58 protein-coding genes and 1 tRNA gene (2 of these 59 running past the window's edge) are annotated in these 54,666 nt (G+C 64.3%); 26 read left to right on the top strand and 33 right to left on the bottom strand.

Translation table 11 applies throughout. The features are described from left to right. The 5 genes from AWB76_RS01630 to AWB76_RS01610 form a co-directional block, all read left to right on the top strand. Positions 1-680, top strand: partial view of a vWA domain-containing protein gene (locus AWB76_RS01630; RefSeq protein WP_061158366.1) — the 3' portion only. Its footprint begins 496 nt before the window's first position; the window shows 680 of its 1,176 coding nt (coding positions 497-1,176); its start codon lies beyond the left edge, outside the window; its stop codon occupies positions 678-680. A 21-nt stretch (positions 681-701) separates the two neighbouring features. Then, positions 702-1,898, top strand: a complete 1,197-nt coding sequence (locus AWB76_RS01625) for a benzoate/H(+) symporter BenE family transporter (protein WP_061158365.1) — start codon at positions 702-704, stop codon at positions 1,896-1,898. 11 nt (positions 1,899-1,909) lie between these two features. Further along, positions 1,910-2,218, top strand: a complete 309-nt coding sequence (locus tag AWB76_RS01620) for an energy transducer TonB (protein WP_244173192.1) — start codon at positions 1,910-1,912, stop codon at positions 2,216-2,218. Between the two features lie 219 nt (positions 2,219-2,437). Further along, the gene (tal, locus tag AWB76_RS01615) at positions 2,438-3,391 is read left to right on the top strand and encodes a transaldolase (RefSeq protein WP_061158364.1); all 954 of its coding nucleotides are present in this window, start codon (positions 2,438-2,440) and stop codon (positions 3,389-3,391) included. 185 nt (positions 3,392-3,576) lie between these two features. Further along, complete coding sequence (locus AWB76_RS01610; RefSeq protein ID WP_061158546.1) at positions 3,577-4,005, top strand: VOC family protein; 429 nt, start codon at positions 3,577-3,579, stop codon at positions 4,003-4,005. A 12-nt stretch (positions 4,006-4,017) separates the two neighbouring features. Here the strand turns inward: AWB76_RS01610 and AWB76_RS01605 are convergent, their stop codons facing one another. The 6 genes from AWB76_RS01605 to AWB76_RS01580 form a co-directional block, all read right to left on the bottom strand. Next, the gene (locus AWB76_RS01605; RefSeq protein WP_061158363.1) at positions 4,018-5,124 is read right to left on the bottom strand and encodes an FUSC family protein; all 1,107 of its coding nucleotides are present in this window, start codon (positions 5,122-5,124) and stop codon (positions 4,018-4,020) included. 142 nt (positions 5,125-5,266) lie between these two features. After that, positions 5,267-6,817 (bottom strand): monocarboxylate uptake permease MctP, encoded by a 1,551-nt coding sequence (gene mctP / locus AWB76_RS01600; RefSeq protein WP_061158545.1) that lies wholly within the window; start codon positions 6,815-6,817, stop codon positions 5,267-5,269. Next, entirely contained in the window at positions 6,817-7,065 is a 249-nt protein-coding gene (locus tag AWB76_RS01595; RefSeq protein ID WP_061158362.1) for a DUF3311 domain-containing protein, read from the bottom strand. The genes mctP and AWB76_RS01595 overlap by 1 nt, the downstream gene beginning before the upstream one ends. A gap of 229 nt (positions 7,066-7,294) precedes the next feature. Next, on the bottom strand, positions 7,295-8,197 hold the full coding sequence (locus AWB76_RS01590; protein WP_061158361.1) for a class I SAM-dependent methyltransferase: 903 nt from the start codon (positions 8,195-8,197) through the stop codon (positions 7,295-7,297). Next, the gene (locus AWB76_RS01585) at positions 8,194-8,676 is read right to left on the bottom strand and encodes a DNA-deoxyinosine glycosylase (protein ID WP_061158360.1); all 483 of its coding nucleotides are present in this window, start codon (positions 8,674-8,676) and stop codon (positions 8,194-8,196) included. Before AWB76_RS01585 ends, AWB76_RS01590 begins: the two co-directional genes overlap by 4 nt. Next, positions 8,673-9,317 carry a chorismate--pyruvate lyase family protein gene (locus AWB76_RS01580; protein ID WP_061158359.1) on the bottom strand — a complete coding sequence of 215 codons (645 nt, stop codon included), beginning with the start codon at positions 9,315-9,317 and terminating at the stop codon, positions 8,673-8,675. Before AWB76_RS01580 ends, AWB76_RS01585 begins: the two co-directional genes overlap by 4 nt. A gap of 136 nt (positions 9,318-9,453) precedes the next feature. On the opposite strand from AWB76_RS01580, the gene AWB76_RS01575 reads away from it, so the two are divergent. After that, the gene (locus AWB76_RS01575) at positions 9,454-9,711 is read left to right on the top strand and encodes a hypothetical protein (RefSeq protein ID WP_061158358.1); all 258 of its coding nucleotides are present in this window, start codon (positions 9,454-9,456) and stop codon (positions 9,709-9,711) included. Between the two features lie 54 nt (positions 9,712-9,765). Here the strand turns inward: AWB76_RS01575 and htpG are convergent, their stop codons facing one another. Further along, positions 9,766-11,670 (bottom strand): molecular chaperone HtpG, encoded by a 1,905-nt coding sequence (htpG, locus tag AWB76_RS01570; protein WP_061158357.1) that lies wholly within the window; start codon positions 11,668-11,670, stop codon positions 9,766-9,768. A 118-nt stretch (positions 11,671-11,788) separates the two neighbouring features. Between htpG and AWB76_RS01565 the strand changes: the two genes are divergently transcribed. Next, positions 11,789-12,325: a hypothetical protein gene (locus AWB76_RS01565; RefSeq protein ID WP_061158356.1), complete on the top strand. Its 537-nt coding sequence runs from the start codon at positions 11,789-11,791 to the stop codon at positions 12,323-12,325. Here the strand turns inward: AWB76_RS01565 and AWB76_RS01560 are convergent. After that, entirely contained in the window at positions 12,322-13,788 is a 1,467-nt protein-coding gene (locus AWB76_RS01560; RefSeq protein WP_061158355.1) for an aminotransferase-like domain-containing protein, read from the bottom strand. The genes AWB76_RS01565 and AWB76_RS01560 overlap by 4 nt on opposite strands. A 185-nt stretch (positions 13,789-13,973) precedes the next feature. Here AWB76_RS01560 and AWB76_RS01555 point away from each other — a divergent pair, with 185 nt between their 5' ends. The 6 genes from AWB76_RS01555 (at position 13,974) to AWB76_RS01530 (ending at position 21,414) form a co-directional block, all read left to right on the top strand. Continuing rightward, positions 13,974-14,756 carry a VOC family protein gene (locus AWB76_RS01555; RefSeq protein WP_061158354.1) on the top strand — a complete coding sequence of 261 codons (783 nt, stop codon included), beginning with the start codon at positions 13,974-13,976 and terminating at the stop codon, positions 14,754-14,756. A gap of 37 nt (positions 14,757-14,793) precedes the next feature. Further along, positions 14,794-15,723: a DMT family transporter gene (locus tag AWB76_RS01550; protein WP_061158353.1), complete on the top strand. Its 930-nt coding sequence runs from the start codon at positions 14,794-14,796 to the stop codon at positions 15,721-15,723. A 103-nt stretch (positions 15,724-15,826) separates the two neighbouring features. After that, positions 15,827-17,023, top strand: coding sequence for an aminotransferase-like domain-containing protein (locus AWB76_RS01545; RefSeq protein WP_061158352.1), 1,197 nt, complete (start codon positions 15,827-15,829; stop codon positions 17,021-17,023). 50 nt (positions 17,024-17,073) lie between these two features. Continuing rightward, positions 17,074-17,535 carry a RidA family protein gene (locus AWB76_RS01540; RefSeq protein WP_061158351.1) on the top strand — a complete coding sequence of 154 codons (462 nt, stop codon included), beginning with the start codon at positions 17,074-17,076 and terminating at the stop codon, positions 17,533-17,535. An 81-nt stretch (positions 17,536-17,616) separates the two neighbouring features. After that, a complete protein-coding gene (locus AWB76_RS01535; protein ID WP_061158350.1) occupies positions 17,617-18,516 on the top strand; it encodes a PhzF family protein in 900 nt (299 codons plus the stop codon). A gap of 453 nt (positions 18,517-18,969) precedes the next feature. After that, positions 18,970-21,414: a bifunctional diguanylate cyclase/phosphodiesterase gene (locus AWB76_RS01530; RefSeq protein ID WP_061158349.1), complete on the top strand. Its 2,445-nt coding sequence runs from the start codon at positions 18,970-18,972 to the stop codon at positions 21,412-21,414. A gap of 14 nt (positions 21,415-21,428) precedes the next feature. Here AWB76_RS01530 and AWB76_RS01525 read toward each other — a convergent pair whose 3' ends face one another. From AWB76_RS01525 to AWB76_RS01495, 7 genes are all read right to left on the bottom strand, one after another. Then, a complete protein-coding gene (locus AWB76_RS01525; protein ID WP_061158348.1) occupies positions 21,429-21,887 on the bottom strand; it encodes a CopD family protein in 459 nt (152 codons plus the stop codon). 215 nt (positions 21,888-22,102) lie between these two features. After that, on the bottom strand, positions 22,103-22,426 hold the full coding sequence (locus AWB76_RS01520; protein ID WP_061158347.1) for a helix-turn-helix domain-containing protein: 324 nt from the start codon (positions 22,424-22,426) through the stop codon (positions 22,103-22,105). Continuing rightward, entirely contained in the window at positions 22,413-22,787 is a 375-nt protein-coding gene (locus AWB76_RS01515) for a type II toxin-antitoxin system RelE/ParE family toxin (protein WP_061158346.1), read from the bottom strand. The genes AWB76_RS01520 and AWB76_RS01515 overlap by 14 nt, the downstream gene beginning before the upstream one ends. A 238-nt stretch (positions 22,788-23,025) precedes the next feature. Beyond that, on the bottom strand, positions 23,026-25,344 hold the full coding sequence (gene parC, locus AWB76_RS01510; protein ID WP_061158345.1) for a DNA topoisomerase IV subunit A: 2,319 nt from the start codon (positions 25,342-25,344) through the stop codon (positions 23,026-23,028). 34 nt (positions 25,345-25,378) lie between these two features. Further along, complete coding sequence (locus AWB76_RS01505; RefSeq protein WP_061158344.1) at positions 25,379-27,358, bottom strand: DNA topoisomerase IV subunit B; 1,980 nt, start codon at positions 27,356-27,358, stop codon at positions 25,379-25,381. Between the two features lie 304 nt (positions 27,359-27,662). Beyond that, positions 27,663-29,597 (bottom strand): ATP-binding cassette domain-containing protein, encoded by a 1,935-nt coding sequence (locus tag AWB76_RS01500; RefSeq protein ID WP_061158343.1) that lies wholly within the window; start codon positions 29,595-29,597, stop codon positions 27,663-27,665. A gap of 151 nt (positions 29,598-29,748) precedes the next feature. After that, positions 29,749-30,159, bottom strand: a complete 411-nt coding sequence (locus tag AWB76_RS01495) for a DUF4399 domain-containing protein (protein ID WP_061158342.1) — start codon at positions 30,157-30,159, stop codon at positions 29,749-29,751. A 216-nt stretch (positions 30,160-30,375) separates the two neighbouring features. Here AWB76_RS01495 and AWB76_RS01490 point away from each other — a divergent pair, with 216 nt between their 5' ends. Continuing rightward, positions 30,376-30,558 carry a rubredoxin gene (locus tag AWB76_RS01490; RefSeq protein ID WP_061158544.1) on the top strand — a complete coding sequence of 61 codons (183 nt, stop codon included), beginning with the start codon at positions 30,376-30,378 and terminating at the stop codon, positions 30,556-30,558. 40 nt (positions 30,559-30,598) lie between these two features. Here AWB76_RS01490 and AWB76_RS01485 read toward each other — a convergent pair whose 3' ends face one another. From AWB76_RS01485 to AWB76_RS01475, 3 genes are all read right to left on the bottom strand, one after another. Next, positions 30,599-31,348 carry a class I SAM-dependent methyltransferase gene (locus AWB76_RS01485; protein ID WP_061158341.1) on the bottom strand — a complete coding sequence of 250 codons (750 nt, stop codon included), beginning with the start codon at positions 31,346-31,348 and terminating at the stop codon, positions 30,599-30,601. Beyond that, entirely contained in the window at positions 31,348-32,145 is a 798-nt protein-coding gene (locus AWB76_RS01480; protein ID WP_061158340.1) for a bestrophin-like domain, read from the bottom strand. Before AWB76_RS01480 ends, AWB76_RS01485 begins: the two co-directional genes overlap by 1 nt. A 104-nt stretch (positions 32,146-32,249) precedes the next feature. Then, positions 32,250-32,324, bottom strand: a tRNA-Arg gene (locus tag AWB76_RS01475). Positions 32,325-32,500: 176 nt separating this feature from the next. Here AWB76_RS01475 and AWB76_RS01470 point away from each other — a divergent pair. Then, positions 32,501-32,818, top strand: coding sequence for a hypothetical protein (locus AWB76_RS01470; protein WP_061158339.1), 318 nt, complete (start codon positions 32,501-32,503; stop codon positions 32,816-32,818). A gap of 3 nt (positions 32,819-32,821) precedes the next feature. Here the strand turns inward: AWB76_RS01470 and AWB76_RS01465 are convergent, their stop codons facing one another. Further along, the gene (locus AWB76_RS01465; protein WP_061158543.1) at positions 32,822-34,723 is read right to left on the bottom strand and encodes a bifunctional sugar phosphate isomerase/epimerase/4-hydroxyphenylpyruvate dioxygenase family protein; all 1,902 of its coding nucleotides are present in this window, start codon (positions 34,721-34,723) and stop codon (positions 32,822-32,824) included. Between the two features lie 250 nt (positions 34,724-34,973). Between AWB76_RS01465 and AWB76_RS01460 the strand changes: the two genes are divergently transcribed. Next, positions 34,974-35,831 carry a shikimate dehydrogenase gene (locus AWB76_RS01460; protein WP_061158338.1) on the top strand — a complete coding sequence of 286 codons (858 nt, stop codon included), beginning with the start codon at positions 34,974-34,976 and terminating at the stop codon, positions 35,829-35,831. A 68-nt stretch (positions 35,832-35,899) separates the two neighbouring features. Here the strand turns inward: AWB76_RS01460 and AWB76_RS01455 are convergent, their stop codons facing one another. Then, positions 35,900-36,580, bottom strand: a complete 681-nt coding sequence (locus tag AWB76_RS01455; protein WP_061158337.1) for a TetR/AcrR family transcriptional regulator — start codon at positions 36,578-36,580, stop codon at positions 35,900-35,902. A 130-nt stretch (positions 36,581-36,710) separates the two neighbouring features. On the opposite strand from AWB76_RS01455, the gene AWB76_RS01450 reads away from it, so the two are divergent. After that, complete coding sequence (locus AWB76_RS01450) at positions 36,711-37,112, top strand: hypothetical protein (protein WP_244173191.1); 402 nt, start codon at positions 36,711-36,713, stop codon at positions 37,110-37,112. Here AWB76_RS01450 and AWB76_RS01445 read toward each other — a convergent pair whose 3' ends face one another. Beyond that, positions 37,113-38,591 carry a sensor domain-containing diguanylate cyclase gene (locus AWB76_RS01445; RefSeq protein ID WP_082864341.1) on the bottom strand — a complete coding sequence of 493 codons (1,479 nt, stop codon included), beginning with the start codon at positions 38,589-38,591 and terminating at the stop codon, positions 37,113-37,115. Between the two features lie 283 nt (positions 38,592-38,874). On the opposite strand from AWB76_RS01445, the gene AWB76_RS01440 reads away from it, so the two are divergent. The 6 genes from AWB76_RS01440 (at position 38,875) to AWB76_RS01415 (ending at position 43,070) form a co-directional block, all read left to right on the top strand. Beyond that, the gene (locus AWB76_RS01440; protein WP_061158336.1) at positions 38,875-39,378 is read left to right on the top strand and encodes a YbhB/YbcL family Raf kinase inhibitor-like protein; all 504 of its coding nucleotides are present in this window, start codon (positions 38,875-38,877) and stop codon (positions 39,376-39,378) included. A gap of 100 nt (positions 39,379-39,478) precedes the next feature. Beyond that, positions 39,479-40,846, top strand: a complete 1,368-nt coding sequence (locus AWB76_RS01435; RefSeq protein WP_061158335.1) for an MFS transporter — start codon at positions 39,479-39,481, stop codon at positions 40,844-40,846. Positions 40,847-40,957: 111 nt separating this feature from the next. Continuing rightward, positions 40,958-41,509: a type 1 glutamine amidotransferase domain-containing protein gene (locus AWB76_RS01430; RefSeq protein ID WP_061158334.1), complete on the top strand. Its 552-nt coding sequence runs from the start codon at positions 40,958-40,960 to the stop codon at positions 41,507-41,509. A 24-nt stretch (positions 41,510-41,533) separates the two neighbouring features. Further along, on the top strand, positions 41,534-42,082 hold the full coding sequence (locus AWB76_RS01425) for a DUF4142 domain-containing protein (protein ID WP_061158333.1): 549 nt from the start codon (positions 41,534-41,536) through the stop codon (positions 42,080-42,082). A 71-nt stretch (positions 42,083-42,153) separates the two neighbouring features. Then, positions 42,154-42,441, top strand: coding sequence for a DUF1488 family protein (locus AWB76_RS01420; protein ID WP_082864336.1), 288 nt, complete (start codon positions 42,154-42,156; stop codon positions 42,439-42,441). 56 nt (positions 42,442-42,497) lie between these two features. Beyond that, positions 42,498-43,070, top strand: a complete 573-nt coding sequence (locus AWB76_RS01415; RefSeq protein ID WP_061158331.1) for a glycine zipper domain-containing protein — start codon at positions 42,498-42,500, stop codon at positions 43,068-43,070. Positions 43,071-43,120: 50 nt separating this feature from the next. Here the strand turns inward: AWB76_RS01415 and AWB76_RS01410 are convergent, their stop codons facing one another. Further along, on the bottom strand, positions 43,121-43,375 hold the full coding sequence (locus AWB76_RS01410; protein WP_061158330.1) for a hypothetical protein: 255 nt from the start codon (positions 43,373-43,375) through the stop codon (positions 43,121-43,123). Between the two features lie 184 nt (positions 43,376-43,559). Here AWB76_RS01410 and AWB76_RS01405 point away from each other — a divergent pair, with 184 nt between their 5' ends. Next, positions 43,560-44,012 (top strand): PA2169 family four-helix-bundle protein, encoded by a 453-nt coding sequence (locus AWB76_RS01405; RefSeq protein ID WP_061158329.1) that lies wholly within the window; start codon positions 43,560-43,562, stop codon positions 44,010-44,012. A 104-nt stretch (positions 44,013-44,116) separates the two neighbouring features. Here the strand turns inward: AWB76_RS01405 and AWB76_RS01400 are convergent, their stop codons facing one another. Both AWB76_RS01400 and AWB76_RS01395 read right to left on the bottom strand, forming a co-directional pair. Further along, positions 44,117-44,338, bottom strand: coding sequence for a hypothetical protein (locus tag AWB76_RS01400; RefSeq protein ID WP_061158540.1), 222 nt, complete (start codon positions 44,336-44,338; stop codon positions 44,117-44,119). Positions 44,339-44,660: 322 nt separating this feature from the next. Beyond that, positions 44,661-45,002: a BON domain-containing protein gene (locus AWB76_RS01395; protein ID WP_061158328.1), complete on the bottom strand. Its 342-nt coding sequence runs from the start codon at positions 45,000-45,002 to the stop codon at positions 44,661-44,663. A gap of 451 nt (positions 45,003-45,453) precedes the next feature. On the opposite strand from AWB76_RS01395, the gene AWB76_RS01390 reads away from it, so the two are divergent. Then, positions 45,454-46,941, top strand: a complete 1,488-nt coding sequence (locus AWB76_RS01390) for an RNA polymerase factor sigma-54 (RefSeq protein ID WP_061158327.1) — start codon at positions 45,454-45,456, stop codon at positions 46,939-46,941. Between the two features lie 116 nt (positions 46,942-47,057). On the opposite strand, the gene AWB76_RS01385 is transcribed toward AWB76_RS01390, so the two are convergent. From AWB76_RS01385 to AWB76_RS01345, 9 genes are all read right to left on the bottom strand, one after another. Then, positions 47,058-47,969 (bottom strand): YihY/virulence factor BrkB family protein, encoded by a 912-nt coding sequence (locus tag AWB76_RS01385; protein WP_061158326.1) that lies wholly within the window; start codon positions 47,967-47,969, stop codon positions 47,058-47,060. A 118-nt stretch (positions 47,970-48,087) separates the two neighbouring features. Beyond that, positions 48,088-48,435: a hypothetical protein gene (locus AWB76_RS01380; protein ID WP_061158325.1), complete on the bottom strand. Its 348-nt coding sequence runs from the start codon at positions 48,433-48,435 to the stop codon at positions 48,088-48,090. 130 nt (positions 48,436-48,565) lie between these two features. Next, positions 48,566-50,020, bottom strand: a complete 1,455-nt coding sequence (gene otsA, locus AWB76_RS01375; RefSeq protein ID WP_061158324.1) for an alpha,alpha-trehalose-phosphate synthase (UDP-forming) — start codon at positions 50,018-50,020, stop codon at positions 48,566-48,568. 191 nt (positions 50,021-50,211) lie between these two features. After that, entirely contained in the window at positions 50,212-50,448 is a 237-nt protein-coding gene (locus tag AWB76_RS01370; RefSeq protein ID WP_061158323.1) for a hypothetical protein, read from the bottom strand. 220 nt (positions 50,449-50,668) lie between these two features. Next, positions 50,669-50,887 carry a hypothetical protein gene (locus tag AWB76_RS01365; protein WP_061158322.1) on the bottom strand — a complete coding sequence of 73 codons (219 nt, stop codon included), beginning with the start codon at positions 50,885-50,887 and terminating at the stop codon, positions 50,669-50,671. A gap of 223 nt (positions 50,888-51,110) precedes the next feature. After that, a complete protein-coding gene (locus AWB76_RS01360) occupies positions 51,111-52,514 on the bottom strand; it encodes a sigma-54-dependent transcriptional regulator (protein ID WP_061158321.1) in 1,404 nt (467 codons plus the stop codon). A 362-nt stretch (positions 52,515-52,876) separates the two neighbouring features. Further along, the gene (locus AWB76_RS01355; protein WP_061158320.1) at positions 52,877-53,113 is read right to left on the bottom strand and encodes a hypothetical protein; all 237 of its coding nucleotides are present in this window, start codon (positions 53,111-53,113) and stop codon (positions 52,877-52,879) included. 57 nt (positions 53,114-53,170) lie between these two features. Further along, positions 53,171-53,488 (bottom strand): ElaB/YgaM/YqjD family protein, encoded by a 318-nt coding sequence (locus tag AWB76_RS01350; protein WP_061158319.1) that lies wholly within the window; start codon positions 53,486-53,488, stop codon positions 53,171-53,173. A 52-nt stretch (positions 53,489-53,540) separates the two neighbouring features. Continuing rightward, positions 53,541-53,876, bottom strand: coding sequence for a hypothetical protein (locus AWB76_RS01345; RefSeq protein ID WP_061158318.1), 336 nt, complete (start codon positions 53,874-53,876; stop codon positions 53,541-53,543). Between the two features lie 589 nt (positions 53,877-54,465). Between AWB76_RS01345 and AWB76_RS01340 the strand changes: the two genes are divergently transcribed. Further along, positions 54,466-54,666: the 5' portion of a sigma-54 interaction domain-containing protein gene (locus tag AWB76_RS01340; RefSeq protein WP_061158317.1), read on the top strand. The gene runs 864 nt beyond the window's last position; only the first 201 of its 1,065 coding nucleotides appear in the window; it begins with the start codon at positions 54,466-54,468; its stop codon lies off the right edge, out of view.

Below are 54,666 nucleotides of genomic sequence, written 5' to 3'. Positions count from 1 at the left end.
ACGAGCGCGCCTACAAGGACTACGACGATCAGGTCGAAATCGGCACGCGCGACATCAAGGTCGCGTTGCGGCGCTTGCGGCGTTTCGCGCGCGAAGGCGCGAATCAGGAACTCGATCTGCCCGACACGATCCGCAGCACCGCCGCCAATGCGGGCTGGCTCGATCTGAAGATGGTCCCCGAGCGCCACAACAACGTGAAAGTGCTGATGCTGCTCGACGTCGGCGGCTCGATGGACGATCACATCAAGCGCGTCGAAGAGCTGTTCTCGGCGGCGAAGGCCGAGTTCAAACATCTGGAGTTCTACTACTTCCACAACTGCGTGTACGACCATCTGTGGAAGAACAATCGCCGCCGTCACACCGAACGCACGCCGACCTTCGACGTGCTGCACAAGTTCACGCCGGACTACAAGCTGATCTTCGTCGGCGACGCCACCATGAGCCCGTACGAAGTGCTGCAGCCGGGCGGCTCCGTCGAATACAACAACGCCGAAGCGGGCGCGGTGTGGCTGCGGCGTCTGGCGGATCAGTTTCCGCATCACGCGTGGCTCAATCCCGAGCCCGAGCGGCTATGGGAATATCGCCAGTCGATCTCCGCGATCCGCAACGTGCTCGGCAATCGCATGTATCCGCTCACGATGGCCGGTCTCGAAACCGCGATGCGCGCCTTATCGAAGTAACCCGAACTCAGAACTACACGCATGAAAGCCACTTCTCCGGCGCCGGTCGCGCTGCGCCCTTTCTTTGACTCGTCGATATCGACCATCGTCGCCGGCTTCGTCGCGATGATGACCGGCTACACCAGTTCGCTCGTGCTGATGTTCCAGGCCGGCCATGCCGCGCATCTGTCCGACGCGCAGATTTCCTCGTGGATCTGGGCGCTCTCGATGGGAATGGCCGTCTGCACGATCGGTCTGTCGCTGCGCTATCGCGCGCCGATCGTCGTCGCGTGGTCGACGCCGGGCGCGGCACTCCTCGTCTCGTCGCTGCCGAACGTCGCCTACGCCGATGCGATCGGTGCGTTCATCGTCTGCGCGGTGCTCCTGACCGCGGTCGGCCTCACCGGCTGGTTCGACACGCTGATGAAGCGCATTCCGTCGGGGATCGCCGCCGCGCTGCTCGCGGGCATCCTGTTCGAGATCGGCATCGAGATTTTTCGCGCAGCGGAGCATCGGACGGCGCTCGTCATCGTGATGTTCTTCACGTATCTCGCCGGGAAGCGCTTCGTGCCGCGCTACGCGATTCCGGCGACGCTCGTCGCGGGAATCGCCGTCGCGGGCGGGCTCGGGCTGCTCGATTTCACGCGCTTTCATGTGGCGCTCGCGCATCCGGTCTTCACGATGCCCGCGTTCTCCGTCGCCTCGGCGATCAGCATCGGCATTCCGCTGTTCGTCGTCGCGATGGCGTCGCAAAACGTGCCCGGCATCGCGGTGCTGCGCGCCGACGGCTACACGACGCCCTCCGCCCCGCTCATCTCGACGACCGGCATCGCCTCGCTCGTGCTCGCGCCGTTCGGCTCGCACGGCGTGAATCTCGCCGCTATCACCGCCGCGATCTGCACCGGACGCGAGGCGCACGAGAATCGCGACCGGCGCTACACGGCGGCCGTCTGGTGCGGCGTGTTCTATCTGATCGCGGGCACGTTCGGCGCGACCATCGCGGCGCTGTTCGCGGCGTTTCCGAAAGAACTTGTGGTATCGGTGGCGGCGCTCGCGCTCTTCGGCTCGATCATGAGCGGCCTCGCCAACGCGATGCAGGACGCACGCCAGCGCGAGCCGGCGCTCGTCACGTTCATGGTGACGGCGTCGGGGCTTACATTGCTGTCGATCGGCTCCGCGTTCTGGGGATTGATCGCGGGCGTCGCGACCCATTTCGTGCTCAACGCCCGCCGCGCCTGACGCAGCCTACAATGGCGGAATCGGCCCCGATTTCGGCCGATGTTTCCGCAACAGGTTTTGGCACTTCCATCATGGCTTTGATCGACAAACTGCTGGCGCGCTCCGCACCGCCCGGCGCCACCCAGGAACGCAAGACGATCGTGCGCGTGCTGCTCGACGACGCAGGGACCGTCCAGGACGTCGTCCTGAAGATGAGCTGCGGCGATCCCGCGAAAGACGCCCACGCGCTCGACGAAGTCCGCAAGATGCGCTTCGCGCGCGGCCAGCTCGGTTCGGGCACGGTGCGGCGCTGGCACGAACTGGCGTACGCGGTGGACTGAAGCGCGATCGAACGCGCGGGACGGCGTCCGGTCCAAATCCGGCACGCCGCATGCGGACGTGCAGGGTATCAGCGCGTTCGCCGCGCTCGGGACTAGAATGGGAAAATGATATTCAGGGGCGCGCCGCGCGAACGAAGTCGCCGCGCGGCGTCGCAATCATGGGCAATCCGCGGGTTGGTTACCGCAATTTGACAAGGCGCACCGCGTCTGAGACTCGACATGACATCCGCTCTCGACCAGCTCAAGCAATACACGACCGTCGTCGCCGACACGGGCGACTTCCAGCAATTCATCGCGTTCAAGCCTCAGGACGCCACGACCAATCCGTCGCTGATCCTGAAGGCCGTCCAGAAGGACGACTACAAGCCGCTGCTCGAAAAGACCGTCAAGGAGCACGCGAAGAAGCCGATGCCGCAGATCATCGACAATCTGCTCGTGGCGTTCGGCACCGAAATTCTCAAGATCATTCCGGGCCGCGTGTCGACCGAAGTCGACGCACGTCTGTCCTTCGACACGAAAGCGTCCATCGACAAGGCGCACGACATCATCAAGCTGTACGAGAACGCGGGCATCAGCCGCGATCGCGTGCTCATCAAGCTGGCGTCGACGTGGGAAGGCATCCGCGCCGCCGAAGTGCTGCAGAAGGAAGGCATCCACTGCAACATGACGCTGCTCTTCTCGCTCGCGCAGGCCGTCGCGTGCGCCGAAGCCGGCGCGCAGCTGATCTCGCCCTTCGTCGGCCGCATCTACGACTGGTACAAAAAGTCCGCCGGCGCGGAATGGGACGAAGTCAAGAACGGCGGCGCGAACGATCCGGGCGTGCAGTCGGTGCGCCGCATCTACGCGTACTACAAGAAGTTCGGCTACAAGACCGAGGTCATGGGCGCGAGCTTCCGCACGGTGAGCCAGATCACCGAACTCGCGGGCTGCGATCTGCTCACGATCAGCCCGGATCTGCTGAAGAAACTCGCCGACAGCAACGACACGGTCGAGCGCAAGCTCTCGCCGGAGAACGTGAAGAACGAGAACGTGGAGAAAATCGCTGTCGACGAACCGACTTTCCGCTTCCTCGTCAACGACGACGCCATGGCGACGGAAAAGCTGGCCGAAGGCATCCGCGCATTCGCCGCCGATGCGATCAAGCTGGAAAAACTGATCACCGCGCTGCAGTAACGCGCGCTGAAAGCCGAAAACGGAACCGCACATCGCACCTGGAAATGAGTGCGATGTGCGGTTTTTTCCATTTCGCTGCGCCTTGACGTAATTTGACCTTTTCCGAGTCAACGTGGGACTTCGCTGGAATAGACTTCCGAGCTTTGGCGGCATGTCCGCTTCATCTGCACGGAGTCATTTCGGTCATGCAACTGGATACCTACCTCTTCTACAACGGCGATTGCGCCGCCGCCCTCGAACTCTATCAGGCAGCGTTCGGCGCGCAGATCGCCGCGCTGGTGCGCTTTCGCGATGCGCCGGACGGCGGCAACGCCCCGGCTGACTGGGCCGACAAGATCATGCACGCGGTGTTCGTCGGCGGCGGCAATGCGATCATGGTGTCCGATGGCCGTTACGGTCAGCCGCGCAAGGAATATTCGGGCTTCACGCTGTCGATCACCACGAACGACGCGCAATCCGGCGAGCGCGTTTTCAATATGCTCGCCGAAGGCGGCAACGTACTCACGCCGTGGCAATCCACGTTCTGGACGCAAGGTTTCGGCATGCTGACGGACCGCTTCGGCGTGCCCTGGCTCATCAACGTCGTGCACGAAAGCGAAGCGCAGCCTGCCTGAACTTCAATCGCATCACGGATTGAGCGGCCGCGCGCCTTCGATGTTCCACTGCCGCTCGATCTCCGACAGACGCAGCCGCAAGCGATCCACCTGCTCGACGAAGCGCATCGCGAGCCAGTGCATGCCCTGCGTCGCCGCGTTGGCGTCGTCGGGCGGGCACGGTTGCGGCACGCCCACGGCAGCCGTCGCGCGATACAGCAAGCCGACGCGCCCGAAGCGCAGCGCGCGCGCCATCTGCAGCAACTGCTGGCGCACCGCGTACTCGCCCGGCGAACACGCGATCGCGAAACGGCTGGGCGTCGCGCTCGCGACTTCCGGCATCGACGTCACCAGCATTTCCAGCGCGGCCAGTATCGAACGATGCAGGCGCTGGACCTCTTCCAGCCGCGCCATCGGCACATCGGTTTCCTTCGCCACCGACTCCATCAGCCCGCGCGCCTGCACGAGCCGCTGACTCATCGCGTACATGCGCCGCGCGATGTCTTCCGCGATGAGCGGCGTGCCGTCGAGCAAGGCGCCGTAAATCCGCGCGCATTCGCGCAGATTGTCCGCGAGCCGGTAGCGCCACGAGTACGTTGCGTATTGCGGCAGCACGAACGAGAACGCGAGCGCGATCACCACGCCGATCATCACGTTGGCCGTGCGCCACAAACCCGTGGACAGCGGCAGATCGCCGTGTCCGGAGACGATGACCATCGTGATGGCCGTGAGCAGCGCGACATAGCCCGGCTTGCCGATGGCGTAATACGCGCAGCCGCCCGCGATCAGGCACATCAGCAGGAAAAAGACCATTTGCGAGCCGGTCAGCGTTTCCGCAAGGATCAACACGAGTCCGAAGCTCGCGCCGAGCATCGTGCCGATGGCGCGTTCGGTCGCTTTCTTGCGGATATTGCCGTAGTGCTGCAATCCGCCGACCACGACGAGCACCGACACCGTCGCCCAGATGCCGTGCGGCATGTCGATGCCCGTGGTGACGGCGATCGACATCGCCACGGCAAGGCCGACGCGCACGCCGTGGATCAGGTTCGCGTGCCGGTAGCGGAAATACGGCGACGCGATCCAGTGAAAGAGTCGCGCAAGACGGCCGCGCCTGAGTGACGGCGATGTCGGAGAAAGCATGGTTCGCTCACGTCGATGAACACACACGCCTGTGACACGAAAGCTCCCGGAAAAACGAAACGCCCGCAACAGCCAGGAGCCGTTACGGGCGTTTTACCAGCTTTTCGCGCGTCGCGCCGGACGCACGCGCGATCGCGCGGAATCAGCCTTCCACGATATCCAGATAGTCTTCCGGACGCGTGCGGTCGTCCGAGCGCTTGAGGCCCAGCACGCGCACGAGCAGGCTCACGACGACCGATACGATCAGGTTCGCGATCAGCGCCCACACCGCCGCGTAGCCCGGCACGATGTAGCCGAACAGATGCAGCGGATAGATCGAGCCCTTCAGTTGCAGCGACACCGCCATCCACGTGCCGACGCCGATGCCCACCGCCCAGCCGATCAAAAGGCCGCGATGATCGAGCACGCGCGTATAGAGGCCGAGCACGAGCGCGGGCAGCGTCTGGATGATCCAGATGCCGCCGAGCAGTTGCAACTGGATCGCATACGTGAGCGGCAGCGCGAGAATGAACACGACCGCGCCCACCTTCACGATCAGCGACACGAGCTTGGCGACGTTGGTTTCCTGCTCCGGCGTCATCGACGTGTTGACGAACTCGCGATGCACGTTGCGCGTGTAGAGGTTCGCCGCCGCGATCGACATGATCGCCGCCGGCACCAGCGCGCCGATGCCGATCGCCGCGAACGCCACGCCCACGAACCACGACGGGAAGTAGTGCAGGAACAGCGCCGGCACGGCGAAGTTCGCGCCGTAGGCCTTGAAGTACGACGCGAATTCCGGCATGTCCTTCACGCCCGAGGCGAGCGCCATATAGCCGAGCAGCGCGAGCAGGCCGAGCACGAGCGAGTACGCCGGCAGGAGCGCCATGTTGCGGCGGATCGTGTTGCCCGAATTCGACGACAGGATCGCCGTCACCGAGTGCGGGTACAGGAAGAGCGCGAGCGCCGAGCCGACCGCGAGCGTCGCGTAGGCGCTGTAGCCGTTCAGGCTCGCGGCGTCCGGCGCTTTGAGCAGCAGCTTTGCGGGCGGCACGGTGCCGAAGATATGGCCGAAGCCGCCGAGCTGCGCCGGAATCACGATCATCGCGGCGATGATCGTGATGTAGATCAGCACGTCCTTCACCACGGCGATCATCGCCGGCGCGCGCAGGCCCGACGTGTACGTGTACGCGGCGAGAATCGCGAACGCGATGATGAGCGGCAGATCGCCGACGAAGCCTTGCGTCGAGAAACCGAGCGCGCCGATCACCACTTCGATGCCGACCAGTTGCAGCGCGATGTACGGCATCGTCGCGACGATACCCGTCAGCGCGACCGCGAGCGCGAGCATGCGGCTGTTGTAGCGCGCATGCACGAAGTCGGCGGCGGTCACATAGCCGTGACGCTTCGCGATGCTCCAGAGCTTCGGAAACACGACGAACGCGAACGGATAGATGAGGATGGTGTACGGCAGCGCGAAGAAGCCTGTCGCGCCCGCGCCGAACACGAGCGCCGGCACGGCGACGAACGTGTACGCGGTATAGAGATCGCCGCCGAGCAGGAACCACGTGACAATGGTGCCGAAGCGGCGCCCGCCGAGACCCCATTCGTCGAGCTGGGCGAGATCGCCTTTACGCCAGTGCGCGGCGATAAAGCCGAGAATCGTGACGCCGACGAAAAAGAGGACGAAGACGAAAGTTGCAGTGGTGTTCATCATCGCGTGCCTCCGTTCTTTCGTCCCGAGGGCAGCGCCTTCGTCTTCTTATAGACGACGGCGGTGATGACCGCGCTGATCAGCACCCACAGAAGCTGATACCAGTAGAAGTATGGAAAGCCCCACAGAACGGGCTCGATCTTGTTGTAAAACGGCACCCATACCACACCGATCCACGGAAGGATCAGAAGCCATAGCCAATGCTTGTTGCGCGGTTGTCCGGTGCCGGTCGTAGCTTCGTGAGCCATGAACGGTCTCCTCTTGTTTTTTCGTTATTGCGAGCCCGGCGGGATGCCGGTCGTCGGGTAGACATGCCGCTGAAAGCGCCCCGAAATAACAGAGGGAGTATATGGACCGATAAATACCGCTCAAATCAGGGAGAATCCCGACTATTCAGATTCTGCTGATTTCTTTGCCTGCTTTTGCGCGAGCCGCGAAAGGGCCAGAACGCGCGCGTTCCGGCCCGAACGAGCCCGCTCAGATCGAGAACGAACCGCTCGTCGCGACGCCCGCGCTTTCGGCGAGACCCTTCACCCACTTGCGCGCGGGCAGGCCGAGTTGCGCTTCGATCAGCTTCGCGCGCGTCTCCAGCGCCGCGAACGGCACGTCGAGCGCGGGACCGGCGAAGGCGATCGCGACGCGATTGCCGTCGTGCACTTCGGGCAGCGCGATCACACGATGATCGAACGCTTCGTTCAGATGCCGCATGTTGCGCACGAAGCTCGGATGATCGCCGAACAAGTTGATCGTGACGACGCCCGCCTGCGGCGTCAGACACGCGCGGCACGCCCGATAGAACGACACGCTGTCGAGCACGGGACCGCGCGCGGTGGCGTCGTAGAGATCGATCTGCAATGCGCCGATCGTGCCGTGATTCGCGCGATCGTTGACGAACTCCCACGCGTCGCGCTCGGTGACGGTGAGGCGCGCGTCGTCGTAGGGCAGCTCGAACATCGCACGCGCGGCGATCACGACGGCCGGATTCAGCTCGACCGCCTCCACGTTCGCGCGCTTCAGAAAGCGATAACAGAACTTCGTGAGCGCCGCCGCGCCGAGGCCGAGCTGCACGATGCGCTCGGGCGTTTCGACGAAGAGCAGCCACGCCATCATCTGCTGCGCATATTCGAGCTCGATGTGATCGGGCTTTTTCAGCCGCATCGCGCCCTGCACCCATTCGGTGCCGAAATGCAGGAAGCGCACGCCGCCCTCTTCCGAGAACGTCACGGGCGCGAAACGCGGCTTGCGCGGCGCCTCGATGCGCGGGGCGTTCGCGAGGTCGTCGCGATCGTCGTCGCGGCGCTCGCGCTTCGATTTGGCGTGGTCTTTTTTGCGGCCGAACGCGCGGGCTTCGGCCGATGCGCGCTTGATGAGATTCGTCATTGTGTGGTGAGGATGTCGCGCCAGATGCGCAATTTTTGATCGAACGAGAGGATAGCATTGGCCGCGCTCGACGACGGCAGCACGAGCGTCGCGTAGCCCGCCGCGGCGAGGACGGGCGCGAACTTGCCCGAGGTCTTGCCGTTGAAGCAGAGTGTGCGCAGCTTTGGAAAGCGCGTGTGGAGCACGGCGAAATCGTTGGGCGATGCGTTGCGGATCGCCGCATCGAGGCTGCCTTCGCGCTCGCAAGCGGCGAGGACGTCCCACAAGCCGATGCCGTGCGCCACCAGCCGCGCGAGACGGTCGCCGTAGGCGAGCGTGTGGAGATCCTCGCCGATCGCCGCGCCGACGAGCCGCCAGAACTGGTTGCGCGGATGCGCGTAGTACTGCGTCGCCGCGAGCGATGCGACGCCCGGAAAGCTGCCGAGGATGAGCGTGTGCGTCGCGTCATCGCCGACCGGATCGAACCCGGCGAGCTTCATTTCGCCTCGCCGTGCGCGACGCGCTTCGCATGCGAGCTGAGGTGATCGTACGAGCGCACATGTTCCCGATGATGCTTTCTGCCCGCCGATACGGCCAGTCGCGTCCAGAGCGTATCGAGCATGCATTCGGTGACCATCAGCGGCGCGCCGTGACGCGCGAATACGGAACGGCGCGCGACGAGCGCGTGTAGCGGCTCGGCCGTTTGCATCGATGCCAGCCGATGCAGCGGATGCCGCGCGGTGATTCGCCGGCTGGCGAGCACTGAACGCGACACGCTGCTGTCGCTATAAAGCAGTTCGGCGAGCGGACGCGTGCGCAGGCGGCGCATCGACTGCCATACGCCGGTGCTGTGCGCGAGCGGCACGATGCTGTGCGCGACGACGAACGGCACGCCATCCACTTTCAGCGCGACTTCGCGCGCCCAGACCGGCGTGCGCGGCGTGATGCCGAGCGCATTCGATTCATCGCGCCAGGGCATGTCGACGGCTTCGCGCGTCACGTCGACCGTCACGGCGCCGAGCGTGCGCAGATGCGCGGTCAGCGAGCCGCCGCGTGTGAGCCAGTCCTTTTGTGCGTCGGTGAGCGAGGGAAGCGGAACGACGCGCCAGCGGGCGTCGATGGGATCGTTGGGCGTGAGCATCGGCCGATTATAGAGGCACCCGCTATTCGGACGTTTCGGCTGGAATCGCTCGCCATCCACGGATATAAGGGGATTTGCCGCGAACACTGCATCACCGAGGCGCGGCGTCCAGACGAACAATCAATGAAACAAGACTATGACAATCAACAAGAAACAGTCGTCGAAAGCAGTCACCGAGATCGCCGAAAAGACATTGCATGATCCGCACGCATCGAAAATTGCGAAGCGCTTCGCGGGATCGGTTCTCGCGCAGCGCCACACGAGCAAGCAGACCGGCGCGGCAATGGAACACAAGGCATCGCAAGCATTGAGAAGCCCGAAGTATTCGGAAGAGACCCGAACGATGGCGGCATCGCTCGTCGCTCAGTCGAACAAGGAACGCAAGAGCAAATAAAAAACGCGCCGCCGGTTTCCCGGCGGCGCGTCGGTTCAAAGCGCTTTCTGAAACTTATCGCGCGAGCAACAACGCATTCGTACGCTTCACGAAGCTCGCGGGATCATCCAGCGCGCCGCCTTCGGCCAGCAACGCCTGATCGAAAAGCAGATGGCACCAGTCGGCGAAATTGGCGTCATCCGCATGCAGCGCCTTCACCAGCGGATGCTCCGGATTCACTTCGAGAATCGGCTCCGCCTGCGGCGCGTTCTGCCCCGCCGCCTTCAGCATGCGTTGCAGATAGCCGCTCATGTCGCCTTCATCGGCGACGAGGCAGCTCGGCGAATCGGTGAGACGGAACGTGAGACGCACGTCCTTCGCCTTGCCTTCGAGCGCTTCCTTCATCTTCTCGACGAGCGGCTTCATTTCCTCGCCGACCTTCTCCTGCTGCTGCTTCTCCTCGTCGTCGAGCGCGCCGAGATCGAGATCGCCGCGCGCAACGCTCGCGAGCGGCTTGCCATCGAATTCATTGAGGAACGACAGCATCCACTCGTCGACGCGATCCGTCAGCAGCAGCACTTCGACGCCCTTCTTGCGGAACACTTCGAGATGCGGGCTGTTCTTCGCGGCCTGCCAGCTATCGGCGGTGACGTAGTAGATCTTCGTCTGCTCGGGTTTCATGCGCGCGACGTAATCCGCGAGCGACACGTTCTGCTCGTTGCTGTCGTTGTGCGTCGATGCGAAACACACCAGCTTCGCGATGCGCTCGCGATTGCTGAAGTCTTCGCCGATGCCTTCCTTCAGCACCTGACCGAACTCGTTCCAGAACGTGGCGTACTTTTGCTTGTCGGCGTCTTCGGTGGCTTCGGCCGACGAAGTAGCGATTTCTTCGAGCATCGACAGCACGCGCTTGGTCACGCCTTCGCGGATCGCCTTCACGTCGCGGCTTTCCTGGAGGATTTCGCGCGAGACGTTCAGCGGCAGATCCGCCGAATCGACGACGCCCTTCACGAAACGCAGATACGCGGGCAGCAATTGCTCGGCGTCGTCCATGATGAACACGCGCTTCACGTAGAGCTTCAGCCCGCCGCGATGCTCGCGGTTCCACAGATCGAACGGCGCGTGCTTCGGCACGTACAGCAGTTGCGTGTACTCGCTGCGACCTTCGACGCGGTTATGCGTCCATGCGAGCGGCTCGTCGTGATCGTGCGAGACGTGCTGATAGAACTGCTTGTACTGCTCGTCCGTGATGTCGTTCTTCGGGCGCGTCCAGAGGGCGCTCGCCTGGTTGACGGTCTCGTCCTCGTCCTTCGTGACCATCTCGCTCTTTTCGGCGTCCCATTCTTCCTTCTTCATGAGGATGGGCAGCGCCACGTGATCCGAATACTTCTGGATGATCGACTTCAGGCGATGTGTGGAAAGGAACTCGTCCTCGTCGGCGCGCAGGTGCAGCGTGATGGTCGTGCCGCGTTGCGCGCGCTCGATGTCCTCGACTTCGAAATCGCCCTCGCCCGCGCTCGTCCAGCGCACGCCCGCGCTTGCCGGCAGCCCGGCGCGGCGCGTTTCGACCGTGATCTTGTCCGCGACGATGAAGCCCGAGTAGAAGCCCACGCCGAACTGGCCGATGAGCGCCGCGTCCTTCTGCTGGTCGCCGGAGAGCTTCGAGAAGAATTCCTTGGTGCCCGAGCGCGCGATCGTGCCGAGATGCGAGATCGCCTCGTCGCGGCTCATGCCGATGCCGTTATCGTCGATGGTGACGGTGCGCGCGGCTTTATCGAACGACACGCGGATGCGCAGATCCGGATCGTTCTCGTAGAGCGCGCTGTTTTCGATGGCTTCGAAGCGCAGCTTGTCCGCGGCATCGGATGCGTTGGAAATCAGCTCGCGCAGGAAAATTTCCTTGTTGCTGTAGAGCGAATGGATCATCAGATGCAGAAGCTGCTTCACTTCTGCCTGAAAGCTCATGGTTTCTTGCGCCATGGTCGGGTCCTCTTTGATTTCGTTGATGCGGTTGCGTAGGCCTGTCCGGCCGAATTTGTCGGATATAAGGGCGCATCGGCCGGTTTCAAGAGCAGTGCGCGCGCCGCTATGATGCCGCATGCACCACAGCGCCCGGCCACTGACATCCGGCGAGATAGACATCGCCCGTCTGATCTTTCGCGACGCCATCGACTATTCGCGGGTGCGCGTGCATGCGCGCGGCTATCTGCCGTTCGGACTGCAACCGTCGCACACAGCGATGGCCCCGAACGGCAGCCTGTATTTTCCGCCCGCCTGCTTCCAGGATGACTTCTCCCTCTGCGATGCCCGCCAGCAAATGTGGTTCATTCACGAGATGACGCACGTCTGGCAGTTTCAGCTCGGCTATCCGGTGCGGCTGCGCGGCGCGGTGCGCATCGGCTTGCCGTATGCGTACACGCTCGCCGACGACAAGCGCCTGCGCGATTACAACATGGAAGCGCAGGGCAACCTGCTCGCGGATTATTTCGCGCTGAAGTTCTGCGACGGGCAAAGCCGCCTGTACGAGCATCGCTATCGGCACCTGCCCGGCGCGCTCGCGCTCTATGAAACCGTGCTCGCGGATTTCCTGCGCGCGCCGGACGGACGCGGGAATCTGCCGGGGCGCCGTCGCTAGGCGCTGCGCCGCGCGGCGTTATCCAGATAGCTCGACAGCATCGCGGGCAACGCCGGATCGCCGCAATTGGCGATATTGAAGCGCATCCATGTCGTCGGCGACTGATGCGGCGAAAAAAGGCTGCCTGGAGTCAGCAAAAAGCCGGCTTCGTGCCCGGCTGCCGCGAGTCCATCGGAATCGACGCCCGCGTCCGCCCACAAGAACATGCCCGCCGCCGCGGGCGGTGCGAAGAGCCGCAGGCCGGTCTTCTCCAGCATGCGCGCGGTTTTCTCGCGCACGCCATCGAGCCGTGCGCGCAGCCGTTCGACGTGCCGCCGGTAATGCCCTTCCGTCAGCACCTTGTAGACGACGCGCTCGTTGAGTTCCGGACTCGTCATGCCGACGAGCATCTTCTGATCGGCGAGCGCTTTCGCCACGTCCGGCGCCGCCGCGATATATCCGACGCGCAGATTCGCCGCGAGCGTCTTCGAAAAGCTGCCGAGAAAGATCACGCGCTTCAACTGATCGAGCGATGCGAGACGCGTCGCCGGAAAACCGGCGGGACAGAGATCGCCGTAGACGTCGTCCTCGACGACGATGAAATCGTATTCCTGCGCGAGTTGCAGAATCCGGTACGCCTGCGCCGCCGTCAGCGACGTGCCCGTCGGGTTCTGCAGCACCGAATTGATGATGAGCATCTTCGGCCGCCACGTCGCGACGAGCGTCTCCAGCGCGTCGAGATCGGGGCCGTCGGGCGTGTACGGCATGCCGACGAGCCGCGCGCCCTGCGAAGCGAAGCGGCCGAACATCTGGAACCACGCCGGATCGCCGACGATCACGGCATCGCCCGGCTTCACATAGAGACGCGAAATCAGGTCGATCGCCTGCGTGATGCCCGACACCAGCACGATCTGCCGCGCCGCCGACGCGCCGATCTCCAGTTCCTCCAGCCGCGTCTGCAATTGCTGGCGCAGCGGAAGAAAGCCTTGCGGCGTGCCGAAGCCGAGCATCTGCGCCCCGCTCTGACGCGACAGCGAACGCAGCGCGTTGGTGATCAGTTCGCCGTCGAGCCAGCGGCCCGGCAGATAACCGAGACCCGGCCCTTTTTCCGGACTCGACGTATGCAACATGTTGCGCAGCAGCCAGACCACGTCGATGGCGTTCTGCACCGGCTCGCGCTCCGCCGCGACGGCCGGCGCCTCGCCTTTCGCGACGAGCGACGGCGCGATGCGCTCGCGCACGTAAAAGCCGGAGCCGCGCCGCGAATCCAGATAGCCGTGCGCGACGAGCCGCTCATAAGCCTCGACGACGGTAAAGCGCGACACGCCCTTGTCGAGCGCGAGCTTGCGGATCGACGGCATGCGCATGCCCGGACGAAACACGCGCTCGTCGATGCGTCGGCGGCCCCATTGCACCAGTTGATCGACGAGCGTGAGTTGCGCGGCGTCGTGCGGGGCGGGAATCTGGTCGAGTGGAACGGACATGCGGGCCTCCGGTCTCCGGCGAGCGCGTTTGCGCGCGGTAAAAAACTGTACCGAATAGTATGGGGCCGATTGTACCGTTACTGTTACGGTGCGACCGGCTACATTCTGCTTTCGGGCTGTCCGGTGCGCGAGCCTGAAAGCGTTATGCTATCGGCCCTCATCGGCTTTTTCTCGCTTCGCCCGTCATGAACGAACATCGCCTCAAACTCGATCACCTCGTGATCGCCGCACGCACGCTGGACGAAGGCGCGCAGTTCGTCGCCGCGAAATTCGGCGTCGAGACCGTGCCCGGCGGCGCGCATCCGCTGATGCGCACGCACAACCGCCTGCTGAATCTGTGGGGCGGCGCGTATCTGGAAGTGATCGCGATCGATCCATCGGCGGCGCATGCCGATGCCGCGAGGCCGCGCCTCTTCGCACTCGACGACCCGGCCATGCAGCGCCGTCTCGACGCCCACGGCCCGCAGCTCGTGCACTGGGTCGCACGCGTGGATCGTCCGAAGTCGCTCGTGCGCTGGCGCGAGCAGTATCCGGAGCGCATCGCGCCCGTCGCGGCAATGTCGCGCGCCGGCAATACCTGGGGCCTGACGGTGCCGGACAACGGCGCGTTTCCCGCGTGGCAGCACGCCGGCGATGGCGTGCTGCCGTCGCTGATCCAGTGGGACACGCCGCGTCATCCGAGCGGCGCGCTGCCGGAAACGGGCATCGCGCTGCGCTCGCTCACGGGTTTCCATCCGCACGCGCAGGCCGTCACGGATCAGCTCGCGTGGCTGGGCGCGGCGCATCTGATGCACGTCGAAGAGACGGCGGGCGCGCCGGTCCTCGTCGCGCAGTTCGATCTGCCCGATGGCTCGACGCTCACCCTCGGCGAATCGGCGGAACTGGCCGAGGCGCGCGAGGAAGAAGCGCGGCAGGCATCCAAGCGCCGCCGCGTAAAGAAGACAGAATCACCCGATACGTCCGATTGACGTCCGCGCACCAGAACACACGAGGAGACACCCCACGATGAAGACCCGCGAAACCGAAGGCATGCTGCTCGGCCTGATCGGCGTCGTCATTTTCAGCCTGACGCTGCCGATGACGCGCATCGTCGTCGCGGAAGTGCATCCGATCCTGAACGGGCTCGGGCGCGCGCTCGTCGCCGCCATTCCCGCCGCCGCGCTGCTCGCCTGGCGTCGCGAAAAGCTGCCGACCTGGCCGCAGGTCAAGAGCCTCGCGGTGGTCGCGCTGGGGGTCATCATCGCGTTTCCGGTGTTTTCGGCCTGGGCGATGAAAACCGTGCCCGCCTCGCACGGCGCCGTCGTGAACGGCCTGCAGCCGCTGTGCGTCGCCATCTACGCCGCGTGGCTCTCGCACGAGCGGCCGTCGAAGGCGTTCTGGGCGAGCGCGATTGCGGGCAGCGCCATCGTCGTCGCGTTCGCGTTGCAGGCGGGCGGCGGCGGGCTGCAGGCGGGAGACCTGTTGATGCTCGTCGCGGTCGGCATCGGCGCGCTCGGCTATGCGGAAGGCGCGCGGCTCGCGCGTCAGATGGGCGGCTGGCAGGTGATCTGCTGGGCGCTCGTGCTGTCCGCGCCGATTCTGCTGCTGCCGGTCGGCTGGCTCGCGTGGGCGCATCATGCGGCGCACCCCGAGCCGCTCGCGCTCAAGACCTGGCTCGCGTTCGGCTACGTGACGCTGTTCTCGCAGTTCATCGGTTTCTTCGCGTGGTACGCCGGACTCGCGATGGGCGGCATCGCGCGCGTCGGGCAAGTGCAACTGCTGCAGATCTTCTTCACGATGGCATTCTCCGCGCTCTTTTTCGGCGAACACGTGAGCGCGTCGACGTGGCTGTACGCGGCCGCCGTCATCGTGACCGTCGTGCTCGGCCGCAAGGCCGCCGTGCGGGCCGCGCCGCAAGCGCCGGTGGTCGCCGCCGGCACGACGCACGCAAGATGACGCACTCGCGCCATAATTACGGATTGCAGTCCGTCAGCCCGGACGCAAAAACCCGCGGCCCGCGCCGCGAGAGACATAACCCCAGAGACAACCGAGGCATTTCATGAATCAAGCCGATCTCCGCGCCACGCCCTGGCAACTCTCCGAACGCGCCCGCAAGCTCACCAGTTCGGCGATTCGCGAAATCCTGAAGGTCACGGAGCGGCCGGAAGTCATCTCCTTCGCGGGCGGTCTGCCCTCGCCCGCGACGTTTCCCGTCGAGGAAATGCGCCACGCGTCGGAACGCATCCTGCGCGATCAGCCCGCCGCCGCGCTCCAGTACAGCGCGACCGAAGGATATATGCCGCTGCGCGAGTGGGTCGCGGCGCGCTACTCGGTGAACGGCGCGCACATCCGTCCGTCGCAGGTGCTGATCACGACCGGTTCGCAGCAGGCGCTCGATCTGCTCGGCAAGACGCTCGTCGATCCGGGCAGCCGCGTGCTCGTCGAAACGCCGACGTATCTCGGCGCGCTGCAATCGTTCTCGCTGTTCGAGCCGCACTACGTGCAGGTGCCGACCGATGAATCGGGCCTGATCCCCGAAGGGCTGGATGCCGCGCTCACGGCGAATGCGCGCCTGCTCTACGCGCAGCCGAACTTCCAGAACCCGACCGGCCGCCGCCTGCCGCTCGAGCGCCGCCGCGCGCTCGCCGCGTTCGCGCAGAAGGCATCGTTTCCGGTGATCGAAGACGATCCGTACGGCGCGCTCGACTATGCGGGCGCCCCGCTGCCCACACTGCTTTCGATGGCGCCGGATCACATCGTCCATCTCGGCTCGTTCTCGAAGGTGCTGGCGCCGGGCCTGCGCGTGGGCTACATCATCGCGCCCGAAGAATTGCACTTCAAACTCGTGCAGGCAAAGCAGGCGACCGATCTGCATACGCCGAGCCTCACGCAGCGCATCGTCTACGAAGTGGTGAAGGACGGTTTCCTCGACACCCACGTGCCGAAGATCCGCGCGCTATATCGCGATCAATGCAACGCGATGCTCGACGCGCTGGAGCGTCACATGCCCGCCGGCGTCGAATGGAACCGGCCGGAAGGCGGCATGTTCGTGTGGGTGAAGCTGCCGAAGCACATCGATTCGATGAAGCTGCTCGAACAGGCGATCGCGCAAAACGTGGCCTTCGTGCCGGGCGGTCCGTTCTTCGCGAACGAAGCCGAGCACAATACGATGCGCCTCTCGTTCGTGACCGTGCCGCCCGCGACGATCGATGAAGGCGTGGCGAAGCTCGGCGCGCTGATCCGCGCGAGCATCTGATTTTTCGGGGCGCAGCAGCGCCTCTCCCGCATTTTTCTGAGGAGCAACCGATGGCATCCAATGTCTACGACAAGCTGAAGGAACTCGGCATCGAACTGCCCGTCGCGGGCGCGCCCGCCGCCGCTTATGTCATGAGCGCGCAGAGCGGCAATACGGTGTATCTGTCCGGACACATCGCGAAGAAGGACGGCAAGGTGCACGCCGGCAAGCTCGGCGACACCATCACGACGGAAGAAGGCAAGGCCGCGGCGCGCAGCGTCGCCATCGACCTGATCGCGACGCTGCATGCGCACGTGGGCGATCTGAACAAGGTGAAGCGCATCGTCAAGGTGATGAGCCTCGTGAACTCGACGTTCGATTTCACCGAGCAGCATCTCGTCACCAACGGCGCATCCGAATTGATCGCGGACGTGTTCGGCGATGCCGGCAAGCATGCGCGCTCGGCGTTCGGCGTCGCGCAGATTCCGCTCGGCGCGTGCGTCGAGATCGAGCTGATCGCGGAAGTCGCTTAAGTCGCGGCCTCCGTCGCCTTCAAGCGAAACCCGACGCGCTCCGGCCGTCGGGTTTTTTTGTATCTCAGGAAACGAAACCTCATGTCATCACGCACGGTCCAGTTCAAACAGGTCGACGTCTTCACGTCCGTTCCGTTCAAAGGCAATCCGCTCGCCGTGATCTTCGACGCCGAAGGGCTCACGACCGAGCGCATGCAGGACATCGCGCGCTGGACCAACCTGTCGGAGACGGCATTCCTGATGCCGCCGACCGATCCGCGCGCCGACTATCGCGTGCGCATTTTCACGACGGCGGTCGAATTGCCATTCGCCGGCCATCCGACGCTCGGCAGCGCGCACGCGCTCATCGATGCCGGCTATACGCCGAAGACGCCCGGCCGGCTCGTGCAGCAATGCGGCGTCGGTCTCGTCACGCTCGCCGAACGCAGCGACGCCGATGGCGCCGCGTGGGCGTTCGCCGCGCCGCCCGCCACGATCGCCCCGCTCACCGATGCGCAGAACGAGCGCCTCGCCGCCGCCCCCGCGCCTGCCGTAATCGATTTCAGCGCGCCGCCCACCGCCGTGAACAACGGCGCGCCGTGGCTCGTCGTGCGCGTGCAGGACGCCGCGCACTGTCTCGCGCTGTCGCTGCAAGGCGCGGCGCGCGAATCGGTTGCCGCGCTCGTCGCGGAAACGGGCACGCACGGCATCGCCGTATATGGCCCGCACGCAGTCGGCGGCCCCGCGACCTTCGAGCTGCGCGTGATCCTGCTCGGCGCGGAAAATATCGAGGATCCGGTGACGGGCAGCGCGAACGCGGCGCTCGCGACGCTGCTGACGCATCAAGGCAAGCGGCCCGGGCGTTCGTACACGGTGCGGCAAGGCACGGCGCTCGGCCGCGACGGCCGCGTGAGCATCGAATACGACGACGAAGCGGACGGTGCGCCGGTCTGGATCGGCGGTTCGTCGGTAACTGTGATCGATGGGACATTCTGCATCTGAAACAATGACCTAGGCGCCGTCCGCCGCCGCGTGTATACCCCCAAGCGCCGCCCCTTTCTTAATCCTGGCGCCTTCGTTAATATCTGAACAATCGGGGATCAGAACGCAAACGCGGTTCACATCGGCGGACGCCAGGCGTCGTGGGGGTGAACCGCTCGCGCCGCAGCGCAAACGTATGCTCTTAAAGACACCGAACGCTCGCTGTCTCGCTCATGCCGGGCTTCGGGCGCTGCCGCCGGAACCGGCTCGACGAACGGCCGTTGCGGGCTCTCCTGACGCCGATCGGGACGTGGATCGGGTCTTGGACAAAACACCCGCCGATCATCCGCTGCGCGCCGCGCACGTTATATTCACTCGTTTCGGCCGAACGCCTCGAACCATGCATCGCTTCATCCATCTCGCGCAGTTCGCAGCACGCCCCGCGCTACGCGATCCAGCGCAGCCGGACGCGCCATGAAGCGCACGCGCTCGCACGCCTTCTCCAACGCCCTACTCGGCGCGCCCTCGGTGCGGCGCCGGCGTGCGCTGCTCGCGATTCCCGTGCTCGGCACCTTCGTGCTCGTCCTGCTGTGGGCGGTGATCTTCGCCCGGCTTTCCGTCGAACGCGAAGCGACGACGCATGAGTCGATGGCGTCCGCCGCCATTCTCTCGTCCGCGCTCGAGCAGCACACGATCAAGGCGATCCATCAGGTCGACCAGATCACGCGCTTCGTCAAATACGAGTACGAGAAGTCGCCCGACAACTTCGATCTGATCGCGACGGTCGAGAAAGGCGTCGTGCAGAGCGACACGCTCGTGCAGGTTTCGTTGATCGACGAATACGGCACGCTGATCGCCAATACCTCCGATCCTCATCCGAAGCCGATCGATCTCTCCGACCGCGAGCACTACAAGGTTCACGCGCATTCGAACGACGATCTGCTCTACATCAGCCGCCCGGTGCGCGGCCGCGTGTCCGGGCTCTGGACGCTGCAGATCACGCGGCGGCTCAATCATCCGGATGGCTCGTTCGCGGGCGTCGTGGTCGTGTCGGAAGACCCGGCCTATTTCACGAACGACTTCTACAACGTCGCGTCGATCGGGCGCGAAGGCGTGATCGCCGTCGTGTCGGACAACGGCTCCGTGCTTGCGCGCAGCACCGGCGGCAGCCTCGCCGAAAGCGCCGCCGCGAATGCCGCGAGCAACGCCGGCGCGAAGGGCAACGCGCAAGGCGGCGCGGCCGATCGCGCCCACGCCGCGTTCAGCGCGACCGGCGTGTATCCGACGACCGACCACGCGTCGGGCATCTACGTCGATCCGATCGACAACGTGAAGCGCATCATGTCTTACCGGCATATCGACGGCTATCCGCTCGGCGTGCTCGTCGGCCTCTCCGAGCGCGAGGAGATGATCGACTACAACCACACGCGCAACGTCTATCTGCTGATGGCGAGCTTTATTTCGCTCGCGATGCTCGGCTTCTTCGCGGTGGCGACGGGTCTCATCGGCAAGCTGCTCGGGCGCGAACGCGAGATGACGCATCTCGTCGAATACGATCTGCTCACCGGCCTGCGCAACCGCTATTCGACGCTGCGCGCGCTCAGGCAGGACGTGGCGCAGCAGGAGAACATCGGGCGGCTCGCGCTGCTGTTCATCGACCTCGACAACTTCAAGACCGTCAACGACACGCTCGGCCACAATGCCGGCGACATCGTCCTGCAGATGACCGCGTCGCGGCTCGCGGAGACGGTCGGGCAAAGCGGCACGCTCTCGCGCATCGGCGGCGACGAATTCGTGGTTGTCGTGAAGGGCGACGACGTCGAACAGCGCGCCGTCACGCTCGCCAACGACATCTCGACGATGTTCGCCACGCCCTTCGACGTGCGCGGCAGCGCGTTCGTGCTGCATGCGAGCATCGGCATCGCGCTCTTTTCGGTGTCGAACGAAAGCGAAATCGATCTGCTGAAGAAGGCCGATCTCGCGATGTACAGCGCGAAGGACGCGGGCCGCAACTGCTATCAGTTCTATTCGCCGCAGTTGTCGCATCGCGCGGATCATCTGATGAAGTGGGAGCAGCAACTGCGCGTCGCGTTGACGGAGCAGCAGCTTTTCCTCGTCTATCAGCCGAAGATCGATCTGACGCGCCGCTGCATCACCGGTTTCGAGGCGCTCGTGCGCTGGAATCATCCACAGCACGGGCTCATTCCCGCGAACGAGTTCATTCCGGTGGCGGAATCAACGGGACTGATCGTCGCGGTCGGCGATTTCGTGATCCACACTGCGTGCATGCAGCTCGCGCAATGGCAGCGCGACGGTTATACGGGACTGTCGCTCGCGGTGAACATCTCGGCGGTGCAGTTCTGGCGCGGCGATTTGCTGGAGACGGTCGCGCGCGCGATCGAAGCGAGCGGCATTCCGCCGGACAAGCTGGAGCTCGAAATCACCGAAACCGTGATGGTCGAATATCCGGAGCTCGTGCAGGAGAAGATCGTCGCGTTGAAGCGGCTGGGCGTGCGCATCGCGCTCGACGATTTCGGCACGGGCTATTCATCGCTGTCGTATCTGAACCGCTTTTCGGTCGACACGCTGAAGGTGGATCGCTCGTTCATTCAGGCGATTCCGGAAGACCGAAGCGTGTGCGTGATGGTGTCGGCGATCGTCAATCTGGCGCGCTCGCTCGGGCTGACGGTGGTCGTCGAAGGCACGGAGCGCGAGGAGCAGATCGCGTGGCTCGCCGCGCTCGGGCCGGTGGAAGCGCAAGGCTTCCTGTTCTCGCGTCCGGTACCGGCCGATGGCGTGCAGGCGCTGCTCGATCGCTTCGGCGTGTGCGGCTGGCCGCGCGCACAGTCGCCGCGTTCGCGCAAGGGCGAAGGATCGGAGACGCCGAGCACCGCGCTCAGCGATGCGCGCGGCGGGTGAATCGGCGGTTCGAATCAGAAGCCGCGCGACAAGACCGCCGTGCCGATCGTCACGACGCCCAGCACGAGATTGATCACGACGAGCCGTCTCACGGTGCCGACGGCCCTCGCGCCATCGGGCCAGTTCTGCGCCTGCACGGCGCGCCGGATGCGCGGAAAGACGGCAAAGCGAATATGGCCGTAGATCAACATCATCACGATGCCGAGACCGGCCATCGTGTGCAGCGGCCAGGCTGCGTGACCGCCGCCGAATTCCATCAGCAGGAAGCCGCCGCTGAGGAGAATCACGATCACCGCGACGCCGACCCAGTTGAAGAAGCGCGCGAAAACCGACTCCCAGAGCGGGAGGCGCAGTTGCGGCGTGAGATCGCCGAGCGCGGGACGCAGGCAGAAATGCGCGAAGATCATTCCGCCTATCCAAACGGCGACGCCGAGCAAATGCAGAAAGAGCGCCGCTTCGATGGCTTTGTTCATTGGGGTTCCGGGGTGATTCGCGTCATCGGTTAGTCGACGGCGGTGCGAAGGTCGACGGCAGACTCGCGTGCTGCTTGAGTTCCGCGGCATGCGAGCGCCGGACACAAAGGACTAGGAACGCATGCAGCCTCGGGGAGTTCCCGTTCGAGGCAGATTTTTGTCAGGTTGCAGGCGTTTGATTCGAGCGCCTAAGGATGTGCGCGCTGCGCAAGCAGCTAGGCCGCGAATACGACTTCCACGCGTCCGGCCTTCGTCGAGCGTCGCGGCGGCCCGACGACGATCTGCACGTTGCGGCCGAGACGCGCCAGCAGCTCGAGCATCTTCGCCTCGCTGATGCCGCGAAACTGTCCACGCAACAACTGTGAGAGCTTCGGCTGACTGATGCCGAGCACCTCCGACGCGCGTTGCTGTGTCCAGCGGCGCGCCTTGATGATTTCGCCGATCTTGCCCGCGAGCTGCGCTTTGACGCGCATTTCGTCGGCGTCGGTCATACCGAGGTCAGAATAGACGTTGCCGCTGCCCTCTTCAATTTCGATCATTGCCTTCTCCCGATGCATGAGCCTGGGCCGCCTTCAGCCGCATCCGAGTGATGTCGATGTCCGGCTTCGGCGTCACGATGCCATGCAGCGATTTCTTTTGGAAACAGTGCAATACGTACACTGCGTGCACGAACTTCACCGTGTAGACGGCGCGATACGCGCCATCCTGTGACGATTCCACCACCTCCAGCACGCCTGCGGATCCGAATCCCTTTAACGGCTTCGCGTGATCGTGCCTTCTTCCGGCCTGTGCCTGATGCAGGGCGAAGCCAAAAGTGTCCTGAATGTCCGTCGGCATTGCTTTGAGGTCTCGCTTCGAAGAGGCGACCCAATACAGGGGTTTGACTTCGCGTTCGTCCATGACTCAAAGGCAGTTTATACCCATTTGGGAATACGGCCACGCCGCTTCTTCGAGCTCGTGTCGAATCACCAGCGAGCGTTTCGAGGCGCGCGACCTGAAACGCAAGAGTCTGTCCGCTTTGGACCAACGATGAAATGATTAATATCCGAATGTCGCGTCGAAACCGACAGCCGCAAAAAAGCCCGCACCAGGCGGGCTTCGGGTCGCGACGAAGCGCGGGCCGCGCTTCATCGAATCATCACCCCTCGAAAACCGGCCGCAAATCCGTCACCTTCAACGACGCATCCGGCACGCGGCCCTTTCTCGAGCGCTTGCCCAGATGCAGTTGCAACTGGGACCCACTGAGCTTCTCGTCCTTCACCTTCCCGCCGCGCCCGGTGCCGATCATCACCACGCCGCGCGCGTCGATGGCAAGCGCCTGACGCAGCGTTTCCTTCGGATCGAGGCCCATCAGAATGACGCCGCGACCGCCGCCCGACAGCGTCTTCATCTCGTCCATGCCGAAGACGAGCAGCTTGCCCGCACTCGACAGACACGCGACATAGTTCGCGCCGGGGATGACCGGCATCGGTGCGAGCGGCGCCGCGCCTTCGTCGATCGTCATGAACGCCTTGCCGGCCTTCTGACGGCTCACCATGTCGCCGAGCTTCGCAATAAAACCGAAGCCATTGTTCGATGCCAGCAGCAGCGGCTGCTCCGCGTTCGCCGCAAAGTAATGCAGCAGATGCGTGCCCGATTCGAGCTCGATCAGCGACGTCACCGGCACGCCATCCCCACGGCCGCCCGGCAAGACCGAAACCGGCACCGAATAGACGCGCCCTTTGCTGCCCCACGCGACGAGCGAATCCGGCGTGCGCGCCTGGAACGCCGCGTAGAGCCCGTCACCCTGCTTGAACGTGAAGCCCGCCGGATCGAGACCGTGGCCCTTCAGCGCGCGCACCCAGCCCTTCTGCGACACGACCACCGTCACCGGCTCGTCGACGACACGCGCCTCGAACGTCGCGCGCTTTTCCTGCTGAATGAGCGTGCGGCGATCGTCGCCGTATTGCTTCGCGTCCGCTTCGATCTCCTTGATGAGCACGCGCTTCATCGCGGCGTCGCTGTTGAGCAGTTCTTCGAGCTTGGTCTTTTCGTCGCGCAAGTCGGACAGTTCCTGCTCGATCTTGATCGCTTCGAGCCGCGCCAACTGACGCAAGCGGATTTCGAGGATGTCCTCGGCCTGCCGGTCGGAGAGGTTGAAGCGCGCGATCAGCGCCTGCTTCGGCTCCTCGGACTCGCGGATGATGCGAATGACTTCATCGATATTCAGGAAGACGATCATTCGCCCTTCGAGAATATGGATGCGGTCGTTGACCTTGCCGAGACGATGCTGCGTGCGCCGCGTCACCGTCACGAAACGGAAGCCGATCCACTCGTGCAGAATTTCGACGATGCCCTTCTGACGCGGCCGGCCATCCGAGCCAATCATCACGAGGTTGATCGACGCGTTCGATTCGAGGCTCGTGTACGCAAGCAGCGTGTTGACGAACTCGGTCTGATCGATGCGGCTCGACTTCGGCTCGAACACGAGCCGCACGGGCGCGTCCTTGCCGGACTCGTCGCGCACGGCGTCGAGGAGCGCGAGCATCGACTGCTTGGTCTGCACCTGCTCGGGCGTGAGCGTTTTCTTGCCGAGCTTGATCTTCGGATTGGTGAGTTCCTCGATTTCCTCGAGCACTTTCTGGCTCGACACGCCCGGCGGCAATTCCGTGATGACGACCTGCCATTGCCCGCGCGCAAGCTCTTCGATTTTCCAGCGCGCGCGCACCTTCAGGCTGCCGCGGCCCGTTTCGTAAGCCGTCGAGATTTCCGCCGGCGACGAGATGATCTGCCCGCCGCCCGGGAAATCCGGTCCGGGCAGCTTTTCCATCAGACCGGCGTGGCCGATCTTCGGATCGCGGATCATCGCGACCGCGGCGGTGGCGACTTCGCGCAGATTGTGCGACGGGATTTCCGTCGCGAGACCCACCGCAATACCCGATGCGCCGTTCAGCAGCAGGAACGGCAAGCGCGCGGGCAGAAGCTTCGGCTCTTCGAACGAGCCGTCGTAGTTCGGCATGAAATCGACCGTGCCCTGATCGATTTCATCGAGCAAAAGCCGCGCGATCGGCGTCAGGCGCGCTTCGGTGTAGCGCATGGCCGCGGCGCCGTCGCCATCGCGCGAGCCGAAATTGCCCTGACCGTCGATGAGCGGATAGCGCATCGAAAAGTCCTGCGCGAGACGCACGAGCGCGTCGTACGCCGATTGATCGCCGTGCGGGTGATACTTGCCGAGCACGTCGCCGACCACGCGCGCCGACTTCACTGGCTTCGCGTTGAAGGCGAGGCCCATCTCGCTCATCGCGAAAAGAATGCGGCGCTGCACGGGCTTTTGTCCGTCGCAGACATCGGGCAGCGCGCGGCCCTTCACCACGCTCACCGCGTAGTCGAGATAGGCGCGCTCGGCGTAGTCGCCGAGCGTCAGTTGTTCGCCGTCCGGTGCGGTCTGCTCGGCGAAGAGATCGTCTGTGATTCCCATCGAATATCCGTTGTGCGTTGCTTGAGTCGGGCGATCAGATGTCCGCTTCGACTTCGTTGCCCTTCTCTTCGAGCCAGCTTCGGCGCGATGCCGCTTCGCCCTTGCCCATCAGCATCGTCATGCGCGAGACGGTGAGATCGAAGCCGAGATCGCCGAGCGCGACCGGCAAAAGACGGCGCGTGTCGGGGTTCATCGTCGTGTCCCAGAGCTGCTCCGCGCTCATTTCGCCCAGGCCCTTGAAGCGGCTGATGGTCCATGCGGTTTCGCGCACGCCGTCCTTGCGCAGCTTGTCGAGGATCGCTTCGAGCTCGCCTTCGTCGAGCGCGTACAGCTTCTGCGCGGGTTTCTTGCCGCGCGCGGGAGCATCGACGCGAAACAGCGGCGGACGCGCCACACACACGTGACTGCGCTCGATCAGTTGCGGGAAGTGCTTGAAGAACAGCGTGAGCAGCAAGACCTGAATGTGCGCGCCGTCGACGTCCGCATCGGACAGGATGCAGATCTTGCCGTAGCGCAGATTCGAGAGATCGATCTGATCGTCCGGACCATGCGGATCGACACCGATCGCCACCGCGATGTCATGCACTTCGTTGTTCGCGAAGAGCCGGTCGCGCTCGGTTTCCCACGTGTTCAGCACCTTGCCGCGCAACGGGAGAATCGCCTGAAATTCCTTGTCGCGGCCCATCTTCGCGGAACCGCCGGCCGAATCGCCCTCGACAAGAAAGAGCTCGTTGCGGGCGATATCCGTCGATTCGCAATCGGTGAGCTTGCCCGGCAGGACGGCTACGCCGGAACTCTTCTTCTTCTCGATCTTCTGGCCCGCGCGCGTGCGCGCCTGCGCCTGACGGATCACGAGTTCCGCGAGCTTCTTGCCGTACTCGACGTGCTGATTGAGCCACAACTCCAGCGCCGGCCGCGAGAACGACGACACGAGCTTCACCGCGTCGCGGCTATTGAGACGTTCCTTGATCTGCCCCTGGAACTGCGGGTCGAGCACTTTCGCCGACAGCACGAACGACACGCGCGCGAACACGTCTTCCGCGAGCAGTTTCACGCCCTTCGGCTGCAGATTGTGAATCTCGACGAAATTCTTCACCGCCTGAAAAAGACCGTCGCGCAGGCCGGATTCGTGCGTGCCGCCGGCAGGCGTCGGAATCAGGTTCACGTACGATTCGCGCAGCAGCGAGCCTTCCTCGCTCCATGCGACGACCCACGACGCGCCCTCGCCTTCCGCGAAGGTTTCCTCGGTGTTCTTCGAGCTTTCGGCGTAGCGCTCGCCTTCGAACAACGGAATCAGCAGCTCGCTGCCGCCCATGCCTTCGAGCAGATAGCCGCGCAGGCCGTCTTCGTATTTCCAAGTCTGACGCTCGCCCGTCTTTTCAATGACGAGCACCACTTCGACGCCCGGCAGCAGCACGGCCTTCGAACGCAAGAGACGCTGCAACTCGCCGAGCGGCAGATTCGCGGAGTCGAAGTACTTCGGATTCGGCCATGCCCGCACGCGCGTGCCGCTTTTCTTCGCGCCGCGTTCGCCTGCGCGCGTCGTCAGTTCCTCGATGACATCGCCATTCGAAAATGCGAGCTGCGCGATCTTGTTGTCACGCCAGACGGTCACTTCGAGACGCGTCGCGAGCGCGTTCGTCACCGACACGCCGACACCGTGCAGACCGCCCGAGAACGTATAGGCGCCGCCCGCGGCTTTGTCGAACTTGCCGCCCGCGTGCAGCCGCGTGAACACGATCTCGACGACCGGCACGCCTTCTTCGGGATGCAGACCGAACGGAATGCCACGGCCGTCGTCCTCGACGGACACGGAGTTGTCGTTATGCAGCGTGACCGTGATCTGCTTGCCGAAGCCGCCGAGCGCCTCGTCGGAAGCGTTGTCGATCACTTCCTGAATGATGTGCAGCGGATTCTCGGTCCGCGTGTACATGCCGGGCCGCTGCTTGACCGGCTCCAGGCCCTTGAGCACCTTGATCGATGCTTCGCTGTAGCCGGCTGCCTTGGCATTCATGACAGACCGCTTGCCTCGCCCGTCTGTCGCCATTGCGCTGGATTTTTTCGTGGACATAGTTGAACGTTGATCCGGCTCTCGGGCGCGCTATGTCGGGGACATGCCACGACGTGACGCCCGATCTGCCGGCAAATGCTTGATGTTGTGCCTGGCCGGATGCCTTGAAAACGAAGCGGAAAACCGCCCGCCGATTCGAGCCGCGCTAGGAGAATAGCGGTTTTCGCTCGCCGCGCCCACCTCGGCGCGATAAAACGCGCGTCCTGCGCGTTCACGCGTTCGACGCATCCGCGGCCCTTCAAAGCGCCTACTTGCGCTTCGCTTCGAGCTCTTCCCAGCGCTCGAGCGCGACGAGCAGTTCCTCTTCGATCGCCGCGTGGCGCTCGGAAAGACGCGCGCCTACCTTCGCGTCCTTCGCGAAGATGGAGCCGTCTTCGAGCTGCGCGCCGATCGTCTTCTGCTCTTCCTCCAGCTCCGCGATGCGCCCCGGCAGCGCTTCCAGTTCGCGCTGCTCCTTGAACGACAGCTTCACCGTGCGCTGCGCATTGCGGCCTGCGGCGCTTTCCTTCGGCGCGTCGTCTTTCGGCGCTTCCTTCGCACTTTGCCGCGCCGCGTCTTCCGCGATGCGCTCCGAACGTTCGCGCTGAATCTGCCAGTCGGAGAAACCGCCGACATACTCGCGCCACTTGCCGCCGCCCTCCGCCGCGAACACCGAAGTCACGACGTTATCGAGAAACGCGCGGTCGTGGCTCACGAGCAACACGGTGCCGTCGTAGTCCGACAGCAGTTCTTCGAGCAGTTCGAGCGTCGGAATGTCGAGATCGTTGGTTGGTTCGTCGAGCACGAGCACGTTCGCGGGCCGCGCGAAGAGACGCGCGAGCAGCAGCCGATTGCGCTCGCCGCCGGACAGCGACTGCACCGGCGAGCGCGCGCGCTCGGGCGCGAACAGGAAGTCGCCGAGGTAGCTCATGACGTGCTTCTTCACGCCGTTGACCTCGACCCATTCGCTGCCGGGACTGATGGTGTCGGCGAGCGATTTGTCGAGATCGAGCTGCGCGCGCATCTGATCGAAATACGCGACCTGAATGTTGGTGCCGATGCGCACGCGCCCGTCATCGGGCTGAAGCTCGCCGAGAATCAGCTTGAGCAGCGTGGTCTTGCCCGCGCCGTTCGGCCCGACGAGACCGATCTTGTCGCCGCGCATGACCGTTGCCGTGAAGCGGTCGACGATCGTGCGCGCGCCGTAGCGCTTGGTCACATCGGTCAGTTCGGCGACGATCTTGCCGGATTTCTCGCCCTGCCCGACATCGAGCCGGACATTGCCCTGCACGTTGCGGCGCTCGGCGCGCTCGTTGCGCATTTCGACAAGCCGCGCAATGCGCCCGACGCTGCGCGTGCGCCGCGCCTCGACGCCCTTGCGAATCCACACTTCTTCTTGCGCGAGCAGCTTGTCGAACTTCGCCTGCTCGATCTGTTCGACTTCGAGCTGCTGCGCCTTGCGCGTCTGATACGCGCTGAAATTGCCCGGATAGGACAAGAGCCGCCCGCGATCCAGCTCGACGATACGCGTCGCCACGCGATCCAGAAACGCGCGATCGTGCGTAATGAACAGCAATCCCGTGCGCAACGTGACGAGCAGCTCTTCCAGCCAGCGGATGCCGTCGAAGTCGAGATGGTTGGTCGGCTCGTCGAGCAGCAGCACGTCCGGTTGCACGACGAGCGCGCGCGCCAGCGCCACGCGCTTTTTCATGCCGCCGGACAGATCGCCCGCGCGGGCATCGCCGTCGAGGCCGATCTGCGCAAGCGTCGTCGCGACGCGCGTGCGCCAGTTCCATGCGTCGCGCGTGTCGAGCGCCGATTGCAGCGCGTTCATGCGCGCGAGCAGTTCGTCGTGCTTCGCGCCTTCGGGTGTATCGGCGAGTGCGTGCGCGACGGCGTCGTATTCGTCGAGCAATGCGCGCGCGTCGGTGAGGCCGGAGGCGACGACATCGAACACGCTGGCGTCGATATCGAACTCGGGTTCCTGCGGCACGTAGACGGTCGTGAGCTCGCTTTGACGCGTGACGAGGCCGTCATCGGGCGCGGCGAGCCCCGCGACGATCTTGAGGAGCGACGACTTGCCGGCGCCGTTGCGGCCGATCAGTCCGACACGCTCGCCCGCTTCGAGCGAGAAGTCGGCGTGGTCGAGCAATGCGACGTGGCCGAACGCGAGCTGCGCGTCCGAAATGGAATAAAGCGACATGGGAAAACCGGATGAATGGCGAAGAATCGGCGACGAACCCGACAACCGATGGAAGCGGCCATTGTACCGGGCGCGGCGCGCGCCGCTCTATCGTCCGGATGGGATAGGCCGAACGGCATGGCGGCACGCGGGCCGCCACGCGCGAGATCGTTTATTGCTTGACGTGCACCTTGATCGTCTGGCTCATCTCCGGCCCGTATGAACGGTGCGCGCCGTCGCCGAACTGCATCGTCAGCGTGTGATCGCCGGGCGGCAGCTTCACGTCGGCTTCGGTCTGGCCCTTACCGAAATGCAGCGACGTATCATTGGCCGGAATCACGGTGCCCTTCGGCAGCGGCTTGCCATCGATCAGCAGATGATGATGGCCGGTGCCGTCGGTCATCGTGCCCGCCGGCGCGATGGACATGCCGTCGACGCCGAATTTCACGTGCACGGGACTCGTCACGGTCGCGCCGTCCTTCGGCTCGACGAAATAGACGCGCGCCTGCGCGTGCGCCGCACCGGCGTACTGCGTGAGCAGGATCGCGCCCGTCAGCATCGCACCCAAGAGCTTTTTGTTCATCGTTTTCTCCAAGTTGTGAAACCGGTCGATGGCGCGCAGCGGCGCCCAAGACCCGAAAAGCATACACCGGGCTTTCTAAGGCTCGTATCGGGACCATCCTGCGGACGGCGATCGGGGAACGATCACGCCGATTCCTGTAAGATGCCGGGTCGCCGCGCCGCGCATCGTCTTCGAGCGCACGCCGTCCGTTTATTTCTTTCGAATCAAGAGTCTGTCGTGAGCGAAGTCATCGAATACAAAAGCTGGGTCTGCCTGATTTGCGGCTGGATCTACAACGAGGAAGAGGGTCTGCCGGACGAAGGCATTCCGGCCGGCACCCGTTTCGAGGACATCTCCGCCGACTGGCGCTGCCCGCTGTGCGACGTGGGCAAGGCCGATTTCGTCGTCGTCGAGTTCTGATGCGTGCCGCCGCGCCCGTGGGCGGCGACGTCGCTTCTTTTCAGCGCGCCACCGCGATCAACTCGCGGCTCGTTTCATCGACCGGCGCGCGGGTCCAGTCTCCGTACCAGTCGATCTGCGCAAAGCCCGCTTCGGCGAGCAGGCGCGCAAGTTCGTCGCGCGTGCGAAAGCGCAGTTCGCTCGCGGCGGAGAGCGTCTCCTCCTCCGGCATTTCCGGCGTCGGCGCGAAGCGGTAATACGTCGTGAACGCCGCGCGCCCGGTCGCGAGCGGATCGGGTTCGGCGTGCCGCTCGTGCCACACTTCGACCGTTCGTCCATCCGGCGCTTTTACGCATTTCGATGAACGCTCGCGCGTCCAGTTCTCCCACGCGCGCGCCGCCGGATTGCGGCTGTCGAACGCGAGCGTGCCGCCCGGCCGGATCGCCCGGCGCGCGGCTTTGAGCGTCGCGAGGAACGCGGCATCGTCGAGGAAAATTTGCGCGACGTGGCCCGTCATCACGAGCAGATCGGCGGCGCCGACGAACGGCAGCGCGCCCGTATCGCCTTCGATCCACGTCACTTCGTCGCCTTCGGCACGCGCGCGCGCCACACGCAACATCTGAGGCGACGGATCGATGCCCGTCACGCAATGCCCGCGCTTCGCCAGCTCGGCGGCCAGCAGTCCCGTGCCGCAACCCAGATCGACGACATGCCCCGCCGATTCCGCCAGCGCGAGATAAAACGCCGTGTCGGGCGCGAAGGGATTGAGGACGTCGTACAGCGCGACCAGGCGCGGATCGTCGTAGAGCATCAGCGGGCCTCGTAGGCGAGCGCGTCGCGCATCGGCTGGCTGCCGATCATGATCGCGCCGGTGAAAGGTGTATCGAGATCGAGGATCACGAGCACCGCCGACGCGATCGACAGCGCGCCGAGCGTGATCGTCACGAGCGAAAGCGCGTTACGCGGCGCGATCAGCCCGAAACACAGAAAGATGATGAGCAGCCAGCCGACGAGAATCCGGTCGAACGGATAGGAAATCGATCCGTGCGCCTCTTCGACCAGCTTCCAGCGCAGCGCGATCAGCTGCTCGAAACGCGTGGCGGCTTCGGCGGCGAGCTGGCGATGATAATCATCGCGCGGATGGAGCATGCGCACTTCGCGCTGCGCCTGACTCAGGATCGCGCCGAGCGTGTCGCTCGCGAGGCTGTCGGTCTTCGACGGCGGGTCGACCTTCGGATAGTCGCCGGGCGGGCGCGGCTCGTTCGGCCAGGTGCTCGCCACGGCCGCCGCCGTGTACGTGCGCAGCAGTTCGCGGGCGTGATCGAGGTCGGCGCCGTAGTCGCGCATCGTCCGGTCCAGCTCGATGATCGAGGCCGCGTAGCTGCGCATGTCGCCGTTGGTCGTGTCGAAAACCGTTTTCGCCGATGCGGTCAGCAAGCCAAGCACGAGCGCCGCGAAGGTTACCAGCATGCCGACGAGCAACTGGACGAGCTGCACCGTTTCCTGTGCCTTGTGTTCTTCGGGCAGGAGCGGCCGCACGATCGCGCCGATGACCGTGCTGGCCAGAAGGAGGATGAAGACGAGCACCGCGGACTGGATTTCCGTCATGAGCGCGCGAGCCGTGATGGCGTAACCGGAGTGGACGCATTATCGACGGGAAAGTGCGCGCGGTCCAACGGGACCGGGTGCTGCGGAAGGCGAGAGGTGGTCGGTGGTCCCCCCGGCAGGAATCGAACCTGCATCTAGCGCTTAGGAGGCACTCGTTCTATCCATTGAACTACGGGGAGCGGACCGTGCGTGACCGACTGCGTCGGCCGAGCGAGCGCAGAGTATAGCAAACGCGATCGGCGGGATCGCCATCGGCGTGAAGAATTTCGGACGCTGCGCCGGGCGTCGAAAAAAATCATCGGAATCGAGGGTTTTCACCTATCAAGTTTCGATGAAGCGCGCCGCCATCGGAATAATGGACCCATTCTCCGATATCAAGCCGCAGGGCGCGTTTTCGGCGTTGCTGGCTGACCAGGACCTGACGCACCTCGAACGGGTGCTGCGCCGTTCATTGTCGGGCGATCTCGGCGGCCCGCTGCTGCCGCCTTCGTACTGGCGCGAGCGGCTCGCAGCGATCACGCGCCGGTCACATCTTTCTCATACGCAGATTCAGACCGTGCATCGGCTGTTTCTGCATATCGACGCATTCGAAGCCGCCGCCCGCTCGCGCGAAGATGAACTCAGACGCGAACGCGCGCTCGCGGCCGGCAACGGAAAAGCCGAAAGCGCCTGAGCGTCATCTCGCCGCCTGACGCGCGCGCTGTTGCGCATGCGCCGCGAGCCGCACCGCCGCGTTTGCCGCGCCGTAACCGTCGTAGCCGCCACGCCGCTCGATCACTTCGAGGAAGAAGCGCTGATCGAGCTGCTCCGTGTACGCATGGAAGAACTCGCCGCCGCGCTCGTCGCGGTCGTAAAGGATGTTGTGCTCGCGCATCGGGTCGATCTGGTCATCGGGCAGGCCGAAGCGCGCGACGAGATCATCGTAGTAATTGCCCGGAATGCGCAGGAATTTGACGCCATCGGCTTCGAGGCGCGGAATCGCATCGAAGATATCGGGCGTGCTGAACGCGACGTGATTCAGACCCGAACCGCGATACGTCGAGAGCGATTCCGACACCGCCGTATAGCGATCCATCGATGCATTCAGCGCGATGCGCACCGAGCCGTCGCGGCTCCTCACCGCGCGGCTGCGCACGAGGCCGTACGGATCGGGCACGAGCACCGCGGCCTCAGTCTCGAAGCCGAACGCGCTGCGGAAGAACAGCACCCAGGTATCGAGCGCGTCGGCGGGCAGCGACAGGCACACGTGATCGATGCGCGAAAGCGGGCCCACTTCGTACGGTCCGTCGATGTCCGTCAGGATGAAGTCCGATTCCCACAGCGTCGGGCCGCCTTTCGCTTCATCGACGAAATAATCGAGGCTGCCGTCGGGCGACTGCACGCCCGGCACCACGCGCTCGTTCGGGCCGACACGCCCCGAAAACGGCTGCGAGCCATACGCGGCGGCGCGCTCGAACGCCTGCTTCGCGTCATCGACGTGAAACGCCGATGCGCACAAAGACAAGCCATGCTTCTGGAAGAACGCGCTCGCGAACGAATCGGCTTCCGCGTTGAGCACGATCGAGCCCGCGCCATGCCGATACAGCGCGACATCCTTCGAGCGATGCTTGCCCGCGAGCCTGAAGCCGAGCCGGCCGAGCCATTGCGACAGATGTTCGCGCGTCGAATCGTCGACGGCGAATTCAAGAAACTGAAAGCCGATGTGCTCGGGCGGTGCGGGCGGATTGAACAGCTCCGGCGGCACGTCCTTGCCTTCGGACACCAGCAGCTCGCGCGTCTGTTCTTCGAGGAAGCGCAGCGAGCGATGACCGTCGGCCGCCGTGATCGCGGTCGGCGCGGCGCGAAAACCGTCGTTGAAGATTTCGAGCGACAGCGGGCCCTTGTAGCCGGCTTCGAGCACGCGCGCGGTGAAGCCCGCGACATCGAACGCGCCCTGCCCCGGAAAGCAGCGATAGTGGCGGCTCCATTCGAGCACGTCCATCGCGAGCACGGGCGCATCCGCGATCTGCACGAACGCGATGCGATCCCCCGGAATCGACGCGATCTCGTCGACCGAATCGCGGATCGACAGCGTGTGGAACGTATCGAGCGCGAGGCCGAGGCTCGGATGATTCACGGCATCGACGAGCTTCCACGCGTGCTTGTACGAGTTGATGTAGCGACCCCACGCGAGCGCCTCGTACGCGACGATCACGCCCGCTTCCCCCGCGATGTTCGCGAGCACGCCGAGCTGATCGGTGATGAGCGCGTCGTCGCGGATCGTGTCCGGCGACACGTTGCTGCACACGAGAATGCGGTCCGTGCCCAGTTCGTGCATCAGCTCGAACTTGCGTTTCGCGCGCTCGACGTTGCGCGCAAGCCGCTCGGGGCTCACGCCGTCGAAGTCGCGGAACGGCTGGAACAGGTAGATCTCGAGGCCGAGATCGGCGCACATGCGGCGCACGTCGGCGGGCGTGCCGTCGAAATACAGCAGATCGTTCTCGAAGATCTCGACGCCGTCGAAACCGGCCGCCTTGATGGCGTGCAGCTTCTCGGGAAGCGTGCCGCTGATGGATACCGTCGCGATGGAAGTCCGGATTGAACGCAGCATCGCTGCCTCCTCGTTGCAATTCAGTGAATGCGGGATGGATCGGGCGGTGGCTTCCAGTGTAGGTCGTCCGCATGACGGACGCGCGCAATCCACGTCATTCTGCGAGATAATAACAAACTAACTAGACCGTACAAATCGGTGAAAACACGAACCGACAAGCCTCGCGCGTGCGTTCACACTGCGGCGTATTCAATCTCGCACTGCAGCATGCAGTGCTCATCCATGCCGGAGCGCTCGCATGACCCACAAGACTTCGTATCTCATCGGCCTGATCGGATCGGGCATCGGCGGCTCGCTCACGCCCGCCATGCACGAAAAGGAAGGCAGCAACCTCGGGCTCAATTACGTGTACCGGCGCATCGATCTGCAGGCGCTGCAACTGGACCCGTCCGCCCTGCCCGATCTGCTCGCCGCCGCCGAGCGCATGGGTTACGACGGCCTGAACATCACGTATCCGTGCAAGCAAAGCGTGATCCCGTTGCTCGATGAACTCGATCCCGACGCGCGCGCGCTCGGCGCCGTCAACACGGTGGTGCTCAAGGACGGCAAGCGCATCGGCTACAACACGGACTGGTCGGGCTTCGCGCGCGCGTTCCAGCGCGGTCTGCCCGGCGCGCCGCTCGAACGCGTCGTGCAGCTCGGCGCGGGCGGCGCGGGCGCGGCCGTCGCGCATGCGGCGCTCACGATGGGCGCGCGCGAACTCACGCTCTTCGATTCCGACGAAGCTCGCGCGGCCTCGCTCGCCGCCGAGCTGGCGGCGCGCTTTCCGGATCGCGTCGTGAAAAGCGGCGGCGATCTGCGCGAAACGCTGGCGGCGGCGAGCGGCCTCATTCACGCGACGCCGACCGGCATGGCGAAGCTGCCCGGCCTGCCGCTGCCGGCGGACTATCTGCACAAGGAATTGTGGGTCGCGGAAATTGTGTATTTCCCGCTCGAAACGGAATTGCTGAAGGCCGCGAAGGCGCTCGGCTGCCGCACCGTGAGCGGCGGCGGCATGGCCGTGTGCCAGGCGGTCGATGCGCTGCGCATCTTCACGGGCCTGGAACCGGATGCGGAGCGCATGTTCGCGCACTTCCAGAGCTTGCTCGAACGTTGATGCATCGGCGGCAACGAAAAACGGCGACCTCGTGAGAGCGTCGCCGTTTTGCTATTTGCGCGATGAAATCAGCCGTCGCGCCGCATGAAGCGCAGCACGGCATCGACGATCATCTCGCGATGACGCGCCCGCGAGCGCGTGCCCGACGGATCGCGCCCGAACGCCGCGCCCCACGTATGACGGTTCGCGATGCGATGAAAGCAGAACGAGCTGATCATCAGATGCAAGTCGATCGGGTCGATGTCGTCGCGAAACTTGCCCGCCGCGACGCCGCGCGCGATGAGATCCTCGATGGTCTTCACGACCGTCGAATTGCGCGCCTTGAAGGTCTTCGATTGTTCGATGTACTTCGCGCTGTGAATGTTTTCGATCGTCACGAGCCGCACGAAATCGCGATGCTTGTCGTGATAGTCGAACGTGAAGCCGACGAATTCGCGCAGCGCTGCCTCCGGCTCCATTTCCGCGAGCTGCAATTCCTGTTCGAGCGCGCGGATATCGCCATAGACCTGCTCCAATACCGCTTCGTACAGCCCTTCCTTGCTGCCGAAGTAGTAATACAGCATGCGCTTCGTGGTGTTGGTGCGCTCCGCGATGGCGTCGACGCGCGCGCCCGCGAGGCCCATCGCCGAGAACTCCTGCGTGGCGATGTCGAGAATGTTCCGCTTGGTCTCCTCAGGATCGTACTTGCGCCGCCCTTGCTCCGTGGTCGACGAGGGCGCAGCACTAGCGGCCTTGCTTCCTTTTTTCATTTTTGTATCTGAGAACGGCGTTGAAAATCGATTCTAGCACGCACTATTGGCGCATCCTCGCCATAACAGACGTCCGGCGCAGAGGGCTTCACCTATAATTTTTTCACCCCACCGACAAAGCGAAAATCACATGCGCATCGAGCATTCGACCGTCCTCGTTTCTTCCATTCTCGCCGCATGGTGCCTCTGCGCGTCGGCGCAAACCGCAATGCCGCCCGGGCATCCATCGTCGAAAGAGCTGATGGCCGCCGAAGGCGTGATGACGAGCGCGAACATCGCGCGCGGCGCGGCAGATGTCTGTCATCTCGATGCCGCGAAGGTCGCGCGTTTCAAGGACGTCGTGCGCACGAGCTATCCCGACGCACCCGATTTCGACGGCGAATGGAAGCTCGGTCTCGCGCAGGCGCAGCCGGCCGTCGATCGCTTCGACAAGCTGAAAACGAGCAATCCCGCCGAGTATCAGAAGCAGGTCGGCGAGGCGTGTCCGGCGCTCAGGCGCGGCATCGACGAAGTCACGCAGCCGCAGCAGTAATCACGCGCCGTCGCCGTCGTAGTGCGCGCGCTTTTCGGCGTACATGGCGGCGTCGGCGCGTTGCAGCATCGGTTCGAGCCGTTCGCCTTCGTGCGCGGTGGCCGCGCCCATCGAGAAGGAAAGCGGATTGCCCGAATAGAACTGGTTGTTCACTTCGAGCAACTGGCGAATGCTTTCGATCACCGTCTCGCCGCCGCGTTCGTCGGTGCCGGGCAACAGCACCATGAATTCGTCCCCGCCGATGCGCGCCGCCTGAAACGGCTTCTCCACCGCCTTGCCGAGCACTTCGCCCGCGCGCCGCAGCAGCGCATCGCCGGCGGCGTGGCCCAGTTGATCGTTGATGGCCTTGAGCCCGTTCACGTCGACGGCGATCGCGGTCACCGGGAACGGGCCTTTGCGTTCGAGCCGGTTGATTTCATCGATATAAAACGAGCGGTTCTTCAGCTTCGTGAGGACGTCGTGCTTGCCGAGGAATTCCAGATACGCCTCGGCCTTCTTGCGCGCGGTGATATCGGTGAGCGCGACGAGCACGAGATCCCAGCGCGCCTCATGCCCCGGAAACACCGAGAACTGCATATGCATGTGCACTTCGTTGCCGTCGAGCGAATAGTTGAGCACCTCGCGCTGATGAAAGAGCTTGCCGTCCCACAGTTCGATGAGCTGTTCCTGGAAGTGCTGCTGCATGTCGTCGCGGAATACGTCGGGCAGGCGCGCGAGCAGCGTCGGCTTGTCGGGCGCGGCGAACATGCGCAGCGTGTGCTGATTCACGTCGAGGACGTGAATCTCCTGCATGCAGCGCTCGACGAACTCCGGATGCACATTGGTAAACGTGCGAAAGTCGACGATGCCGCGTTCGCGCACGTCGTCGAGCAGCGCCTTCACCGAACTGAAATCCTCGACCCACAGCGACACCGGCGAATGCTCGAAAAGCCCGCGCGCATAGAGCTCGCTCGCGGCGGCGGTGCGGCGCATCGCTTCGAGTTCGGTGATGTCCTCGATCGTGACGAGCACGCGGCTCCACGTGTCCTCGTGTCCCGGCAGGATCACCGCCTTGAGCAGCACGTCGAGACGCTTGCCGTCGAGCGTGTAGTTGACCGTCTGACTCACGAAACGCGACTTGCCGGACCACAACTGTTCGAGTTCGTCGACGTGCGTGGTGAGCATGTCGTCGCGAAACACACGATCGAGGTTCTGCACGAGATGATCGACGTCCCTCGCCTGAAACAGCGACAGCGTGCGCCGGTTGACCTTCACGACCCGGATGCGCGACGAACACTCGGCAATGCGCTGTGGATTCTCCGCGAGAAACGCGCGCAGATCGCCGACGCCCGCCGCGCGCCAGCGCTCGAACTGTTCGCGCACGGCGCTGAAATCTTCGAGCCAGAGCGAGACGGGCGCGAGCTCGAACATGTCGGCGTCGTCCTCCGGCACGCTCGCCGGCATGAATTGACCGGCAGCGCGGCGCGGATCGTTTGGCATGATCATCCTTTCGGCTCGCGCCGGCTCAGATTGGGTCCCCTGAATTCATCTCATTATTGTAGCGCGCGTCCTATTTCGAGGGCCGAATCGCGGTCCGCCAGCGTTCTGGCCGGCGGCATTTGCGCGCATGCGGGATATCGGGGGCGGATGCTACACTCGACGGGCTCCACTCGTTGCCCGGGCATGTTTGCTGCACCGGCTCACGTGAGGCGCGCGGCGCACGCCTGACCGATGCGCCGTGCCGCATTTATCCACATCGCTATAAGAAGGAGGCACGACGCTCATGGCTGATTTCCGCATCTGGTCCGACGAATTTCCCGCGAACGGCTTCATGACGCACGCGCAGGAATTCGACCAGCAGGCCTTCGGCGGCTCGGGCGAGAATGTCTCGCCGGCGCTGCAATGGGAAGATCCGCCCGCCGATACGCGCAGTCTCGCGCTCACCGTCTACGATCCCGACGCGCCCACCGGCAGCGGCTTCTGGCACTGGATCGTCGTCAACATTCCGCCCGACGTGCGCGCGCTGCCGCGCAACGCCGGCAAGGCCGATGGCAGTCTGCTGCCGCAAGGCGCGCTGCAGTTGCGCAACGACTACGGCACGGTCGGCTTCGGCGGCGCGGCGCCGCCGCGTGGCGACAAGCCGCATCGCTATATCTTCCGCATCCACGCGCTGTCGGCGGAAAGCCTGCCGCTCGACGGCAACGTGACCAACGCCGTCGCCCGCTTCATGACGCATCTCAACGAGATCGATTCGGCGACTTACACCGGCCTCTACGAGTTGAAGTAAGCACACGGACGAAGGCGCAGCCCGCGCGGCGGCGTCTTCGTCCAAGCCATTTGAAAACGGCGCGCCGTGCCATGCGCCGCCCGCCACTTCCCGCCTATCGATGGACTCCGATAAAGGTCTGCCGCTCCCCCAGCGATACTGGGCCATTGCCGTCGTCGCGCTCGGCATCACGCTCGCGGTGCTCGACGGCGCCATCGCCAACGTCGCGCTGCCGACCATCGCGCGCACTCTGAATGCATCGCCCGCTGACTCCATCTGGGTCGTCAACGCATATCAGCTCGCGATCACCATTTCGCTGTTGCCGCTCGCCTCGCTCGGCGACCGCATCGGCTACCGCCGCGTGTACATGACGGGGCTTGCGCTCTTCACGGTGTCGTCACTGGCGTGCGCGCTGTCGGGCTCGCTCGCCGCGCTCACCATCGCGCGCGTCGTCCAGGGCTTCGGCGCGGCGGGCATCATGAGCGTGAACACGGCGCTCGTGCGCATCATCTATCCGCACGATCAACTCGGACGCGGCGTGTCCATCAACGCGACCGTCGTCGCGCTTTCGTCGGTGATCGGGCCGACGGTCGCCTCCGGCGTGCTGTCCATCGCGACGTGGCCGTGGCTCTTCGCGATCAACGTGCCGATCGGCGTCGCGGCGTTCGCGATCGGCTGGAAGTCGATGCCGCGCACGCCAGGGCATCGACAGCCGTACGACTACATCGGCGCGATCATGAACGCGCTCTTTTTCGGCCTCGCGATCGTCGCGGTCGATGGCATCGGGCACGGCGAGCATCGGCCGTATCTCGTCGGCGAAATCATCGCGACGGTGGTCATCGGCTATGTCTTCGTGAAGCGGCAACTCACGCAAACCGCGCCGCTTTTGCCCGTCGATCTGCTGCGCATTCCGGTCTTCGCGTTGTCGGTCGGCGCATCGGTGTGTTCGTTCTGCGCGCAGATGCTCGCCTTCGTTTCGCTGCCGTTTCTGCTGCAGAACAATTTCGGCATGAGCCAGGTCGAGACCGGCTTTCTGATGACGCCGTGGCCGCTCGTGATCGTGTTCGTCGCGCCGCTCGCGGGCGTGCTCGCCGACCGCTATCCGGCCGGGCTGCTCGGCGGCATCGGTCTCGCGATACTGACCGTCGGGCTCGTGCTGCTCGCGAGCGTCGGCGCGCATCCGGCGGCCGTCGATATCGCCTGGCGCATGGCCGTGTGCGGGCTCGGCTTCGGGCTGTTTCAATCGCCGAACAATCGTCAGATGCTCGCTTCCGCGCCGCGTCATCGCAGCGGCGGCGCGAGCGGCATGCTCGGCACCGCGCGCCTCACCGGGCAGACGCTGGGCGCGGCGCTCGTCGCGCTGATCTTCGGCGTGGCGCCGAAGGAAGGCCCGGTGATCGCGATCGACGTCGGGGCGGTATTCGCGGCGGCCGCTGCCGTCGTCAGCCTTCTGCGCCTCACCGGCAAGCGCAGCGTCGAGCCTGCGTGATACGCGCTACGCCCTCGTCTCTCAGGCGCGCTGGGCACAGCCTTTGCTGAAACTTCGACCATGGATTCCGCACCCGCGGAATGATCGAAATCAGCAACGAGGAGTGTGTTCATGGCTATTTCCCTGAACGGTTACAAGGTCGCGATTCTCGCCGTCGACGGCTTCGAGCAGGCCGAACTCGTCGAGCCGCAGCGCGCGCTCGTGGAAGCGGGCGCGCACGTCGACGTCGTGTCGCAGAAGCCCGGTCAGATCCAGGGTTTCAAGCATGTCGACAAGGGCGACAAGGTGAACGTCGATGTCACTTTCGACGCCGCCAACGCCGCCGATTACGACGCGCTCGTGCTGCCCGGCGGCGTCGTCAACGGCGATGCGATCCGCCTCGACGCGAAAGCGCAAAGCTTCGTCCAGGAAGCCGACCGCGCGAAGAAGCCGATCGCGGTGATCTGCCACGGCGGCTGGCTGCCGATCTCGGCGGGCATCGTCGCGGGCCGGACGATGACGAGCTGGCCGAGCCTTCAGGACGATGTGCGCAATGCGGGCGGCACGTGGGTCGATCAGGAAGTGCAGATCGACGGCAATCTCATCACGAGCCGCAAACCCGACGACCTTCCGGCGTTCAACAAGGCGCTGATCGACGCGCTCGGCAAGACGCGAGCCGCCTGAGCGCATCTTTCCGGAGGCAGAACGATGTCGAGATCGCCCAGAACATTGATTGCGTTGTCGCTCGCGGCGGCGGCGGTCTTCGCGCCGCTTGCGCAGGGGCAGACACAAGCCGCGGCGGGTACGACGCAAAGCGACAAACTCTCGCCCATCGATCAGCAGTTCATGCAGGACGCGGGTCAGGCGGGCGCGACCGAGCTCGCCGCGAGCAAGCTCGCGCTCACGCACGCGAGCGACCGGCAGGTGCGGGAGTTCGCACAGCGAATGATCGTCGATCACACGAAACTCGCGCGCAATCTCGACGTGCTCGCGAAACGTCACGGCATCACCGCGCCGCCCGCCGCGGATACGGCGGTGGTCGGCAGCCTGCAAAATCTTCAGGGCGCCGAGTTCGACAAGGCCTATATTGAAAAGGTGGCCGTGGACGGGCACCGCAAAGCCGTCGAGCTTTTCAGGAAAGAGAGCGAGACCGGCAACGACACCGCGCTGAAAGCGGCGGCGGCCAAGGCGCTGCCGATCATCAGCCATCACTATGAGATGGCGCAGCAGCTCGCGAAAACGAAGGCAGCGTCATGAGAATCGCGCACGCCGCCGCTGTTCATTGTGCTGCCCATTCCGCTTCCCGTCCCGCTTATGAGGACTCGACCATGCACATCACGTTTGCAGACGAAGCCCCGGTGTACGACGGCGACGATCTCGCGATTCACTTCGCCGCGCTCATCGACGGCGAGCCGGTCGTCTGTTCGATCACCGCCGAAGCGCTCGAAGATCATTTCGGCGCGAAATCTCCGCGCGAGGACGATCTGCTCGCGGCCTTCGAACAGGGCGCGGCGCGCATTCGCGCCGTGTGCGCCGAAGTGCTCGACGACAACGGCGGCCAGCCCGCCGTCCTGAGGAGCGGATTATTCCGCGTCGCGGGGCTGGAGCCAGACTAGGCGGCTCGCCGCTTCATGCGACGCATTCCCACAACCCAAGCCAACAAGGAGGGAACATGTCCCTGATCATTGCGGGCCGATTTCAGACCTTTCCCGCCGCCGAATCGGCAGCTCAGAAGCTCTTCGCGCGCGGCTTCCTGGAGGAAGACGTGACGCTCTTCTTCGTCAATCCGAGCGGACAGCACGCGCGCCATCCCATCGGCGGCGATGTCGGCACCGATGCGGGCGCGAGCGGCGCGCCCAAGGGCGCCGGCAAGGGCGTGACGATCGGCGCGGTCGTGGGTGCGGTGATCGGAGCGGCGATATTCGCTTTCTTCAAGTCGCCGCTGCTCGTGTCGGTGATCGCGGCGGGCGTCGGCGCGTACGTCGGATCGCTCGTCGGCGCGATGTCGCATACGAAGAAGCCCAGAACCGCCATGCAGGCCGAGGAACCGACGCGTCATGCGGGCGTGCTGGTGGCCGTTCATGTATCGCCGGAATCGCAGGAACAGGCGGCGTCGATATTGCGCGAGAGTGGCGGAATGGATATCGAGCGCGCGTCGGGGCGCTGGAAACAAGGCCGCTGGAGCGACTTCGATCCGCTGCAGCCGCCGCATCCGGCCGGGGAATTCGCGCAGACGCGTGCCTGATCGCTCTTCTTTGTCGATGACAACGCCCGCTTCGAGCGGGCGTTTGCTTTTCAGACCCAGGGCGCGTGCGGACGATTCGGCTTCATGTCGGTCCGGATGCCGCAGTCGGCGGGCAGCGCGCGAGGCTTCGCCGCATCCGAGACAGACGGCTCGCAAATGCGCCCGTAATCCGCCGCACGCGCGCCTTGATCGGGCTGGGCGCCGGCATCGACGACGTGTTGACGGAGTTGCATGGTCAGCGCCGATGCCGCGATCGCCACCAGCACCCGATACTCGCGATGCGCGAGCCGGTTGAACAATTTCACTGCGCCCTCCTGTTGCCGTATCGTGCGCGCCGCTCGTTTCGGAGACGCGCTGTTAGTGCGAGTACGGCAGCAAGTCATATGCTCCGGAGGCGATCCGGGCACGCCGCGTGCGCTATGAATCGGCAGGCCGCATCCCGCAGGGAGGCTGCGCAGTGGCAATGTCCAAACGAAAAGGAGGTCTCATATGAGCACGAATGTCGTATCGGTACTCAACGATCTGGTCGAAACCTCGAAGGACGGCGAAAAGGGATTTCTCAAGGCCGCCGAGGATACGCGTGATCCAAGCCTCAAGCTGCTGTTCCAGAATCGCGCGCAAAAGTGCGCCGAAGGCGCGCGCGAGTTGCAAGACCTCGTGGCAAGACTGGGCGGCAAGCCCGAAACCGGCGGATCGGTGGCGGGCGCGCTGCATCGCGGCTGGGTCGATGTGAAGTCGGCCGTGAGCGGCCACAGCGATCACGCGATTCTGGCCGAATGCGAGCGCGGCGAGGATGCCGCGAAGAAGAACTATCGCGAGGCGCTCGACAAGGATCTGCCCGCCGATGTCCGGGCGGTCGTCGAGGCGCAATATCAAGGCGTGCTGGAGAACCACGACCGCATCCGCGATCTGCGCGATCAGTACGCAGCCGCGAAGTCGTGATGCGATGAAACGCGCGGTCCGGTCATCGGGCCGCATGTAGCGCTGCAAAAACAGACGGCCGCATGAAGCGGCCGTCTTTTCGTCTTGCGTGAGCGCGACGCGTATTACTGCGGCTGGCCCTTGTCGTTCGTGCCGAGCGCCGAAGCCGCCGCCGCTGCCGACGCGCCATGCAGCTTGTGCGCCTTGTTCTGCTGATGCAGATTGGTGCCCTTCTGCTTCTTCGCCATCGGCGCCGAGGCTGCCGCATCGGAGGCTGCCTGAGCGAATGCCGTCGTCGAGAATGCCAGCGCGAGCGCGCCGATCAATGCCATCTTTTTCGTCTTCATGAAGAGCTCCTTTTTGCCGGGGCCACTGAACGCCGGGCTGCTGCGCATTCGTGAACCGCCTGTATGAGCATCGACCTGAACGGTCGTACTCGTTTCTAGGTTTCGAAGTGCTGCGAGGTGAAGCGCACTGCGTGAAGCGTCATGCGTGAACTTGCGACTGAAACACCGGGCGATACCGCGCAAACCCGATGCCTCCATACGAGAACCCGCGCTTCGTCCGATTCCTCGCCGTCAGGCGGATCGTCGAACCCCGCGCGGGTTCCGTGCTGCTGGCACTCAACCGCGGCCCGCCGAAGCGAAGCCGGGCATACGAACTATGCCATTACTTGGCGGCAATTTTAAGATGGTTCTTCACGGAAGCAACACCCGAGACGTTCGAGACGGTTTCTTCGGCGGCGGTCTTGTCTTCCGCCGACGGCACGGTGCCGGTCAGCGACACCACGCCGCCGTGCGTCTTCACGTGGATATGCGTGGACTTGACGTTCTTCGCGCCGAGCAGTTCGGCCTTGACCTTGGTGGTGATGGCGCTGTCGTCGACCTTCTGGCCGACGGACGTGTCGGTCCCTTTCGTCGACGACGCCGAATTGGTTTGCGCGCCGACATTGAGCGCGAACACGACACACGCGATACCGCCGGCTGCCTTCAGGATTTGAGTCGTCTTCATGGCAATACTCCCATTTTTTCGATTTTGGTCTGCGCCCCGCTCACGCATTCCCTGCGCGACGCGGCTCTTCGATTACGTCCGCGCCGTAGCACGCGGATCGTGACCTTCATTCCGCAACTTGCGTGCCGGACCCATCCGCGCGCGTCCGACGAAGCACCGGAACCCGCTCGAAAGCACCGTGCGGCAAGGCCTGCGTGCGTCGGCGAACAAATCTTCGACGTATCTCGGAAAGCGTATGCTCACGCGCCGGCAGATGCCTGAAACCCGCGGCGGTTTTGTCTGAAGCCGTGTAAAAACTGCGTGAAACCGGTCTCGAAAAGGCTCCGAAGGAAACGAGCCGCCGGTGAAAAACGTAGTCGCGGCGCGAGCTTAACGATAGATGGCACGACCGTTGCTTTAGTCATCCGTAAACCTGCCCATTACGTCTGGAACAATCGAGGAATAGCAAGCAATGCCGCCTACACTCGAACTTCGCGCCAAGCAAACGCTCGCGCTTACGCCGCGCCTTCAGCAATCGGTTCGTCTTCTGCAACTCTCGTCGCTGGAGTTTCAACAGGAACTGCGAAACGCACTGGACACCAACCCCTTTCTCGAATACGACGAGTCGCAAACCGAGGACAACGCGCTCGGGGCCGATAACGGCAACTCGATGAGCGACTCGACCTCATCGAGCGCCACGGACAGCGCCGCCGAAGCACCGCTCGCCGCCGAAACCAGCATGGAAAGCGAGCAAAGCACCGATTCCGGCTCGCACGATGACGCCATCGGCGAATACTCGTCCGATCCCTTTGGCCGCAGCGCATCGCGCAACAACGGCGACGGCGAAGGTTCCGATCCCGCCGACTGGGTCCGCATCGAGCCTTCGTTGCACGAAACGCTCCACGACGCGCTGCGTCTCTATCAACTGAACGAGCGTGATCGCGCGATCGCGCAACTGATCATCGAAGCGCTCGACGACGACGGCTATTTGCGCCAGGAGTTGAGCGAACTCGCAAATGTCGTCGAGATCGAGCCCGCGCTTCACGAGGACGAACTCACCATCGCGCTCAAGCTCGTGCAGTCGCTCGACAAACCGGGCGTCGGCGCGCGCAATCTCTCGGAATGCCTGACGCTGCAGCTCGAAGCGCTCGATGAAGAAACGCCGGGCCGAGCGGTCGCGCTCGAAATCGTCGCGCATCATCTGGAGCGGCTTGCGCGTCGCGAGCAGGCCGAGTTGCAGAAGAAGATCGGCTGCAGCGCGGACGATCTGCGCATCGCGTGCGCGCTCGTGCGACGTCTCGATCCGAAGCCGGGCGAGAACTACGGCTCGAGCGAGGACAACTATGTGGTGCCGGACGTCATCGTGCGTCAGGCGAAGAAGCAATGGGTCGTCACGATCAATCCGGCCGTGCTGCCGCGTGCGCGCATCCATCGCATGTACGCGGAGCTGTTCGCGCAATCGGCGGGCGCGAGCCGCTCGCCGCTCGCGCAGCAGTTGCAGGAAGCGCGCTGGCTGATCCGCAACGCGCAGCAGCGTTTCACGACGATTCAGCGCGTGGCCGAATGCATCGTCTCGCATCAGAAGGCGTTCTTCGATTACGGCGAGATCGCGCTGAAGCCGCTCGTGCTGCGCGATGTCGCCGATGAGCTCGGTCTGCACGAATCGACCATCTCGCGTGCGACGGGCAACAAATACATGTCGACGCCGCGCGGCATCTTCGAGTTCAAGCACTTCTTCCCGCGCGAGCTTTCGACGGAAAGCGGCGGCACGTGCTCGGCCGCCGCCGTGCGCGCGCTGCTCAAGGAAATGATCTCGAAGGAAAACACGCGCGATCCGCTCTCCGACGTGAGTCTCGCGAAGATGCTCGCGGATCAGGGCGTGATCGTCGCGCGCCGCACGGTGGCGAAGTATCGGCATCTGATGAAGGTGCCGCCCGCCGAATTGCGCCGTCAGGCGTAACGCGCACAACGCGTTTCACGCTCGCAAGCGCTCGGCGACGACCCGGTCAAACGAGCCGCCTGAGCGACGAGAGCAGAAGGCCATCCGTTCGCGGATGGCCTTTTTTTCGTCGACGTTCAGCGCCAGCCCGACGCGCGATGCGTGCGCTTTCTCGCGGCCGTCGCGGCAAGCTCCGCGCCGAGCAGGAACACCGCCGCCGAGTAGTAGAGCCACATGAGGATGATCGCGAGCGACCCGGCCGCGCCGAACATGTTCGCCGTGCCCGCGTGCGCGAGATAGAACGCGAAGAGACGCTTGCCGGCTTCGAAGAGCATGGCGGCGGCGGCGGCGCCGAGTGCGGCGTCCCGCCAGAGCATGCGCGTCGTCGGCAGGAACTTGAGCAGCACCGTGAACGCGATCATCAGCACGCCGAGCGATATCGCGCGCTGCGTCAGCCCCGACAGCACGATGAACGGACTGCCGTCGCCGAGCACCCAATGGCCGAGTATCTCGACGAGCGCATCGAGCACGAGCAGCGCCGCGACGAGCAGCCCCGATCCGACCACGAGCCCGAACGACATCAGCCGCACGCGCAGCAGCGTGACGATGCTTTCGCGCGTGCTCACGGCGGGCGTCGGCCAGATGACATTGAGCGCGCTATGCAGCGATGAAAATGTCGCCGATGCGCCGATCAGCACGCCCGCAAGCGACAGGATCGCCGTGCTGCGCGCGATATCGGCGTGCCACGCATTCGCGACGATCGCCTCCAGCGCATGCGCCGCATCGACGCCGACGACGCCGCTGATCTCGTCGAAGAGGCGGCCTTGCACGGCATCGGCGCCGAAGAACACGCTCGCCACCGCGATCACGATGACGAGCGTCGGCGCGAGCGAAAACGCGGCGAAGAACGCGATCGACGCCGAGAACATCAGGCAGTGGTCCTGCGACCATTGCATGACCGGATCGGCGATCCACGAAAGCCAGCCGAAGCGCGACGTGCGCCCTGAAGCGACGGGCGCGGATGGCGGGGCGGAGACGTCCTGATCCATTGTGTACGTTGATGGAAGTGTCAACCGTCGATGTTAGCCCCCCGATGCGAAGCGCGTGTAAAAAACGGCGCGCTCCTTTCGGAGCGCGCCGCGTCCGGTTTGCGACGGACGATGCTTATCAGGACCGGTCGGCGCCAGGGTCGGCGTCCTCGTCGGCGAGACCGCGCGTTTCATCCTCGATGTCATCAGGCAGGATGTCCGCGTCCACTTCGAGATTGTTGTCGCCATCCGCCGATGCCGCTTCGCCCGTGCCGTAACGGTCGGTGTCGCTGTTCAGCTCGGCCTGGGATTGGCCGAGCGCGTGGGCGTCGAGTTCATCTTCGATATCGCCCGGATAGCGCTTCTCGCCCTGAACGTCCGAGCCGCTATCCGACGAATCGCTCGGGCCGAGCGCGCCGGTGCCGTGTCCCTTGCCGTATTCCGCGCCGTCGTCTTCGGCCGGGTTCAATGTGCTTCCGCTCATCATGACCTCCTTCGTTCGTGTCCACGATGAATCCGCAAAACCTGTTCCGCGAACGTTTCGGCCCGGCGCAAGAAAAAACCCCGCGCTTCTTTCGAAGTGCGGGGCCGAGATTGCAGGCGGCTTGCGCGCGCGGTCAGGCCTTGGCCGCCGGACGCCTCGCTTCGGTCGCGCCCTGCTTCACCGTCTTGACGGTCTTTTCCGTGACCGATGTCGCCGTTGCGACGCTGCGCAGATCCGACAGGAAGGAATCGCGCCAGACCGACAGATTGTTCTCGCGCAGCGGCACCATCATGTCGGCGTGACGCGCCTGACGCTCGGCGAGCGGCATCGACAATGCGCGCTCCAGCGCTTCGGACATCTGGGAGAGATCGAACGGATTGACGACGAGCGCGCCCGGCAGCTGATCCGCCGCGCCCGCGAACTGCGACAGCACCAGCGCGCCCGGATCGGCCGGGTCCTGCGACGCGACGTATTCCTTCGCGACGAGATTCATGCCGTCGCGCAGCGGCGTCACATAGCCGACCTGCGAAAGCCGGAACAGCGACATCAGCAGATTGCGCTCGTATTTGCGGTTCAGATACTGGATCGGCGTCCAGTCGAGCTGCGCGAAACGGCCGTTGATGCGCCCCGCCTCGCCTTCCAGGTTCTGGCGGATGCGCTGATAGGTCTGCACGTCCGAGCGCGTCGGCGGCGCGATCTGCACGAGCGACACGCGGCCATGCCAGCCCGGCGCGTTCAGCAGAAACCGCTCGAACGCCTGAAAGCGCTCGACGAGACCCTTCGAATAATCGAGACGGTCGACGCTCATGATGAGCTTGCGGCCGCGCATGGCATCGCGCAGGCTCTTCACCGGCTTGCGGTTGGCGAACTGCTCGGCCGCCTTGGCGATGGCATCGGGATAGATGCCGATCGGATACGCGCCCACCTTGAGCATGCGGCCGAACGCCTGCAGCATGCCGTCGTCGTCGTTGTAGTGGCCGCGGCTCGTGCGCTCCACGTAATCGATGAACGACTGCTTGTCGGCGTCCGTCTGAAAGCCGACGACATCGTACTGGCACATCGCCGCGATGAGTTCCTCGTGCGGCGGGACGGTGCGCATTATCTCGGGCACCGGAAAAGGAATGTGCAGGAAAAAGCCGATCGGATTCGCGACGCCGAGCTTGCGCAGCTCGTTGGCGAACGGGAGCATGTGATAGTCGTGCACCCAGATGATGTCGTCGGGCTTGAGCAGCGACTTCAGCTTCGCCGCGAGGGCCGCATTGACGCGCATGTAGCCCGCATATTCCTCACGATCGAAGCGCGAGAGGTCGTTGCGGTAGTGGAACGTCGGCCACAGCGTGGCGTTCGAGAAACCTCGGTAGTACTGGTCGTAGTCGCGGCGCGTGAGCCCGACCGTTGCATACGTCACGTTGCCGTTGTTTTCGATGACAGGAGCGCCCGATTCGCCGACGATCTCGCCGCTCCATCCGAACCACACGCCCCCCGTCTCCTTGAGCGCGTCCAGAACGCCGATCGCAAGGCCGCCCGCGCTGGGCTTGCCTTCCTGGATCGGTGCGACGCGATTCGATACCACGATCAATCTGCTCATTACAGCATCACCTCATCAGTTGTCGTTGCATGCTCGAATTGGCGATTAAGGTTATGCAAAAGCCGTGCCTTTTTGTTGCCCTCTGGAAACGAAAATTTGTATGAAGATGTTACGGACGAACGAAAACACGCGGCGGATGCGCGCCGCGTAGAAATTTTTATTCTTTTGCCGGGTGCCGCGGCCGGCCGGAATCACGCGTCCTGCTCGGAGCCCAGGTCGCGCTGATAGTCGATTCCTTCCCGCCTCACGCCGCCCTGGTTGTGTTCGCCGTCGGGCGGCGTGCCAGGCGCGGGGCGGTTCTGAGCGGCGGGATCGTGATCGGCGGGCGGCGCGGATGCGCCCTGCGTGCCGGCTGCCTTGGTTGCTTCGGCGCGCGCTTCGCGCTTGGAAGAATGACGCGCGGAGCGTCGAAGTGCGGGATGCCTCATGATGCCTCCAGAGAAGAAGGCCGTCGCGATAGTGACGTCGGCGGCGTCGGACCGATGCGCTGCGATGAGCGCGGCTTCAGAAAAAACGACCGGCGACAGAGCGTGTCGCCGGTCATTATTGCGCCATCCGTTGTAATCCCTACGTCGCGGATGGAAACTTATTCAAAACTTGCACGAATTCTGGGCATTGTCCAACTTCAGGCCAGCATCCTTCCTTACGCTAGTACACGTGCGGTGACTCGCCCGGTCCCGGCGGCGGATCACCGATCGGCTGCGATGGCGGCTCAGGCGGCTCGCGCGTCGGGTCCGGATTGGTGTCGGGCGGAATCGGCGTAGGCGGCGGCTGATCCGGCGGCGTCACCGGCGGGTCCGGCGGCTGCGGCGTCTGAGCTTCGATACGCGCACCATCGGAAGCGCTATTCGACAGTCCGAGTGACATGATGGGCTCCTTGCGGTCTTGTGATCGTCCGTATCCCATCCACGCCGGCCGTGCTGCACCGCGCGCGGATGTCACTCGATCGACAGCAAGGGGCATGCCCTTCGCACACATCGGCTTCGCGCCCTCCCGTCACATTATCGGCGTGAAAAACGCGCCTGCCAATGAAAAACGCCCGCCGATCAGAAGACCGCGGGCGGTGATTTTGTCTAAAGATAGGCGACGTTCAGGGATTTTCGCCGTCAGAATCGCTCATGTCGCCGCCTTCACCGACGGCCGCCTTGTTCGCATCCTCGCCATATTCGACGAGCCGGTTATAGAGCGTCTTGAGGCTGATCCCGAGGATTTCCGCGGCGCGCGTCTTCACGCCGCCGCACTGATCCAGCGTCGCGAGAATGAGCTGACGGTCGGCCTGCGCGAGCGAGGTGCCGAACGGAATCGTCACCGCCGTGCCCGCCGAGGGCTTCGACAGCGAAATCTGCAGCGGCACGGTTGCCGTGCTGTCCGAATCCGACGCCGACATGATGTAGGCGCGCTGCACGTAGTTCTTCAGCTCGCGCACGTTGCCCGGCCAGTTGTACGACGCGAGCATCTCGCGCACGGCCGCCGGGAAATCCTTTTTGGTGTTGTAACGGGCGTTCAGCTCGTCGAGGAACGCCTGGCCGAGCAGTTCGACGTCCTTGCCGCGCTCGCGCAGCGGCGGCAGGTTGATCGGGAACACGTTCAGGCGGTGGTAAAGGTCAAGACGCAGCTTGCCTTCGAGCACGGCCTGCTCGGGATCGCGATTGGTCGCCGCAATCAGGCGCACGTCCGTCTCGATCTCCTTGGTCGTGCCGACGCGCATAAACATGCCCGTTTCCAGCACGCGCAGCAGTTTCACCTGAAGCTCGATCGGCATTTCGGTGATTTCGTCGAGGAACAGCGTGCCGCCGTTCGCGCGCTCGAAATAACCCTTGTGCTGGCGGTCCGCGCCCGTGAACGAGCCGCGTTCGTGCCCGAACATTTCCGATTCGATCAGATTCGGCGAAATCGCACCGCAGTTCACCGCGATGAACGAATGCTTGCGGCGCAGCGAAAGCTCGTGCAACGTCTGCGCCGCCACTTCCTTGCCGGTGCCCGACTCGCCGATCAGCAGCACCGATGCCGCCGTCGGCGCCACGCGGCTAACCTGGTCGTACACCGTCTGCATCGCGGGCGAATTGCCGAGCATCAAGCCGAATCGGCCCATGCGGCGCAACTCGCCGCGCAGCGTGCCGATTTCCGCCTTCAGGTCGCCGGCGCGCGGCAGGCGCGAGAGGATCGCCTTCACGCGCTGCATGTTGATCGGCTTGACGAGATAGTCCGCGGCGCCCATCTTGAGCGCGCTCACGGCGGATTCCACCGTCGCGTGACCGGTGATGACGATGAACTCGACACCGGAGCGCGGGTCCAGATCTTCGAACAGATCGACGCCCGTGCCGTCGGGTAATTTCAGATCGGTGAATACGACGTCCGGCGTCTGCCGCACGAGCTGAATGCGCGCCTCGCGCAAATCGCTGGCGGTGGCCGTCGTCAGTCCATCTTCGCCGATGATCGCGGCTAGCGCCTCGCGGGTACTGGGATCGTCATCGACAATCAATACGTGTGGCATTGCGTCTCGAATTCTTCCTAAGCGTTTTTGGGTCACACGCCGGATGGCGGCGTGGTCTTCTCCGTGCGGCAGGGGCGCCGCGCGGGCCGGTGCGATTTGCGTTCGATGGCCGGTCGGGACTTAATCGGCGAGACGCAAAGCGCGAAAAATAAAATAATTTCCGATGTTCCGCACGCTTGGCTCGACTTCAGCGTAAGTTTTGCCATTTAGACAACTTATTGCCGAAGTTTCACTGATTATAAGCGTTTATCAAGATGAAAACGCACGCTGGTTTCAGCGTGCGTTTCATTTGATCGGATCATTGAAAACATCAGCGTTTCTTTAGCTGCGCTCTCGCTTTATCGGCGAGTCCGATAAAACTATCAACTCCGCGGAAAATGCCACGCATCCGCGGTGCCGCCGACCGCGCCATGACCGTTTACCGGCTGCGCGCCCGATCCGCTCGCCGGCGTCAGAACCTTGCCGCCCTCGTCTTCCCAGCGGTTCAGCTCGCGCGCCGTGCGCCGTCCCGCCGCGTCCTGCGATTGCACCCACTTCCATGCGAGAACGCTGCCGATTGCGAACAGCGCGCCGAAAATTCCAATCGAAGGCCGTGCCATGTGTGCTTTCTCCCATCGTCAATAAAAGTCGCCGCGATAAGTCGCATGAACGGCGAATCAGCGGGAAACCAGAAGCCCCACCAGAAAACCGACGCCCGCTGCAATGCCGAGCGACTGCCAGGGATTGTCCTTCACGTATTTCTCGGTGCAATCGACGCTCGCGCGATAACGGCTTTGCGCGCTCGCCTGAGCATCGTCCAGCGCGCTGCGCGCCGAATCGACGTGATCGCGCAGACGCGAGCGCAGCGCCTCGACACCTTCGCCGGGCAGCGTCGCCGACAGCCGCAACAATTCTTCCGAATCGTTCAGCAACACCTTGATGTCTTCGATGATTTTTTGCTTGCCCAACGCAAGCTGGACAGTCGTTTGACTCATGGAATGTAGTCCTCGCCCAAGTGGGGTTTGTCGGGATCGGGAGATGCGCGTTTCAGCGCGTCTCGACGACCGGCACGCCTGCCGCGATGCGCGCGCGCAGGCTGCGCACGACGCCGCTTGCCATCAGCGCGCCGCCCATCGCGCCGAACACGAGGCTCGTCACATTCGCGGCGCGCGCAAGCGCGGGTGTGCCCGCCGCATAGCCTAGCACCGCGCACATCAGCGCGGTCACGAGCGCGACGGCGGCCCAGTGATAGATGTCGATCGGCTCGCCGGCCGCGAGTTCCGGACGATCGCCCGGCGCGGCGTTCGCGCGGCGCGTGCGCGCAGGCTGTGCAGCGTTCGTGCGCGGAAGTGCGCCCACGTCGAAATTCAAGATGTCTTCCATGATGCGTTGCCTCTCTCGCCCATCCTCGTGTGTACGCGTCCGAGTCGATGCTCGTCGGCGAACTTTCGAATTAGATTCACGACGCACAGGCTTATGCACCTTTCATGCCAGCGTCATCGGGCCGCGCGTCGAGCGTGCATACGGCCCGAACCGGCCGATGATCGGGTAACAATTACGCCCTCGCCTTGTAAATTTTCAGTGCGTAAAGGAGAACCTTTCCGGAACGGAGTCAGGCCGGCCGCGCCGCTCAGACAAATTGCGCGTCAGGGCTGGCCCGCGCATTGCCGCAACATCGTTGCGAATGGTTAAATAGCGTTTATGAGATAGGCTCGTCTGCAATCGACCCGCGCTTCCAGGCATCGGACGCAGGCACGCCTGGACCGACGCTCAACCAGGACAAGCGGCTCACGGATCGCGTGCGCCGAACGGGCAGCGCGCACCGCGCGTCATCTGCCGATGTGCGCGGTCTGACACGGTTGCGCCGTTCGCGCGCGCCGTACCGCGCCCGGCCGAGCACATACCGGATACGCTCGCGCGAGGCCCGCCGCCCGCTCACGACATACGCAGAACTCAGGAACGATCAGGACACATGGCGTCAACCGATCTGGATCCGCCGCCCACCGCGGTCGGCGATACACCCGCGCAACGAAAGCGCAACACGGGAGAAGTGCCGGGCTTGAAGTCTTATGGACTGCTCTATGGCTCGTCGCCCGTGATGCAGGAGCTGTACGCGCAAATCGAGCGCGTGGCCGCGACCGATGCGACCGCGCTGATCATCGGCGAGTCGGGC

Source organism: Caballeronia temeraria (genome assembly GCF_001544795.2).
GTDB lineage: Bacteria > Pseudomonadota > Gammaproteobacteria > Burkholderiales > Burkholderiaceae > Caballeronia > Caballeronia temeraria.
The sequence above is the reverse complement of the archived record's forward strand: the minus strand, read 5'-3'. Positions and strand labels throughout refer to the sequence as shown.

What these genes read in the sequence shown, in the direction of transcription:
- tal (WP_061158364.1), top strand. Translation starts at nt 2,438, where the DNA reads ATGACATCCGCTCTCGACCAGCTCAAGCAATACACGACCGTCGTCGCC.
- AWB76_RS01450 (WP_244173191.1), top strand. Translation starts at nt 36,711, where the DNA reads ATGCGCATCGAGCATTCGACCGTCCTCGTTTCTTCCATTCTCGCCGCA.
- AWB76_RS01540 (WP_061158351.1), top strand. Translation starts at nt 17,074, where the DNA reads ATGGCATCCAATGTCTACGACAAGCTGAAGGAACTCGGCATCGAACTG.
- AWB76_RS01520 (WP_061158347.1), bottom strand. Translation starts at nt 22,426, where the DNA reads ATGATCGAAATTGAAGAGGGCAGCGGCAACGTCTATTCTGACCTCGGT.
- AWB76_RS01515 (WP_061158346.1), bottom strand. Translation starts at nt 22,787, where the DNA reads ATGGACGAACGCGAAGTCAAACCCCTGTATTGGGTCGCCTCTTCGAAG.
- AWB76_RS01505 (WP_061158344.1), bottom strand. Translation starts at nt 27,358, where the DNA reads ATGAATGCCAAGGCAGCCGGCTACAGCGAAGCATCGATCAAGGTGCTC.
- AWB76_RS01585 (WP_061158360.1), bottom strand. Translation starts at nt 8,676, where the DNA reads ATGAAGCTCGCCGGGTTCGATCCGGTCGGCGATGACGCGACGCACACG.
- AWB76_RS01535 (WP_061158350.1), top strand. Translation starts at nt 17,617, where the DNA reads ATGTCATCACGCACGGTCCAGTTCAAACAGGTCGACGTCTTCACGTCC.
- AWB76_RS01565 (WP_061158356.1), top strand. Translation starts at nt 11,789, where the DNA reads ATGCACCACAGCGCCCGGCCACTGACATCCGGCGAGATAGACATCGCC.
- AWB76_RS01605 (WP_061158363.1), bottom strand. Translation starts at nt 5,124, where the DNA reads ATGCTTTCTCCGACATCGCCGTCACTCAGGCGCGGCCGTCTTGCGCGA.
- AWB76_RS01355 (WP_061158320.1), bottom strand. Translation starts at nt 53,113, where the DNA reads ATGGCACGGCCTTCGATTGGAATTTTCGGCGCGCTGTTCGCAATCGGC.
- AWB76_RS01595 (WP_061158362.1), bottom strand. Translation starts at nt 7,065, where the DNA reads ATGGCTCACGAAGCTACGACCGGCACCGGACAACCGCGCAACAAGCAT.
- AWB76_RS01395 (WP_061158328.1), bottom strand. Translation starts at nt 45,002, where the DNA reads ATGAAGACGACTCAAATCCTGAAGGCAGCCGGCGGTATCGCGTGTGTC.
- AWB76_RS01575 (WP_061158358.1), top strand. Translation starts at nt 9,454, where the DNA reads ATGACAATCAACAAGAAACAGTCGTCGAAAGCAGTCACCGAGATCGCC.
- AWB76_RS01470 (WP_061158339.1), top strand. Translation starts at nt 32,501, where the DNA reads ATGGACCCATTCTCCGATATCAAGCCGCAGGGCGCGTTTTCGGCGTTG.
- AWB76_RS01445 (WP_082864341.1), bottom strand. Translation starts at nt 38,591, where the DNA reads ATGCCAAACGATCCGCGCCGCGCTGCCGGTCAATTCATGCCGGCGAGC.
- AWB76_RS01460 (WP_061158338.1), top strand. Translation starts at nt 34,974, where the DNA reads ATGACCCACAAGACTTCGTATCTCATCGGCCTGATCGGATCGGGCATC.
- htpG (WP_061158357.1), bottom strand. Translation starts at nt 11,670, where the DNA reads ATGGCGCAAGAAACCATGAGCTTTCAGGCAGAAGTGAAGCAGCTTCTG.
- AWB76_RS01480 (WP_061158340.1), bottom strand. Translation starts at nt 32,145, where the DNA reads ATGACGGAAATCCAGTCCGCGGTGCTCGTCTTCATCCTCCTTCTGGCC.
- AWB76_RS01425 (WP_061158333.1), top strand. Translation starts at nt 41,534, where the DNA reads ATGTCGAGATCGCCCAGAACATTGATTGCGTTGTCGCTCGCGGCGGCG.
- AWB76_RS01455 (WP_061158337.1), bottom strand. Translation starts at nt 36,580, where the DNA reads ATGAAAAAAGGAAGCAAGGCCGCTAGTGCTGCGCCCTCGTCGACCACG.
- AWB76_RS01485 (WP_061158341.1), bottom strand. Translation starts at nt 31,348, where the DNA reads ATGCTCTACGACGATCCGCGCCTGGTCGCGCTGTACGACGTCCTCAAT.
- AWB76_RS01435 (WP_061158335.1), top strand. Translation starts at nt 39,479, where the DNA reads ATGGACTCCGATAAAGGTCTGCCGCTCCCCCAGCGATACTGGGCCATT.
- AWB76_RS01580 (WP_061158359.1), bottom strand. Translation starts at nt 9,317, where the DNA reads ATGCTCACGCCCAACGATCCCATCGACGCCCGCTGGCGCGTCGTTCCG.
- AWB76_RS01370 (WP_061158323.1), bottom strand. Translation starts at nt 50,448, where the DNA reads ATGAGGCATCCCGCACTTCGACGCTCCGCGCGTCATTCTTCCAAGCGC.
- AWB76_RS01525 (WP_061158348.1), bottom strand. Translation starts at nt 21,887, where the DNA reads ATGAACAAAGCCATCGAAGCGGCGCTCTTTCTGCATTTGCTCGGCGTC.
- AWB76_RS01560 (WP_061158355.1), bottom strand. Translation starts at nt 13,788, where the DNA reads ATGTCCGTTCCACTCGACCAGATTCCCGCCCCGCACGACGCCGCGCAA.
- AWB76_RS01430 (WP_061158334.1), top strand. Translation starts at nt 40,958, where the DNA reads ATGGCTATTTCCCTGAACGGTTACAAGGTCGCGATTCTCGCCGTCGAC.
- AWB76_RS01400 (WP_061158540.1), bottom strand. Translation starts at nt 44,338, where the DNA reads ATGAAGACGAAAAAGATGGCATTGATCGGCGCGCTCGCGCTGGCATTC.
- AWB76_RS01495 (WP_061158342.1), bottom strand. Translation starts at nt 30,159, where the DNA reads ATGAACAAAAAGCTCTTGGGTGCGATGCTGACGGGCGCGATCCTGCTC.
- AWB76_RS01380 (WP_061158325.1), bottom strand. Translation starts at nt 48,435, where the DNA reads ATGATGAGCGGAAGCACATTGAACCCGGCCGAAGACGACGGCGCGGAA.
- AWB76_RS01550 (WP_061158353.1), top strand. Translation starts at nt 14,794, where the DNA reads ATGAAGACCCGCGAAACCGAAGGCATGCTGCTCGGCCTGATCGGCGTC.
- AWB76_RS01620 (WP_244173192.1), top strand. Translation starts at nt 1,910, where the DNA reads ATGGCGGAATCGGCCCCGATTTCGGCCGATGTTTCCGCAACAGGTTTT.
- AWB76_RS01390 (WP_061158327.1), top strand. Translation starts at nt 45,454, where the DNA reads ATGCCGCCTACACTCGAACTTCGCGCCAAGCAAACGCTCGCGCTTACG.
- AWB76_RS01360 (WP_061158321.1), bottom strand. Translation starts at nt 52,514, where the DNA reads ATGCCACACGTATTGATTGTCGATGACGATCCCAGTACCCGCGAGGCG.
- AWB76_RS01610 (WP_061158546.1), top strand. Translation starts at nt 3,577, where the DNA reads ATGCAACTGGATACCTACCTCTTCTACAACGGCGATTGCGCCGCCGCC.
- AWB76_RS01500 (WP_061158343.1), bottom strand. Translation starts at nt 29,597, where the DNA reads ATGTCGCTTTATTCCATTTCGGACGCGCAGCTCGCGTTCGGCCACGTC.
- otsA (WP_061158324.1), bottom strand. Translation starts at nt 50,020, where the DNA reads ATGAGCAGATTGATCGTGGTATCGAATCGCGTCGCACCGATCCAGGAA.
- AWB76_RS01530 (WP_061158349.1), top strand. Translation starts at nt 18,970, where the DNA reads ATGAAGCGCACGCGCTCGCACGCCTTCTCCAACGCCCTACTCGGCGCG.
- AWB76_RS01590 (WP_061158361.1), bottom strand. Translation starts at nt 8,197, where the DNA reads ATGACGAATCTCATCAAGCGCGCATCGGCCGAAGCCCGCGCGTTCGGC.
- AWB76_RS01415 (WP_061158331.1), top strand. Translation starts at nt 42,498, where the DNA reads ATGTCCCTGATCATTGCGGGCCGATTTCAGACCTTTCCCGCCGCCGAA.
- AWB76_RS01625 (WP_061158365.1), top strand. Translation starts at nt 702, where the DNA reads ATGAAAGCCACTTCTCCGGCGCCGGTCGCGCTGCGCCCTTTCTTTGAC.
- AWB76_RS01420 (WP_082864336.1), top strand. Translation starts at nt 42,154, where the DNA reads ATGCACATCACGTTTGCAGACGAAGCCCCGGTGTACGACGGCGACGAT.
- AWB76_RS01440 (WP_061158336.1), top strand. Translation starts at nt 38,875, where the DNA reads ATGGCTGATTTCCGCATCTGGTCCGACGAATTTCCCGCGAACGGCTTC.
- AWB76_RS01545 (WP_061158352.1), top strand. Translation starts at nt 15,827, where the DNA reads ATGAATCAAGCCGATCTCCGCGCCACGCCCTGGCAACTCTCCGAACGC.
- AWB76_RS01405 (WP_061158329.1), top strand. Translation starts at nt 43,560, where the DNA reads ATGAGCACGAATGTCGTATCGGTACTCAACGATCTGGTCGAAACCTCG.
- parC (WP_061158345.1), bottom strand. Translation starts at nt 25,344, where the DNA reads ATGGGAATCACAGACGATCTCTTCGCCGAGCAGACCGCACCGGACGGC.
- AWB76_RS01555 (WP_061158354.1), top strand. Translation starts at nt 13,974, where the DNA reads ATGAACGAACATCGCCTCAAACTCGATCACCTCGTGATCGCCGCACGC.
- AWB76_RS01350 (WP_061158319.1), bottom strand. Translation starts at nt 53,488, where the DNA reads ATGAGTCAAACGACTGTCCAGCTTGCGTTGGGCAAGCAAAAAATCATC.
- AWB76_RS01365 (WP_061158322.1), bottom strand. Translation starts at nt 50,887, where the DNA reads ATGTCACTCGGACTGTCGAATAGCGCTTCCGATGGTGCGCGTATCGAA.
- AWB76_RS01345 (WP_061158318.1), bottom strand. Translation starts at nt 53,876, where the DNA reads ATGGAAGACATCTTGAATTTCGACGTGGGCGCACTTCCGCGCACGAAC.
- mctP (WP_061158545.1), bottom strand. Translation starts at nt 6,817, where the DNA reads ATGAACACCACTGCAACTTTCGTCTTCGTCCTCTTTTTCGTCGGCGTC.
- AWB76_RS01385 (WP_061158326.1), bottom strand. Translation starts at nt 47,969, where the DNA reads ATGGATCAGGACGTCTCCGCCCCGCCATCCGCGCCCGTCGCTTCAGGG.